56 protein-coding genes and 1 pseudogene (2 of these 57 cut by a window edge) are annotated in these 55,868 nt (G+C 67.3%); 31 read left to right on the top strand and 26 right to left on the bottom strand.

Annotated features, from left to right (window positions below; translation table 11 throughout):
- Window positions 1-212, bottom strand: the beginning of a protein-coding gene (locus tag M1L58_RS09280; RefSeq protein WP_248658669.1) for an amino acid ABC transporter ATP-binding protein. It extends 613 nt beyond the left edge of the window; only the first 212 of its 825 coding nucleotides appear in the window; it begins with the start codon at window positions 210-212; its stop codon lies off the left edge, out of view.
- 335 nt (window positions 213-547) lie between these two features.
- Here M1L58_RS09280 and M1L58_RS09285 point away from each other — a divergent pair, with 335 nt between their 5' ends.
- The 4 genes from M1L58_RS09285 to M1L58_RS09300 all read left to right on the top strand — a co-directional run bounded on the left by M1L58_RS09285 (window position 548) and on the right by M1L58_RS09300 (window position 3,712).
- Window positions 548-1,552 carry an LLM class flavin-dependent oxidoreductase gene (locus tag M1L58_RS09285; protein WP_248658670.1) on the top strand — a complete coding sequence of 335 codons (1,005 nt, stop codon included), beginning with the start codon at window positions 548-550 and terminating at the stop codon, window positions 1,550-1,552.
- Window positions 1,549-2,409, top strand: a complete 861-nt coding sequence (locus M1L58_RS09290) for a carbon-nitrogen hydrolase family protein (RefSeq protein ID WP_248658671.1) — start codon at window positions 1,549-1,551, stop codon at window positions 2,407-2,409. Before M1L58_RS09285 ends, M1L58_RS09290 begins: the two co-directional genes overlap by 4 nt.
- Window positions 2,410-2,474: 65 nt before the next feature.
- Window positions 2,475-3,248 (top strand): IclR family transcriptional regulator, encoded by a 774-nt coding sequence (locus M1L58_RS09295; protein ID WP_282578529.1) that lies wholly within the window; start codon window positions 2,475-2,477, stop codon window positions 3,246-3,248.
- Window positions 3,249-3,295: 47 nt separating this feature from the next.
- Window positions 3,296-3,712 (top strand): carboxymuconolactone decarboxylase family protein, encoded by a 417-nt coding sequence (locus M1L58_RS09300; protein ID WP_248658672.1) that lies wholly within the window; start codon window positions 3,296-3,298, stop codon window positions 3,710-3,712.
- Between the two features lie 42 nt (window positions 3,713-3,754).
- Here M1L58_RS09300 and M1L58_RS09305 read toward each other — a convergent pair whose 3' ends face one another.
- Both M1L58_RS09305 and M1L58_RS09310 read right to left on the bottom strand, forming a co-directional pair.
- Entirely contained in the window at window positions 3,755-4,627 is an 873-nt protein-coding gene (locus tag M1L58_RS09305; RefSeq protein ID WP_248658673.1) for an SDR family oxidoreductase, read from the bottom strand.
- Complete coding sequence (locus tag M1L58_RS09310) at window positions 4,624-5,127, bottom strand: MarR family winged helix-turn-helix transcriptional regulator (protein ID WP_248658674.1); 504 nt, start codon at window positions 5,125-5,127, stop codon at window positions 4,624-4,626. Before M1L58_RS09310 ends, M1L58_RS09305 begins: the two co-directional genes overlap by 4 nt.
- 95 nt (window positions 5,128-5,222) lie before the next feature.
- On the opposite strand from M1L58_RS09310, the gene M1L58_RS09315 reads away from it, so the two are divergent.
- A complete protein-coding gene (locus M1L58_RS09315) occupies window positions 5,223-6,701 on the top strand; it encodes an MFS transporter (RefSeq protein WP_248658675.1) in 1,479 nt (492 codons plus the stop codon).
- 63 nt (window positions 6,702-6,764) lie between these two features.
- On the opposite strand, the gene M1L58_RS09320 is transcribed toward M1L58_RS09315, so the two are convergent.
- Window positions 6,765-7,508, bottom strand: a complete 744-nt coding sequence (locus M1L58_RS09320) for a GntR family transcriptional regulator (protein ID WP_248658676.1) — start codon at window positions 7,506-7,508, stop codon at window positions 6,765-6,767.
- 46 nt (window positions 7,509-7,554) lie between these two features.
- Complete coding sequence (locus M1L58_RS09325; protein WP_006867509.1) at window positions 7,555-8,706, bottom strand: acyl-CoA dehydrogenase family protein; 1,152 nt, start codon at window positions 8,704-8,706, stop codon at window positions 7,555-7,557.
- Window positions 8,707-8,907: 201 nt separating this feature from the next.
- Between M1L58_RS09325 and M1L58_RS09330 the strand changes: the two genes are divergently transcribed.
- From M1L58_RS09330 to M1L58_RS09340, 3 genes are read left to right on the top strand one after another with little or no spacing between them, the layout of a single operon-like run.
- Window positions 8,908-9,723, top strand: coding sequence for an HpcH/HpaI aldolase/citrate lyase family protein (locus M1L58_RS09330; RefSeq protein WP_248658677.1), 816 nt, complete (start codon window positions 8,908-8,910; stop codon window positions 9,721-9,723).
- Complete coding sequence (locus M1L58_RS09335; protein WP_248658678.1) at window positions 9,716-10,729, top strand: MaoC family dehydratase; 1,014 nt, start codon at window positions 9,716-9,718, stop codon at window positions 10,727-10,729. The genes M1L58_RS09330 and M1L58_RS09335 overlap by 8 nt, the downstream gene beginning before the upstream one ends.
- A 34-nt stretch (window positions 10,730-10,763) precedes the next feature.
- Window positions 10,764-11,903: a CoA transferase gene (locus tag M1L58_RS09340; RefSeq protein ID WP_248658679.1), complete on the top strand. Its 1,140-nt coding sequence runs from the start codon at window positions 10,764-10,766 to the stop codon at window positions 11,901-11,903.
- 221 nt (window positions 11,904-12,124) lie between these two features.
- Here M1L58_RS09340 and M1L58_RS09345 read toward each other — a convergent pair whose 3' ends face one another.
- From M1L58_RS09345 to M1L58_RS09360, 5 genes are all read right to left on the bottom strand, one after another.
- Entirely contained in the window at window positions 12,125-13,063 is a 939-nt protein-coding gene (locus M1L58_RS09345) for a phytanoyl-CoA dioxygenase family protein (protein ID WP_248658680.1), read from the bottom strand.
- A 248-nt stretch (window positions 13,064-13,311) separates the two neighbouring features.
- Window positions 13,312-13,623, bottom strand: coding sequence for an acyl-CoA thioesterase domain-containing protein (locus tag M1L58_RS23490; protein WP_308221802.1), 312 nt, complete (start codon window positions 13,621-13,623; stop codon window positions 13,312-13,314).
- 293 nt (window positions 13,624-13,916) lie between these two features.
- Window positions 13,917-14,099: a hypothetical protein gene (locus M1L58_RS23495; RefSeq protein ID WP_308221803.1), complete on the bottom strand. Its 183-nt coding sequence runs from the start codon at window positions 14,097-14,099 to the stop codon at window positions 13,917-13,919.
- A gap of 13 nt (window positions 14,100-14,112) precedes the next feature.
- On the bottom strand, window positions 14,113-15,465 hold the full coding sequence (locus M1L58_RS09355) for a hydroxysqualene dehydroxylase (protein ID WP_248658681.1): 1,353 nt from the start codon (window positions 15,463-15,465) through the stop codon (window positions 14,113-14,115).
- Window positions 15,466-15,521: 56 nt separating this feature from the next.
- A complete protein-coding gene (locus M1L58_RS09360; RefSeq protein WP_248658682.1) occupies window positions 15,522-16,694 on the bottom strand; it encodes a CynX/NimT family MFS transporter in 1,173 nt (390 codons plus the stop codon).
- A gap of 159 nt (window positions 16,695-16,853) precedes the next feature.
- Between M1L58_RS09360 and M1L58_RS09365 the strand changes: the two genes are divergently transcribed.
- Window positions 16,854-18,143 carry a lipase family protein gene (locus M1L58_RS09365; protein ID WP_248658683.1) on the top strand — a complete coding sequence of 430 codons (1,290 nt, stop codon included), beginning with the start codon at window positions 16,854-16,856 and terminating at the stop codon, window positions 18,141-18,143.
- A 13-nt stretch (window positions 18,144-18,156) separates the two neighbouring features.
- Here M1L58_RS09365 and M1L58_RS09370 read toward each other — a convergent pair whose 3' ends face one another.
- Window positions 18,157-19,020 carry an SDR family oxidoreductase gene (locus M1L58_RS09370; RefSeq protein ID WP_248658684.1) on the bottom strand — a complete coding sequence of 288 codons (864 nt, stop codon included), beginning with the start codon at window positions 19,018-19,020 and terminating at the stop codon, window positions 18,157-18,159.
- Between the two features lie 144 nt (window positions 19,021-19,164).
- Window positions 19,165-19,413, bottom strand: coding sequence for a hypothetical protein (locus tag M1L58_RS09375; protein ID WP_006868980.1), 249 nt, complete (start codon window positions 19,411-19,413; stop codon window positions 19,165-19,167).
- 235 nt (window positions 19,414-19,648) lie between these two features.
- Here M1L58_RS09375 and M1L58_RS09380 point away from each other — a divergent pair, with 235 nt between their 5' ends.
- The 5 genes from M1L58_RS09380 to M1L58_RS09400 all read left to right on the top strand — a co-directional run bounded on the left by M1L58_RS09380 (window position 19,649) and on the right by M1L58_RS09400 (window position 24,600).
- Window positions 19,649-20,296: a PAS and ANTAR domain-containing protein gene (locus M1L58_RS09380; RefSeq protein WP_248658685.1), complete on the top strand. Its 648-nt coding sequence runs from the start codon at window positions 19,649-19,651 to the stop codon at window positions 20,294-20,296.
- A 162-nt stretch (window positions 20,297-20,458) separates the two neighbouring features.
- Window positions 20,459-21,622 carry a glycosyltransferase family 1 protein gene (locus M1L58_RS09385; RefSeq protein WP_248658686.1) on the top strand — a complete coding sequence of 388 codons (1,164 nt, stop codon included), beginning with the start codon at window positions 20,459-20,461 and terminating at the stop codon, window positions 21,620-21,622.
- A complete protein-coding gene (locus tag M1L58_RS09390; protein ID WP_248658687.1) occupies window positions 21,615-22,724 on the top strand; it encodes a glycosyltransferase in 1,110 nt (369 codons plus the stop codon). Before M1L58_RS09385 ends, M1L58_RS09390 begins: the two co-directional genes overlap by 8 nt.
- Window positions 22,721-23,698, top strand: a complete 978-nt coding sequence (locus M1L58_RS09395; RefSeq protein ID WP_248658688.1) for a hypothetical protein — start codon at window positions 22,721-22,723, stop codon at window positions 23,696-23,698. The genes M1L58_RS09390 and M1L58_RS09395 overlap by 4 nt, the downstream gene beginning before the upstream one ends.
- The gene (locus M1L58_RS09400; protein ID WP_248658689.1) at window positions 23,695-24,600 is read left to right on the top strand and encodes a glycosyltransferase family 2 protein; all 906 of its coding nucleotides are present in this window, start codon (window positions 23,695-23,697) and stop codon (window positions 24,598-24,600) included. Before M1L58_RS09395 ends, M1L58_RS09400 begins: the two co-directional genes overlap by 4 nt.
- An 8-nt stretch (window positions 24,601-24,608) precedes the next feature.
- On the opposite strand, the gene M1L58_RS09405 is transcribed toward M1L58_RS09400, so the two are convergent.
- Window positions 24,609-25,034, bottom strand: coding sequence for an anti-sigma factor (locus tag M1L58_RS09405; protein ID WP_006868974.1), 426 nt, complete (start codon window positions 25,032-25,034; stop codon window positions 24,609-24,611).
- A 302-nt stretch (window positions 25,035-25,336) separates the two neighbouring features.
- Here M1L58_RS09405 and M1L58_RS09410 point away from each other — a divergent pair, with 302 nt between their 5' ends.
- Both M1L58_RS09410 and M1L58_RS09415 read left to right on the top strand, forming a co-directional pair.
- Entirely contained in the window at window positions 25,337-25,771 is a 435-nt protein-coding gene (locus M1L58_RS09410; protein ID WP_248658690.1) for a hypothetical protein, read from the top strand.
- A 1-nt stretch (window position 25,772) separates the two neighbouring features.
- Window positions 25,773-26,951, top strand: a complete 1,179-nt coding sequence (locus M1L58_RS09415; protein ID WP_248658691.1) for a zinc-dependent alcohol dehydrogenase — start codon at window positions 25,773-25,775, stop codon at window positions 26,949-26,951.
- 83 nt (window positions 26,952-27,034) lie between these two features.
- Here the strand turns inward: M1L58_RS09415 and M1L58_RS09420 are convergent, their stop codons facing one another.
- On the bottom strand, window positions 27,035-27,841 hold the full coding sequence (locus M1L58_RS09420) for an RNA polymerase sigma factor SigF (protein WP_248658692.1): 807 nt from the start codon (window positions 27,839-27,841) through the stop codon (window positions 27,035-27,037).
- Between the two features lie 523 nt (window positions 27,842-28,364).
- Between M1L58_RS09420 and M1L58_RS09425 the strand changes: the two genes are divergently transcribed.
- Window positions 28,365-28,706, top strand: a complete 342-nt coding sequence (locus M1L58_RS09425; protein ID WP_248658693.1) for an STAS domain-containing protein — start codon at window positions 28,365-28,367, stop codon at window positions 28,704-28,706.
- Between the two features lie 24 nt (window positions 28,707-28,730).
- Here M1L58_RS09425 and M1L58_RS09430 read toward each other — a convergent pair whose 3' ends face one another.
- The gene (locus M1L58_RS09430; RefSeq protein WP_006868969.1) at window positions 28,731-29,414 is read right to left on the bottom strand and encodes a GAF and ANTAR domain-containing protein; all 684 of its coding nucleotides are present in this window, start codon (window positions 29,412-29,414) and stop codon (window positions 28,731-28,733) included.
- A gap of 167 nt (window positions 29,415-29,581) precedes the next feature.
- Between M1L58_RS09430 and M1L58_RS09435 the strand changes: the two genes are divergently transcribed.
- Complete coding sequence (locus M1L58_RS09435; RefSeq protein WP_248658694.1) at window positions 29,582-30,556, top strand: isopenicillin N synthase family dioxygenase; 975 nt, start codon at window positions 29,582-29,584, stop codon at window positions 30,554-30,556.
- Between the two features lie 87 nt (window positions 30,557-30,643).
- Here M1L58_RS09435 and M1L58_RS09440 read toward each other — a convergent pair whose 3' ends face one another.
- Together M1L58_RS09440 and M1L58_RS09445 are read right to left on the bottom strand one after the other, a co-directional pair.
- Window positions 30,644-31,780 (bottom strand): CaiB/BaiF CoA transferase family protein, encoded by a 1,137-nt coding sequence (locus tag M1L58_RS09440; RefSeq protein WP_248658695.1) that lies wholly within the window; start codon window positions 31,778-31,780, stop codon window positions 30,644-30,646.
- Window positions 31,777-32,964, bottom strand: coding sequence for an acyl-CoA dehydrogenase family protein (locus M1L58_RS09445; RefSeq protein WP_248658696.1), 1,188 nt, complete (start codon window positions 32,962-32,964; stop codon window positions 31,777-31,779). Before M1L58_RS09445 ends, M1L58_RS09440 begins: the two co-directional genes overlap by 4 nt.
- Before the next feature lie 136 nt (window positions 32,965-33,100).
- On the opposite strand from M1L58_RS09445, the gene M1L58_RS09450 reads away from it, so the two are divergent.
- Entirely contained in the window at window positions 33,101-34,108 is a 1,008-nt protein-coding gene (locus M1L58_RS09450; protein ID WP_248658697.1) for a LacI family DNA-binding transcriptional regulator, read from the top strand.
- Between the two features lie 32 nt (window positions 34,109-34,140).
- Here the strand turns inward: M1L58_RS09450 and M1L58_RS09455 are convergent, their stop codons facing one another.
- Window positions 34,141-34,953: a mycofactocin-coupled SDR family oxidoreductase gene (locus tag M1L58_RS09455; protein WP_248658698.1), complete on the bottom strand. Its 813-nt coding sequence runs from the start codon at window positions 34,951-34,953 to the stop codon at window positions 34,141-34,143.
- Between the two features lie 54 nt (window positions 34,954-35,007).
- Window positions 35,008-35,496, bottom strand: a complete 489-nt coding sequence (locus M1L58_RS09460) for a nuclear transport factor 2 family protein (RefSeq protein WP_248658699.1) — start codon at window positions 35,494-35,496, stop codon at window positions 35,008-35,010.
- A gap of 119 nt (window positions 35,497-35,615) precedes the next feature.
- Here M1L58_RS09460 and M1L58_RS09465 point away from each other — a divergent pair, with 119 nt between their 5' ends.
- The 7 genes from M1L58_RS09465 (at window position 35,616) to M1L58_RS09495 (ending at window position 43,597) form a co-directional block, all read left to right on the top strand.
- A complete protein-coding gene (locus M1L58_RS09465) occupies window positions 35,616-36,242 on the top strand; it encodes a TetR/AcrR family transcriptional regulator (RefSeq protein ID WP_248658700.1) in 627 nt (208 codons plus the stop codon).
- Between the two features lie 86 nt (window positions 36,243-36,328).
- On the top strand, window positions 36,329-37,522 hold the full coding sequence (locus M1L58_RS09470; protein ID WP_248658701.1) for an acyl-CoA dehydrogenase family protein: 1,194 nt from the start codon (window positions 36,329-36,331) through the stop codon (window positions 37,520-37,522).
- On the top strand, window positions 37,519-38,253 hold the full coding sequence (locus M1L58_RS09475; RefSeq protein WP_248658702.1) for a hypothetical protein: 735 nt from the start codon (window positions 37,519-37,521) through the stop codon (window positions 38,251-38,253). Before M1L58_RS09470 ends, M1L58_RS09475 begins: the two co-directional genes overlap by 4 nt.
- Complete coding sequence (locus M1L58_RS09480) at window positions 38,250-39,122, top strand: alpha/beta fold hydrolase (protein WP_248658703.1); 873 nt, start codon at window positions 38,250-38,252, stop codon at window positions 39,120-39,122. Before M1L58_RS09475 ends, M1L58_RS09480 begins: the two co-directional genes overlap by 4 nt.
- On the top strand, window positions 39,119-40,816 hold the full coding sequence (locus M1L58_RS09485; RefSeq protein ID WP_248658704.1) for an AMP-binding protein: 1,698 nt from the start codon (window positions 39,119-39,121) through the stop codon (window positions 40,814-40,816). Before M1L58_RS09480 ends, M1L58_RS09485 begins: the two co-directional genes overlap by 4 nt.
- Window positions 40,813-42,051, top strand: a complete 1,239-nt coding sequence (locus M1L58_RS09490; RefSeq protein WP_248658705.1) for an acetyl-CoA C-acetyltransferase — start codon at window positions 40,813-40,815, stop codon at window positions 42,049-42,051. Before M1L58_RS09485 ends, M1L58_RS09490 begins: the two co-directional genes overlap by 4 nt.
- Window positions 42,052-42,091: 40 nt before the next feature.
- Complete coding sequence (locus M1L58_RS09495) at window positions 42,092-43,597, top strand: UDP-N-acetylmuramoyl-L-alanyl-D-glutamate--2,6-diaminopimelate ligase (RefSeq protein ID WP_248658706.1); 1,506 nt, start codon at window positions 42,092-42,094, stop codon at window positions 43,595-43,597.
- 166 nt (window positions 43,598-43,763) lie between these two features.
- Here the strand turns inward: M1L58_RS09495 and M1L58_RS09500 are convergent, their stop codons facing one another.
- On the bottom strand, window positions 43,764-44,501 hold the full coding sequence (locus M1L58_RS09500; RefSeq protein ID WP_248658707.1) for a tyrosine-protein phosphatase: 738 nt from the start codon (window positions 44,499-44,501) through the stop codon (window positions 43,764-43,766).
- Between the two features lie 67 nt (window positions 44,502-44,568).
- Between M1L58_RS09500 and M1L58_RS09505 the strand changes: the two genes are divergently transcribed.
- Complete coding sequence (locus M1L58_RS09505) at window positions 44,569-45,201, top strand: flavin reductase family protein (RefSeq protein ID WP_248658708.1); 633 nt, start codon at window positions 44,569-44,571, stop codon at window positions 45,199-45,201.
- On the opposite strand, the gene M1L58_RS09510 is transcribed toward M1L58_RS09505, so the two are convergent.
- The 5 genes and pseudogenes from M1L58_RS09510 to M1L58_RS09530 form a co-directional block, all read right to left on the bottom strand.
- Window positions 45,198-46,148 carry a PfkB family carbohydrate kinase gene (locus M1L58_RS09510; protein WP_248658709.1) on the bottom strand — a complete coding sequence of 317 codons (951 nt, stop codon included), beginning with the start codon at window positions 46,146-46,148 and terminating at the stop codon, window positions 45,198-45,200. The two genes, M1L58_RS09505 and M1L58_RS09510, sit on opposite strands and share 4 nt — an antisense overlap.
- A 119-nt stretch (window positions 46,149-46,267) precedes the next feature.
- Window positions 46,268-46,816, bottom strand: coding sequence for a peptide-methionine (S)-S-oxide reductase MsrA (msrA, locus tag M1L58_RS09515; RefSeq protein ID WP_248658710.1), 549 nt, complete (start codon window positions 46,814-46,816; stop codon window positions 46,268-46,270).
- A pseudogene (gene msrB / locus M1L58_RS09520) lies at window positions 46,813-47,115 on the bottom strand (peptide-methionine (R)-S-oxide reductase MsrB); the annotation flags it as partial. The pseudogene msrB and the gene msrA, both read right to left, overlap by 4 nt.
- 102 nt (window positions 47,116-47,217) lie before the next feature.
- Window positions 47,218-50,049, bottom strand: a complete 2,832-nt coding sequence (locus M1L58_RS09525) for a BTAD domain-containing putative transcriptional regulator (RefSeq protein WP_248658711.1) — start codon at window positions 50,047-50,049, stop codon at window positions 47,218-47,220.
- Window positions 50,015-50,467 carry an AfsR/SARP family transcriptional regulator gene (locus tag M1L58_RS09530; protein ID WP_248658712.1) on the bottom strand — a complete coding sequence of 151 codons (453 nt, stop codon included), beginning with the start codon at window positions 50,465-50,467 and terminating at the stop codon, window positions 50,015-50,017. The genes M1L58_RS09525 and M1L58_RS09530 overlap by 35 nt, the downstream gene beginning before the upstream one ends.
- 100 nt (window positions 50,468-50,567) lie before the next feature.
- Here M1L58_RS09530 and M1L58_RS09535 point away from each other — a divergent pair, with 100 nt between their 5' ends.
- The 4 genes from M1L58_RS09535 (at window position 50,568) to M1L58_RS09550 (ending at window position 55,271) form a co-directional block, all read left to right on the top strand.
- Window positions 50,568-51,293, top strand: coding sequence for a hypothetical protein (locus M1L58_RS09535; protein ID WP_248658713.1), 726 nt, complete (start codon window positions 50,568-50,570; stop codon window positions 51,291-51,293).
- A gap of 161 nt (window positions 51,294-51,454) precedes the next feature.
- On the top strand, window positions 51,455-52,861 hold the full coding sequence (locus M1L58_RS09540) for an amino acid permease (protein WP_248658714.1): 1,407 nt from the start codon (window positions 51,455-51,457) through the stop codon (window positions 52,859-52,861).
- A gap of 86 nt (window positions 52,862-52,947) precedes the next feature.
- Complete coding sequence (locus tag M1L58_RS09545; protein WP_006868941.1) at window positions 52,948-53,589, top strand: TetR/AcrR family transcriptional regulator C-terminal domain-containing protein; 642 nt, start codon at window positions 52,948-52,950, stop codon at window positions 53,587-53,589.
- Window positions 53,589-55,271, top strand: a complete 1,683-nt coding sequence (locus M1L58_RS09550) for an acyl-CoA dehydrogenase family protein (protein ID WP_248658727.1) — start codon at window positions 53,589-53,591, stop codon at window positions 55,269-55,271. Before M1L58_RS09545 ends, M1L58_RS09550 begins: the two co-directional genes overlap by 1 nt.
- A gap of 23 nt (window positions 55,272-55,294) precedes the next feature.
- Here M1L58_RS09550 and M1L58_RS09555 read toward each other — a convergent pair whose 3' ends face one another.
- A protein-coding gene (locus M1L58_RS09555; protein WP_006868939.1) for a LysR family transcriptional regulator crosses the window boundary here: on the bottom strand, window positions 55,295-55,868 show its 3' portion. It continues 338 nt past the right edge of the window; only the last 574 of its 912 coding nucleotides appear in the window; its start codon lies off the right edge, out of view; its stop codon occupies window positions 55,295-55,297.

Consider the following 55,868-nt stretch of genomic DNA (forward strand, 5'->3'; position numbering starts at 1 on the left):
CCGGAAACACGTTTGCCCAGGATGTCGATGGTCCCCGCGCTCGGTGTCTCGAGCAGGCTAAGACAACGAAGCAGAGTTGTCTTCGCCGCGCCCGACGGCCCGATCAGGGCGACCACCTCGCCCTGGTTCACGGTGAGGTCGACGCCGTGGAGGATCTCGCGATCTCCATAACTCTTTCGTAGGCCAGAGATCTCGATGATGGGTGTGGTCATGCCAGGACTCCTTCGGCTCGCATGATTCCGGTGCTCGCGACCACCGTGCTCATGACTTCAGTGCGAACGCACGCTCGATCCGCAAGCCGACCACACCATCTCGGCCGACCGGCACCGCTCCCGCGCCGGATACACCCTCTACGAGGGTATGTCGGTCAGCGGAGCACCGCGCCACGTCTTCTCGCGCGGACAGCAGCTCGTCCGCGACGGTGAGCTGGTGGAACTGTACGGACACGGCCGGTACCAACCTCGGACGACGCTGCGGGATCGAACACCGACCCCGCTCCCCGCCGATCGATCCGATTCATCCCTACCCATCGACTGTGAGGTGTGATGTGACCATTCCACTTGGAGTTCACCTCGGTGAACGTTTCACTCTGGACGAGACGAAGGCCATTGCCGATGTCGCCGACGAAGCAGGCTTCGACAGCCTGTGGGTGGCCGAAGGCCGCTTGACCCGAGACGCGATCAGCGTCATGGCCCTTCTCGCCGACCGCACCCATCAGGTCCGCATCGGCTCGGGTGTCATCAACAACAAGACCCGAAATCCGGCCCTCACCGCCGTCACCTTCAAGACCCTCGACGAGATCGCCCCTGGGCGAATCATTCTCGGCGTCGGTGCGTGGTGGGAGCCGATCGCATCGAAGGTCGGTGCCCCCATCCGCAAGCCGCTGGGCACGATGCGCGAGTTCATCTCGATCTGCCGGTCACTCTTCGCCAATGAGGAGGTGACGCTCCAGGGCGAGCACTTCTCGATGGACAAGATCCGGTTCGACCGGATGTACGCCGAGAACAAGCCGGTCGACATTCCCATCTACACCGGTCCGGTCGGTCCGAAGATGCTCGAACTGTCCGGAGAGCTCGCCGACGGGGTCTACCTCGACTTCCTGATGCCGACGAGCTACACCCGTGAGGCTGTGAACGCGTTGCAGCGCGGTCGCGAACGCAGCACGCTCACCAAGGATCTCGACATCGCGCAGATCATCTGCTGCTCGATCGACGACACCAACCCCAAAGATGCCAAGGACTCAGTCAAGGCGTTCCTCACCATGTACCTGATGCAGCAGCCGCACATCGGTTCCCACTGCGGCGTCGAGCCCGGTCTCGTCGACCGCCTGAAGGAGATCGCGGGTTGGCCGGCACGCCCGGAGGACATCCGCAAGGCCATGCCACTCGTCCCCGACGACCTCGTCCGTCGCGTCACCGCCTACGGCACCACCGCACAGACAGCCGACATGATCGACGAATACCGCGCGGCCGGCGTCCGTGTGCCCGTGGTGTTCCCGCCCGGCGCCAACCCTGTTGACAGCATCCGTTCTCTCGCAAAGGTTTCCGCATGACAACCCCTGAAAAGACCAGCACCGAGGAGACCACGCCCGGCATCGTCACCGCCGGCGTCCTACAGCTCCGGCCGACCGCCGATCGAGAGGCGAACCTCGCCGTCGTCGCCGATCTGATCGATCAGGCCGCGGCCCGCGGCGTCAAGGTCTTGCAGCTGCCAGAGCTCTTCTCGGTTCCCTTCGTGGCGCCCATGCCCGTCGATCCCGATTACCTGGTCTACGGCGAGCCGCTCGACGGCCCCAGTAACACGATGGTGGCGGAGAAGTCGCGCGAGCACGGGATGACCATCGTGTCGTCGATCTTCGAGAAGACCGCGGCTGCCGGGGTCTTCTACAACACCGCGACCATCTTCGTCAGCGGTCAACGCCGCCTGGACTACCGCAAGTCGCACCTGCCGCTGTCCTTCAATTTCCCGGAGAAGTCGTACTTCCGCCCCGGCGACAAGTCACCGGAGGTCGTCGACGCCGACGGCATCCCGGTGTCGACGATAATCTGCTACGAACGGCACTTCCCCGAACTCGCCCGCACCGCAGCGGTTCAGGGCGCCACCGTGCTGGGCATCCCGATCGCCTCCGGCAACGGGTACTCGTGTGAGACATTCGATCTGGAGCTGAAGGCACATGCGGTCTTCAACTGCATGTACGTGCTGGCCAGCAACCGCATCGGCATCGAGGGGCCCAAGGAGTACTTCGGCGGCAGCTCCATTTACGGACCCGACGGCGAGACGGTGGCCACGGCCGAGGACAACGGCGGCGATGAACTGGTGGTCGGTGACATCGACCTGGGCCAGCTCCCGGCCAAGCGCGCTTTCGGTCGTCCTTTCCTGCGCGATCGGCGGTTCGCCCTATACAAATGACACCTACGACACCCGCTTCCCCTGTAATCACCCCGATCTGAGGAGAACCCGTCACCGATGCCGGGCTGGTACAGAAGACCCTCCGCGTCCTGCAGACCGTCGCCGCGAGTCCGAACGGTATCGGACTGTCCGGGGTCGCCCGGCTCACCGAGATCCCCAAGGCGACCTGCCACCGGATCCTGCTGGCACTGGCCGCCGAGGACTGGGTGGTCCTCAACGAGGACACGAAGCGCTTTCACATGTCCCTGTCGGTGCTGCTCATGCTCAGCCCGACATCGGACCGGGACACCGCACTGTCGTATGTGAACCGACTCCTGGAAGCCCTCGCCACCCAGGCGATGGAGACCTGCGGACTCGATCAGCCGATCAAGGGCACCAACACCGTGATGGTGCTCGCCCAGACGGCCTCGCCGCACAACATCGGGCTCGGACGTCGTGCGGTACCCCGGATGCAACCGGCGTGGTCGACCTCGACCGGCAAGGTGTTCCTCTCGCTCGGTGATCCCGAGGCAGTGCGTCAGGAGCTCGAAGCCGATGCCCTGTTCCGGGATTCACCGCGCGGGAGAGACCTCGACGGGTTCCTCGAGGAGCTCGCCGAGAGCGCGGAACGCGGGTATGCGTCTTCACGAGATGAACTCGAGCCGGGCGCAGCCTCGGTCGCCTGCCCGGTTCGGGTCAATGGCGCAGTGCCGTACGCGATCTGGGTGGGAGGACCCACCTACCGACTGACGCCCGAACGGGTTCCGGAGATCGCCGGACTACTCCGCCACACCGCGCACGACATCGAGCGGGTGCTCGCCCGCACGCCGCCCGGCACCCAACTGGGTCCTGCGCTGTGACACCACCCTCAGCAATTCCCCAAATTTTTCGATCAAGGAGACAACTCATGACAACGACGTCGACCACGACACCGCATTCGGAGCTCTACGACGCCGGTCTGGCGATGCGCAAAACCGTCCTCGGCGACGCCTACGTGGACAAGGCACTGTCGGCGGTGACCGAGTTCGGTCAGCCCATGCAGGATCTCGTCACCGAGTACTGCTGGGGCGGCATCTGGACCCGCGAGGGCCTCGACCGCCGAACGCGGAGCCTGCTGAACCTCGTCATGCTGACCGCCCTCAACAGGCAGACCGAGTTCTCGACGCATGTGCGCGGCGCACGGGCCAACGGGGTCACCGACGAAGAGATCCAGGAAGCACTCTTGCAGACCGCCGTATACGTCGGTGTAACAGCTGCCCTGGAGGCCTTCCGCAACGCGGAGCGGGTACTTCGCGAACTCGACGCTGCGGAACAAGCCGACTGAAACCCGAGCCGGGCAGGTCGCAGGCAGTACTGGACACTGCTGTCAGTACTGGGCGACCTGCCCGTCCTTCGGCGCGCGGTACATCTTCCACAGCAGCTTCGGAATCCCGCGCACCGGCAGCGGCCGGGGCCAGTCCCGGGTTCGCATCAGGGCCTCGGTTCCACCGTCGACGGTGATGATGGTGCCGGCCATGAAGTCGGCGGCGGGCGACAGCATGGTCATCACCCATGCGGCGAGTTGTTCGGGGGTTCCGAACTCGCGCACCGGAACCGGGAACGACGTGACGGCCTTGGCCTGCGGGCTGTCGAGCTGTGCCTGCAGCAGCGGCGTCATCACCGGGCCGGGTGCGATCACGTTGATCCGGATGCCCGCACCCGCCCACTCCGGCTTGGTGCCCTGCCAGCGGACCCACTGGGTGACCGCGATCTTCGACGCCGCGTAGGCGACCGGCGCGGTGACGCCGCGGCGTCGGAGGATCTGCCGGGTGGCACCGACCGTGTCGCCGTTGATGAGCCGACGGATCGCGCCGCGCGGCACCAGCGGTGTCACCGTCGTCGAATTGGAGCCGAAGACAACCACTTTCGCCTTGTCGGCAGCGGCCAGCGCCGGACGCCAGGCGGTCAGCAGGTCGGTGACGCCGAGCACGTTGACCTCGGTGATCATCCGCTCACGCCCCTTGGTCGGCCCCATTCCGGCGGCGAGGACCGCACCGTCGAGCTTCCCGCCGGCCTTGGCCAGGACCTCCTCCGCAGCCTTCTGCCGACCGTGCGGGGTCGACAGGTCGGCGACGACATCGGCGTCCCGCAGATCGACGCCGATCACCGTATGGCCCTCCCCGCACAGGGATTTGGCGACAGCCGCCCCCATCCCCGACGCCGATCCGGTCACCACGTACGTACCGCCCCCAGTGCTCATGCCAGCCCTCTCTTCAATCCCTCATCGCTCTTCTCGTTCCGCTCACCGGTCCCGTGCCGGTCCTGCGTCCGTTCATAGGCGTCGTTGAACGCCCGTAATTCATGGAGCAGCGCCTCGGGACTGCCCGGCGCAAGGTCGGCGAAGACCTGCTCCAACCGTTGGGCGCGCAACAGTCCGTCGCGTTTGAAGGCCTCCCGACCCAGTTCGGTGGGGCGGATCAGCTTCGACAGCGAGTCCTCCACCTCGAAACGCTCGAGGTAGCCGTGCTTGATCGCGGCGTTCACCTGTCGGTTCACCGTCGACTGTTCGAGCTCTAGTTCCTCGGTCAGTTCACGAAGGGTCCGCGGCCGCCCGTCGGACAGAACCCACAGGATGGCGAAAGCCGACTTCTCCAGTCCCACCGATGGATGCACGAGACTCCGCCGCCGGGACATGCGCAGCAATTCGGCCGCCAGGTCTCGGTGCACCGGCGATTGCCACGGCGCGTGGTCCTCGGACATGTCTCCTCCATCACATTCGACCAGGACAATCTCCTGTCCGGTTTGCCTATGTACGTTACATATGTATGCTGCATACCTCGAGGGAGGTCTCAGATATGAGCCACGTACAAGGTCAGGCGCCTGCCGACGACCAGGCCGCAGCCGCGGCCGACAAGGCACCCGCCGGCGCTGTCATCAGCGTCGTGGTGCTCTGCTTCGGCGGCCTCGTCGCCTCGCTGATGCAGACCCTGATCATCCCGATCCAGCCGGATCTGCCGCGTCTCCTCGGGACCTCGATCGGCAATGCCTCATGGATCATCACCGCCACGCTGCTTGCAGCAGCCGTCGCGATGCCGATTGCCGGCCGCCTCGGCGACATGTTCGGCAAGCAGCGCGTCCTGCTCGCGAGCGCCGCGCTGCTCACCCTCGGTTCGCTGCTCTGCGCACTCGGCCACACCCTGATCCCGCTGATCATCGGACGCGGAGTCCAAGGCCTGGCGATGGGCTTCATCCCGGTCGGTATGAGCCTCATCCGCGAGATCACCCCGCCGCGCATCACGTCCATGGCCGTGGCCGCGATGTCGGCCACCCTCGGCGTCGGTGGCGCCATCGGCCTGCCCCTGTCGGCCTGGATCGTCCAGACCTGGGATTGGCACGCTCTCTTCTGGGTCGCCACCGGCCTCGGCGTGCTCATCGTGGTCGCCGTCCTCGTCTTCCTCCCCCGCGTGAACACCGCCGCGGGCGGACGCCTCGACATCCCCGGTGCCGTTGGCCTGGCCATCGGCCTCTCTGCCTTCCTCATCGCCGTCTCGAAGGCCAACGACTGGGGCTGGACCTCGGCCAGCACGCTGGGTCTGGGCCTCGGCGGCATCGCCGTGCTGGTTCTGTGGGGATTCTTCGAACTCCGCCAGCGGGAGCCGCTGGTCGACCTGCGGACGTCGGCTCGTCCGGCCGTGCTGCTGACCAACATCGCGGCTGCGGCCATCGGTTTCGGCATGATGGCGCAGGCGATCATCCTGCCGATGCTGCTGCGACTCCCCGAGGCGACCGGATACGGCCTGGGACAGTCGATTCTGGCCGCGGGCCTGTGGATGGCCCCGGGCGGCCTGATGATGATGTTCTTCGCACCGCTCTCAGGTCTGCTGATCAACCGGATCGGTGCCAAGTTCACCCTCGCGATCGGTGCGAGCATCCTCGGCGCCGGCTACATCTTCGCCTTCTTCCTCATGGACTCGGCGTGGAAGCTGATGCTGGCCTCGATCATCTGCGCCATCGGCGTGGGCATCGGCTATGCGGCCATGCCGACCCTGATCATGGGGTCGGTACCGCCCACCGAGGCCGGCGCGGCCGTCGGCCTGAACGGTCTGATGCGTTCACTGGGCACCACCGTCGCCTCCGCCGTCATGGCCCTGGTCCTGGCCAGCGCGACCATCTCGCTGGGCGGCACCGAGGTCCCCGACGAATCGACGTTCACCTGGTGCTTCCTGATCGCGGCCGCCGCAGCCTTCGTCGGCGTGGCGATCACCCTGCTGATCCCCACCAAGGCAAGGGCATCGAGCATCGTCGAGGAGCAGCCGGCCCGCGCCGGTCACTGACCCTCCCGAACGCGAGAGTGGCCCGGCAGTCATCGTCGACTGCCGGGCCACTTTCGTTGTGCGTCACAAACCGCTACGACGCAGCGTCACGCGGTAGGTGTAATGCTCGGGCAGGAAGTAACTGACCGCGAGTTCGACCGCCCGCCCACTAGAGTCGGTGTAGAGCCGGTCTACCCGCAGCACCGCATGTCCCTCCGGACAGCCGAGACGCCGTGCGGTCTCGGCGTCGGCGGTGGTGGCCGTGATGGATTGCGCGCATTCCTCGATCGGATACTGCAGATGGGGTTCGAGCAGACCGATCATCGTGGAATCACTTGTCGCCCCGGACTGCACCTCGGGCGCATCGATCACGAGCCGCGCCACCGACTCGGGCCACGACACGGTCGTGACCACAAACGGCACGCCGTCGTGGAAACGCTGGAACACGATCCGGTAGACGACGTCGGTGTCGAGACGCAGGCGCCCGGCGGCCTCGAGATCGACTCGACGCGAGGGGGATTCGAGGACCTGCATCTCGGTGTCGGTGGACAGGTTCATCAGGTCGTCGATCGAGCCGAGCTGCCGTAGATACTGACCGGCGTTCTCGGTCGCGAAGGTACCTCGCCCGGGCACCCGGTACACCGAACCCTCGGTGACCAACTCGAGGAAGGCGCGGCGCACCGTCTGCCTGCTCAGCCCGTACTCCTGCGAGAGCTCGGACTCGGTGGGCAGCCGGACACCTCCCTTGTAGCGACCCTGCGCGATGTGCGAACGCAGTTCGGCGGCCAGCACCTTGTACGCCGGCTCGGACTGCCCGACCTCGCCCATCCCACTCCCCTGTTCGAGTACCACCGCTGCCGACGAACCGTCGCCGTCAGATACCGCCCCGCGCCACGAGCTGCGCGGCGATCACATTGCGCTGGATCTCGTTGGTGCCCTCACCGACGATCATCAGCGGTGCGTCGCGGAAGTACCGCTCGACGTCGAATTCGGTGGAGTAACCGTATCCGCCGTGGATGCGAACCGCGTTGAGGGCGATCTCCATGGCGACCTCGGAGGCATAAAGCTTGGCCATGCCGGCCTCCATGTCGCAGCGCTCGCCCTTGTCGTACTGCTCGGCCGCGTGCCAGGTGAGTTGCCGGGCCGCGGTGAGCTTGGTCGCCATGTCGGCCAGGTAGTTGCCGATCGACTGGTGTTTCCAGATCGGCTGGCCGAAGGACTCGCGCTGCTGCGCGTAGGCCAGCGAGTCCTCGAGAGCGGCCGTTGCGACACCCAGTGCGCGACAGGCGACCTGGATACGCCCGGTCTCCAGACCTTTCATCATCTGTCCGAAACCCTTGCCGGGCACCGTGCCGAGGATCGCCGACTTGGGTGCGCGGTAGCCATCGAACGAGAGCTCGCAGCTCTCCACGCCCTTGTAACCCAGCTTGGGCAGGTCGCGCGAGACCGTCAGTCCTGGACCGTGTTCGACGAGGACGATCGAGATGCCCCGGTGTCGCGGCTGCGCCGCCGGATCGGTCTTGCAGAGCAGCGCGATCAGTCCCGAGCGTCGGGCATTGCTGATCCAGGTCTTGGCGCCGCTGATGACCAGCTCGTCGCCGTCCTCCTTGGCGACGGTCGACATCGCCTGCAGGTCGGAACCACCGCCGGGCTCGGTCAGGGCCATCGTCGCCCGCATCTCGCCCGTGGCCATCCGCGGCAGATAGTTCTGCTTCTGCTCCTCGGTGCCGAACAGCGTGATCAGCTTGGCGACCACGGTGTGTCCGCCCATCGCACCCGCGAGGCTCATCCAGCCCCGGGCGAGCTCCTGGGTGACCTGCGCGTAGCAGGGCATCGACACCGGCGAGCCGCCGTACTCCTCGGGCACGGCCAGTCCGTAGATCCCGATCTGCTTCATCTGCTCGATCCACTTCTCGGGGTATTCGTTGGCGTGCTCGACCTCCTGCACGGTCGGCTTGACCTCGCGGTCGACGAACCGCCGAACGGTCTCGACGAGGAACGATTCTTCGGCTGACAGCGTGCTCATGGAGGGGCTCACCTGTGCTCTTCGTGGTCGGGCTGATTTGTACGGCCATTTTGTCCATCGGCCGTACCTATGTCAACCTTCCCATCAGACGTCCAGGTCTGATAGAACCGTGACGGCACACTTTGGCCGCACATTTGGACCCGACACCCGGGTTGTCACGATCATTTGGGAGCAATGGTGCAGAGAAGACGAGGCGTTCTGGTGGCGCCGGCCTCCGACGACCGCAAGGCACGCAAGGCGCTGGCCTCGATCGCCGACGAGGTGGTCCTCGACCTCGAGGACGCGGTCACCCCGGCCAACAAGGACACCGCACGCGCCGCCGCTGCCGGACTCGTCAACGAGTTCGGCGCCGATCGCGCGGTCTCGCTGCGCATCAACGCCATCGACACCCCGTGGGCGTCGAACGATCTCGCGGCGTGCGCGCAGATGCCGAACCTGACCTCGGTGGTGCTCCCCAAGGCCGACACCCCCGGCGACCTCCTGGAGGCCGACAAACAGCTCGGCGACTCCCCGGTCCGGCTCCAGGCGCTGCTGGAAACCCCGCGCGGCATCCGCGATGCCGCAGCGATCTGCGCGGCCACCGACCGTCTCGACGCCGTTCTGATCGGGTACGCCGATCTCGGTGCGTCGCTGGGCCGCGCGTCGGGTCTGCCCATGCAGACGTGGCATGTCGTGCAGGACTCGGTGTTACTCGCCGCCCGAGCCGCGGGTGTCGACGTGGTCGACGGCCCCCACCTGACCATTGCCGACGACGACACCTTTCGGGACGCCAAGCGCTGGGTCCGCGACCTCGGCTTCGACGGAACCTGGGTGATCCATCCTGCGCAATTGGCAAGTGCCATCGAGATCTTCACCCCGGACTCCGACGCCGTCGAGGACGCGCGACGAGTACTCGAGGCGCTGGAGAAGGCGGCTGCCGCGGGCGCAGGTGCCGCAGAGCTCGACGGCCGGATGCTCGACGAGGCACTCGCCGTCTCCGCTCGCCGGGTGCTCGCGAAGGCGGCAGTCGATGACTGAGGCGATCGCGGTCGGCGGACCATACTTCGACGAACTGACCCACGGACAGGTCTTCGACGACGCCCCGTCGCTGACACTCACCTCCGGTCTCGCCGCCGGCCATCAGTCGATTCTCGGTGACCGCCTGCGGCTTTCACTCGACGCACATCTGGCGGGCCGCGTCCTGGGCGAGGGCACGCTCGCTCATCCCGGGCTCGTCACCGACGTCGCGATCGGACAGTCGACACTTGCCACTCATCACGTCAAGGCCAACCTGTTCTACCGCGGGCTACGTTTCCTGAGCTACCCGAAGATCGGCGATACGCTCACCACCGTGACCGAGGTCGTCGGGCTGCGGGAGAACAAGTCCAAGCCCGGCCGCGCCCCGACCGGCCTGGCCGCGCTGCACATGGTCACCACCGATCAGAACGGCGCGACGGTCCTCGACTTCTACCGCTGCGCGATGCTGCCGCTCTCGCCGAACGCCGACCCGAATCGCACCGTGCACGCCGACGATCTGAGCACCATCGGGCCCGGCGACGAAGCCGACCCCGCGTTGCCCGATTGGGATCTGGCCGCCTTCCGGTCGTCGTTCGGCGGACAGCACTTCTCCCCGGATCTGGCCGGACGCGTCTTCCGCTCGAGCGCCGACGTGGTCTCCAGCGCACCGGAACTCGCGCGCCTGTCGCTGAACATCGCGGCCACCCACCATGACGAGCGGGTGGCGGGCAAGGCCGCGGGCGGTCGACTCGTCTACGGCGGACACACCATCGGACTCGCCCTGTCCCAGGCCAACCGTGCCCTGCCGAACCTGGTGACCGTGGTGGCCTGGGACGCGTGCGACCACACCGGCCCCGTGCATGAGGGCGACACCCTCAGCTCAGAGATCCACGTCGAGGAAGCCACCCCACTCGACGGTGGCAGCGGGCTCCTGCGGCTTCGGTCGAAGGTCGTCGCCCACGGCGACGCCGACGGCCAGGGGGACCGCGACGTCCTCGACTGGCGCTACCACGTCCTGATGGCCTGACCCGACCACCCGCCCCCCGGAGGATCTTTCGCTCATGAGCACCAATCCCCGCCCCCTCGAGGGCCTTCGCATCGTGGAGGTGTCGAGCTTCGTCGCGTCACCGCTGTGCGGTCTGACGCTGTCCCAGCTCGGCGCCGAGGTGATCCGCGTCGACCCCATCGGCGGTGCCGCCGACACCAACCGCTGGCCGGTCACCGCCGACGGCAACTCCATCTACTGGACCGGTCTCAACCGGGGAAAGAAGTCGGTGACCGCGAACTTCCGGGAGCCCGAGGGGCAGGAGCTGATCCAGGATCTCGTCACCGAGAGCGGTCCGGGCGGCGGCATCCTCGTCACCAACGCCGGCGGTCGCGCATGGATGAGTCACGACACGTTGGCCGCCAAGCGCCCCGACGTCATCACCCTCGAACTGCTCGGACGCACCGACGGCACTCCCGGCGTCGACTACACGGTCAACGCGGCACTGGGCTTCCCGTCGATCACCGGCCCCACCGACTACACGGGCGTCGTCAACCACGCCCTCCCCGCGTGGGATGTGGCCTGTGGCCTGTATGCCGCTCTGGCGATCACCGCTGCAGTCCGACGCCGCGACCAGACCGGCGCCGGCGCGCAGATCACGTTGCCCCTCGAGGACACCGCCCTGGCGATCGCCGGGACGCTCGGCTACCTCACCGAACCGCAGCTCGGCGGCGGCAGCCGGCCGGCGACCGGTAACGACGTGTACGGCACGTACGGAACAGATTTCGTCGCCGCCGACGGCGGTCGCTTCATGCTCGTCGCCCTCACCCCGCGTCACTTCCGCGATCTGGTCGCCATGACCGAGACCGGCGACGCGGTGGCCGCGATCGAGAAGGCACTCGGCGCCGACTTCACCACCGAAGCCGACCGCTACACCCACCGCGGGATCCTCACGCCGCTGTTCGCCGCGTGGTTCGAACGCCACACCACCGCCGAGGTCGAGGAGGCACTGGCGAAGAGTGCGGTGCTGTCGGAGCGGTATCGCACGTTCGACGAGGTCGTCGAGTCCGGTGTGTTGCAGAAGAATCCGCTGTTCACCGAGCTGGACCAGCCCGGCATCGGCACGTATCTCGCGGCCGGTCTCCCGGCCCGGTTCGACGGAGAGCACTACTTCGCCGGCCCCGCCCCGGAGCTGGGGTCGTCGGCGGGGTTCTGACGCAGCGCATCCCCACTATTGCCTGAGGTGCGAGGAGCGATAGCGACGAGCCACGAAGGCCTGGCGAGATTCTCACCAGGCCTTCGTGGCTCGCTTCGCTCGCACCTCAGGCAGCAGGAGTGGACACTTCGCTCGCACCTCAGGCAGCAGGAGTGGACACTTCGCTCGCACCTCAGGCAGCAGGAGTGGGCGCCCTGCGCAACTCCCTCATCGAGGTCAGATCACCTGTGCGCCAGGTGATCCGGTCGCGGCGCGGTCCCGCCGAACGGTTCCTGGAGCGCATTCGACTTCGCGTTGAACACGACGAAGAGGTTGCTCCGCGGGTACGGGGTGATGTTGCCGCTCGAGGCGTGCAGGCAGTTGGAGTCGAAGTAGAGCGCCGACCCTGCCGGTCCGGTGATCGTGTCGATCCCGAGCTCGTCGGCGAGTGTCGCAACATCTCCCTCTTCCGGCGTGCCGAACGGCGGCCGGTACGAGGTCAGCGATTCCCGGTGGTAGCCATCGGGTGTCGCGCCCACGCAGCTGACGAAGCGGCGATGCGATCCGGGGATGATCATCAGCGGACCGTTGGTGGACAGGTTCGGGGTGAGTGCCAGCGAGACGCTGAGTGCTCGCGGGGCGGGCATCCCGTCCTCGGCGTGCCAGGTCTCGAAGTCGGAGTGCCAGTAGAAGGGTCCTCCGGCGAAGCCCGGCTTCAGGTTGATCCGGCTCTGGTGGATCGTCACCTCGTCGTCCAGGATCTGTTCTGCGACACCGCGGATCGACTCCCGGTCGCAGATCTCCGCGATGAGATCGCTGAGCTTGTGCACCGCGAACAGCGAACGCACATCGCCGCTGGAGGATTCGCGGATCACCCGGTCGTCGTCCCCGAGACGATCGGTGATGTCGGAGACCTCGCTCAGGCATGCGTCGATGTCGGCGGCCGACAACACCTTGTTCTCGGTGTGGTAACCGCGGTCGGCGTAGTGGCGCAGTTCGGGCGCCGACAACGGCCCCGGATTCCCCATGCTGCCCCACACGGTGTTGTGGGGACGCGGTTCGATCTGGCTGCGGTGGGCGAGACGGGTTCGGTACACGTCGACGCCGCGCGCCTGGTTGTCGCTCTCGGGGATTTCGGTCTTTGTGATTTGGGTGTTCTTGTTTGCTGTTTGAGTTACCACGATCGAGTCGATCCTTTCCCTCATCCGGCAGGCCGCCGGGAAAGACATCCGGCGGCAGGCAAGGTGATTGTGTTGTGCGCGAGTCCGCATCGCACGATGACGGGCCGCGAAGAGATACGGCTGCGCGAGGCACGCGATCATCTGCACGCGCCTGATCAGGCCGTATGTGTGCACCTTGCCAGGGAAATGCGCTCCCCTGCAACCATGCTGGTATGCCGGTTGCGAAAACCGCAGTTGTGATGTGGATCTCAGATGTGCTGGAGCACGACGGTCGCGATCGAAGAGAGCTTGCCCGACGAATTCGCCGACACGACCCGCACCACAGAACGGCTTCGTCCGCGATGCAGTGTCTCGGAGGTGAAGGTGGTGACGTCGGCGGCGTTGCACGGACGGACGTAGGTGATGTCGATGCTGGTGGTGCGCAACTGCCCGTTCGCCTCGACCGCCGTCATCGCGGCGAGTTCGGAAGCACAGATGAGGATTCCACCGTGCACGCTGCCCATTCCGTTGGCGGAGAGAAGCGTCGGGGCCATCGTCAGCACGCCGGGAGCCGTGGGCACGAGTCCCAGTTGGTCGCGGACCGGGTTCGTGGGGGCGTCGAGGACCTCGGCGGTCGCGTGCGCCCCCGGGGTGGTCGGGGCGTCGACAAGATGGGAGCGCTGGATGATCGTCGCGATCGGGCGGCCGTCGGATCGGACACCCGGCCCGTGGTCATCGCGCCACGTTCGTCGCGGGCGACGAGTTCGCCGGTGACGTTCAGCGATGTGCCGTCGAGCGGCGGGTCGGCGACGAAATCCAAACGGATGCCGAGGGAGACCGGCCAGCGTCCGTCAGGGCTACCGGCGTCGACGACCTATCCGGTCACGTCGTCGAGCGCGACAGCGAGCGCGGCTCGGTTGACACCGGCCGCGGGGTCGGCGAGCCACGGCCCGGTCACGAGGCCGGCCTCACCGCGTTCGGCGGACACGGAATGACCGTTGATCCGCAGCATGACCTCGGGTCCACCGATGTAGAAGACAGACGATGTCGTCGGCATGGGACGAATTTACTTAGCGCCGGGAGTCCGCGTACTCCAGGATCACGTCGACGGCCCGCGCGGCACTCTGGCAGGCACCCTCCATCGTGGTGGTCCAGTCGGTCCTGGTCCAGTCCCCGGCGAGGGCCAGACCGTCGACGGCGGTGCGCTGGTCGGGGCGGATTCCCGCGGTTCCGGGGCGCTGGGCGAACGTCGACTTCGGCATCCGTACGACGTGGCCGTGGATCACCTGCGCGTCCGCGGCCTGTGGGAAGTACTTACGCAGCATGTCCATCTGGATGCCGGTGATCTCGGCGTTGGTCTTGCCGATCAGGTCATACGATGCCGACACCGTCGTCGAGTAGAACCAGTTGTCCTTCGGTTCGCGGCCGTGCATGCGCTGGCGGTCCCAGACCTGCTCCAGCACACCCTCGCCGCCGTAGAGGATCTCGCCCCAGTCGGTCATGCCGATCGAGCGGTCGAGGTAGAGATTGACGCTCACGATCGGCACCGGGGTGAGTTTGTCGACCGTTTCGTAGATCCGTTCGTGGCCCGGCACCTGGTCGAGGAGCCCCTTCACGCTCCACACGGGCACCGCGCAGATGACGGCGTCGGCGGCGACCTTTTCCCCGTCGGCGAGCGTCACACCGGTGACCGTGCCGTCGGTTACGTCGACGGACGACACCACCGCACGATGCCGGACGTCGACGCCGGCGTCGGCGAACCTCTTCTCCGCGCCGGCGACGAACAGGGTGTCGAGGTCCACGGTCGGGAAGCCGATCGAGACCGGGGTCCGGGTCGCGACGGCGCGTCGGGCGCCGGTGACGAGCAGGTCGGCCGGGACCTTGGCCGACGCGATCTCGGTCTTGTCGCCGGTGAGGCCGATGACAATGCCGTCCCAGAGCGCGTCCCGCGCCGACTGCGGCATGCCGATCCGACGGAACCACTCGTCGGCGGTCACCTGATCGAGCCATTCGGGTTGCCGGAATGCGTGCCGGATCAACCGCGCCTGCGCGAGGGCGGTCCTGAGCCGGTCGAGTCCGGTCACCCCGGGGAGATCACCGAGTGCCGCTCGCAGACCGGTCAGTCCGCCGAAAGCCGACTTTCGCGTGGCGCCACCCGGCATCCGCATGGTCATGTGGCCGGGGAACTCGACGTGCTCGCGGGTACCGACACTCTCGAGATACCGCATGAGGTGTTCGTATCCACTGGCGAAGACGTGCTGGCCGTTGTCGGGCACGTCGTCGACCGCGGCGAGCGGCATCGAGATGGTGCGGCCACCGAGTGAACCGCGGCGCTCGAGGAGCGTCACTCGTTTCCCGGCCTCCGCAAGCCATACTGCCGACGCCAGACCGGCGAGTCCCCCACCCACGACCACGCAATGCATGGGCCACAGCGTAGCGGCCGGCACACACCGACGTGAGATGGTTGGCCGGTTTCGTCTCAGTCGGTCATCTTGACGTTGCGGGCGGCACCGAGGGCCGCCAGGGCCTGCGGGACAAGAGCGAGCGAGAGCACCGCCATCGCCACCGTCCATGAGCCGGTCACGTCGTGGATCAGGCCGATGAGGATCGGTCCGACCGCGGCGGCGAGATAACCCACCGACTGCGCCATCCCGGAGACCTGGCCGGTCTGCTTCGATCCCGAGCTGCGGAGAACCATGAAGAGCAGGGAGAGGCTGATGGAAGCGCCGGGCCCGACCATCACGCATGCGGCCCAGAACCCGGGCCACACGTCGGTGCTGATGAGTCCGGCGAAGCCGACCGCGCAGACGGCGAGGACCACGAAGGTCACCACGCGCTGGTCGTCGAACCGTCCGGCGACGATCGGCGCGACCAGCGACATGACCAACGCGACCACCTGCGCGGACGCGACGACGGCACCGGCTCCCACCGGGGTCATCCCGTTCTCGTCGACCAGGTACTGCGGCAGCCACGCCACGAAGGTGTAGAAGATGAGCGACTGGGTGCCCATGAAGACGGTCACCGCCCACGCGATCGGGTTACGCAACAACGACGACGTCGGGCTCGCCGCCGTCACCCGGTGCACGTGTGACAACTGTGGGATCCACACGACGACCGCGACCAACGCGAGAAGTCCCCAGGAGGCGAGCGCGAGACGCCAATCCCCGCCCAGCGCATCGTTGATCGGCACGCTCACCCCGGAGGCGACCGCGGCACCGCCGGACAACGTCATCGAGTAGAAGCCGGTCATCAGCCCCGACCGGTGCGCGAAGTCCCGCTTGATGAGGGCGGGCAGAACGACGTTGCAGGTGCCGATGGCAGCACCGATGACCGCCGACCCGAGGAACAGTGCGACCGACGACGGCACGAGGCGTACGACGATGCCGAGGATGAGCACGAGCAGGGCGCCGAAGATGACCCGCTCGATGCCGAACCGGTTCGCGAGCCTCGGCGCGACGGGAGCGGAGATACCGAAGAAGAGGACGGGCAACGCGGTGAGCAGACCCGCCACGGCGCTGCTGAATCCGGCGTCGGCCGAGATCGTCCCGATCAGTGGGCCCACCGACACGACAGCAGGGCGGAGGTTGGCCGCCACCAGCATCACGCCGACGGCGGTGATGATGACGCCGGCGGTGGCCCGCTCGTTCGTCATGTGGTGGCGCGTGGTGCGCGACGGGCTCACCTCGACCGCACGATCGCGGCGGGACGGGGAACGGACTGAACTGACATCGTTACGCAACCTAACATTCGACCCGAAGGGCAGCGATCCCGGAACACCGACGCCGACCGCCCATCGGTGTTTGAATGAGCCATGGCGTTCGGGGTGCGCATGAACTTCCTGCGTGTGGCGGGTTTCGTCGGGTTGATCGTCGGTGTGGTGTTGGGTGTTGCGGGGGCTCCGCCGACCGCGCACGCCGCACCCGGCCCGGGTTCACCCCTCCCCTCGGCCGACCCGTTCTACCGCTACGACGCACCGTTACGGCACACCGCTCCGGGAACCGTGCTCCGGACACGGCCGATGACGTTCCGGACACTACGTCTGTCCACTCCGATCACCGGAACCCAGGTCCTGTACCGCACGACCGATCAGTTCGGTGCCGGTCGGGCGACGGTCGCCACGGTGTTGCGCCCACTCGTCCCGGGACCGACCCGGCTGATCTCGTACCACATGGCCTACGACGCCCTCGGTTCTCAGTGCGACCCGTCGTACACGCTCTCCGGCGGTTACACCAACGGCACCGCCACGACCGAACAAGGCGTCATCGCAGGCTATCTCGCGGCGGGTTACACCGTGGTGGTGCCGGACTACGAGGGCGAGGACCTGCAGTGGACCATCGGCCGGCAATCAGGATATGCGGCGCTCGACGGAATCCGGGCCGCCGAGGCATTCCTGCGACTCCCACGGTCCACACCGGTCGGCCTGGTCGGCTACTCCGGCGGTTCCATCCCGACGCAGTGGGGAGCCGAGATCGCGCCGCGCTATGCCCCGGAACTCAACATCATCGGAGCCGCTGCCGGCGGCCTGCCCGTCGACCTCGCCCACAACCTGCCCTACATCGACGGCAGCGCGAAATGGGCGGGTGTGATCCCCGCGCTGATCGTCGCCTATCAGCGCGCCTACCGACTCGACACCTCCGCCTTCCTCTCCGAGCGCGGGGAGCAGGTGACGAAAGCGGTGAGTTCCGAGTGCATCTCGCAGTTCGCGTCGAAGTACCCGGGGCTCACGAGCGCGGCCATGGTGGACCCGCCCTACACCGGACTGCTCGACGTCCCCGCGGTGGTGCGTGCCATCAACGACAACATCATGGGCAGCCAGGGGACGCCGCGGACCAAGATGTTCCTCGCGGTCGGGCACTACAACGCGATCGGCGACACCTTGATGATCACCGGAGATGTCATCGGGCTCGCGCACGAATACTGCTCACGCGGAGTCGATGTCACCTATCACCAATTGAACGGCCTGACCCACCAGGAGGCGTTCCTCCCGTTCGAACCGCTCGCCGCCGAGTACCTCACCGAACGCTTCGCCGGAATCCCCACGCGCAGCAACTGCGCAACGCTCCCGCGCGGGAACAGCTTGGCACCGCTGCCGGTCCCATGACGACGAAACCTCCTCAGCCCGGGAGTGTTTCACCACCGATCGGGGCGAGTACCTCACCGGTGTAGTACGACGACAGCTGATCGGCAGCGAAGAAGACGTATGACGGTGCGATCTCGTCCGGCTGGGCGGCGCGGCCCACCGGCGCCTGGGTCCCGAAGTCCTTGACGGCCTCGGCCGGCATCGTCGCCGGGATCAGCGGGGTCCACACCGGTCCGGGCGCAACACAGTTGACGCGAATCTTTCTCTCCATCAACGACTGGGCGAGGGAGTACGTCAACGCCAGGACCGCCCCCTTGGTCGCCGAGTAGTCGATGAGGCTGTCGTTGCCGCGCAATCCGTTGATCGACGAGGTGTTGATGATGGCGCCACCACCGGTCAGATGAGGCACGGCGGCCCGGGTGGTGTGAAAGAAGCTGTGGATGTTCACGTCGAACGTCCGGTACCACTGCGCGGGGTCGACCTCGAGAAAGTCGTCGACGACCTGCTGATAGGCGACGTTGTTCACCAGGATGTTCAATCCACCGAGATCGGCGACGGTGCGCTCGACGACCTCTGCGCAATGGGCCGGGTCGCCCAGGTCTCCGCGGTAGGCGCGCGCCTTGCGCCCTTCGGCCTCGATGAGATCGACGGTGTGCCGAGCGTCCTCGTCCTCCTCGAGATAGGCGATCGCGACATCGGCTCCCTCCTTCGCAAACGCGATCGCGGTGGCCCGGCCGATGCCCGAGTCGCCACCGGTGACCAGCGCCGTCTTACCCGCGAGCAGATCACGGCCGCGGTACTCGGTCATCTCGTCGCGCGGACGGTCGGGCATGTCGCCGGTCTCGCCCGGGTAGGGGATGGTCTTCGCTTCGTGCGGGGAGTTCTCCTGATCACTCATGGTCGCCGGTTGCCCGCTGCGGTGAGATCGAAAACCTGCCTCCGCGCGACCGCCCTCAGAAACGAGATCGCCACCTCGCGGGAGACGCGCCGGTCGGAACCGCGCGTCTGCCCAGGAGGTGGCGACTCAGCTGTCGCTGAAGACTCAGGGGTTCTCGTCGGGGATCTCCTGGTCGAGCTTCTCGTCGAGGGACTCCCCCTCCCGCTGCTCACGGGCCGTTGTCCCGGTGCGGTCACTGGCCGACCAGTCCTCGGGCGGGTCCATCCCGTCCTCGAGCGGATCGCGCGCCAGATGGTCCTCGTCGAGGTCCTCCGCACCGACCGTCGAGGTCAGATCGGGGTTGACGCCTTCGGTCGCCGCCGCGGCGTCGGAGCTGTCACTGCTGGTGCTCATCAAGACCTCCTCGCATGTCAGCGGCAACCACTCCCGGCCACCGCGGTCATTGGCTACCCGGCGACCAGATCGCCGAAACTATGCCGCTGAACTGCAGGTTTTGCCCAAGAGGCGACTCCGCCACAACACAGTGCAGGTCGCCTCTCGCGACGAGCTGATCCCAGGTAAGCTCAAACATCGCCCGAGACCGCCGGCGTGCAGTTCTGCGTGCCTTTTTCGAGCTCTAGGGGTAACCGTGCCAAAGATTGACAACATTCCTGCCGACGATTCCCGCATCCGGTATGTCGGCAGCTTCCGGTTCCTCTTCGACACCGAGGAATGGTGGTGGTCGGACGAGGTCGCCGAGATGCACGGCTACCAGCCGGGTGAAGTCACCCCGACGACCGAACTACTGGCCGGGCACAAGCATCCCGACGACCGCCACGCGTTCGACGAGATGGTCGCGACGATGCTGAGCCGACGCACGCCGTTCTCCAGCCGACACCGCATCATCGACCTCTCCGGCACCGTCCATCACGTGGCCGTGGTCTCCCAGCAGATCATCGACGAGAGCGGTCAACCGATCGGCGCCGAGGGCTTCTACCTCGACCTGACCGGTTATGACGAGGAAACGGTCAAGTTCCAGGTCGACGAGCACGTCGCGCGGTTCCGCGAGAACCAGGGTGTGATCGAGCAGGCCAAGGGCATGATCTCGATGGCCTATGGAGTGAGCCCTGAACGCGCCTTCGAGGTGATGCGCTGGCGGTCCCAGACGGCCAACGTGAAGGTCAACGAGCTGGCCAAGAACATCGTGTCGGGAGTGCACAAGTATGTCGTGCTGCCCGATCCCGTGCGCCAGTCCTTCGACCACCTGCTCCTGAACGCTCACCAGAACGAGAACTGACGTCCACCACGACGCGAGCCGTCGTGGTTTCACGATCCTCCACCCGGGGTATCTGTAAGCGAAGTGCCGAGTGTCGGCAGTTCAGCGGCGTTTACTACGCCGCATCTTGCGGACCCGGTTGAGTACACAGCCGGTCATATCTCCAAGTGATCGGATGGAACAGTGAACGGACTAGGCGGGGAACTCGGCGGTGCGGCGACCCTCGAGATGGTGGACAGCTCACGGATGACGCGGACGAGTACCGCACACATCCGAGTGGCTTCCGTCCCTGAGTCGCACGTCTACGTGCGTCACCTGTCACCGGTGAACGGATCGGTCAGCGTTCTGGACACGGGTTCGGTGTCGGTGACCCGACTTCCCGATCCCGTGCCCGCGGATGGTGCCAAGGTCCCCGGCGGCTGGTGGCCGCCGCTGATGCTGGACCCGTGGTGGATTGCCGAGCACCACAACGACTTCGACGTGTTCCACCTCCATTTCGGCTTCGACGCGGTGACGCCGTCGGTGATGGCCGACGTCCTCGCCGAGCTCGACCGGCACAACAAACCTCTGGTCTACACGCTCCACGACCTCCGTAACCCGCACCATCCGGAACCCGACGCCCACGATGAGGTCCTCGACCTCCTCGTCCCCGCGGCCGCCGAGGTCATCACCCTGACCCCCGGTGCGGCGGAACAGATCTCGCAGCGGTGGGCCCGGTCCGCCACCGTGCTCCCGCACCCGCACGTCGTGCCGCCCGCGCGGTTCGCACCGCGTGAGACCCCGACCGACGAGTTCGTCGTCGGCGTGCACGCCAAGAGCGTGCGCGCCAACATGGATCCGCTTCCCGTCATCATGACGCTGCTGGAAGCCGCGTCCGACTATCCGGACATGACGATCCAGATCAATCTGCACGACGAGGTTTTCGTGCCCGGAAACCACTTCTACAACCCGGACTTCGGCACCACCGCTCTCGCCTTGTCGCGCCACCCGTACGCCCGGGTGTTGGTACACGAGTACTACTCCGACGACCAGCTGTGGGATTACCTCAGCGGGATCTCGGTCTCGGTCCTGCCTTACCGCTTCGGTACTCATTCCGGCTGGCTCGAGGCCTGCCACGACCTCGGCACCTCGGTGATCGCGCCGAGCTGCGGGTTCTACCACCAGCAGCAGGAGTGCTTCAGCTACGACTTCACCGAGGACCGATTCGATCCGGAGTCACTGGTCGCCGCACTCGCACAGGCGTATTCGGCCCGGCCGGCGCCTGCGATGTGGCGGGACCGCCGCACGCAGCGGTCGACGATCGCCCAGGCACACGCCGGGCTCTACACGCGGGTGCTGGATGCGTGAGTCACTACGGATCGCCGTCATCGCGTCCAGTCGGTTCCCGATAGCCCAGCCGTTCGCCGGCGGCCTCGAGGCGCATGTCTGGCACCTGACCCGGGCGCTGACCATAGCCGGCCACGAGGTCACGTTGTTCGCCGGCGCCGGAAGCGACCTGCCGGTTGATTCCGATCGCCTGCGCGCGGAGCTTTTCGAGCCGTCGGCGGCCGCTCGTTCGGATGTGTCGATGCCGTCGATCGAGGCGTTGCAGGACCACCACGCCTACCTGTCGCTGATGCTCTCGTTCGCCCGGAACCCCGGCGACTTCGACGTGATCCACAATCACAGCCTGCATTACCTGCCGGTGGCGATGGGCCCGTCGGTGGAGACCCCGATGGTCACCACGCTGCACACCCCACCCACTCCGTGGCTCGAGTCGGCACTGGCATTGGCACCGGAGACCAGGTGTGTCGCGGTCAGTCGGCACACCGCCCAGGCGTGGTCGCACGTTCTCGGCTCGATACCGGTGGTGCACAACGGTGTTCAGCTGGATCGATGGCCGATCGGCACCGGCGGAGACGACCTGGTCTGGTTCGGTCGGTTCGTCCCCGAGAAGGGTGCGCACCACGCGATCGAGGCCGCCCGCATCACCGGCCGCCGGTTGCGGCTCGCCGGACCGATCAGCGACGAACGCTATTTCCGCGACCACATCGCCCCGTTCCTGGGTGACCGTGTGCGCTACGAGGGCCACCTCCACCAGAACGAACTCGCCCGTCTGGTCGGTTCCTCCGGTGCCACCCTGGTGACGCCGGTGTGGAACGAACCGTACGGACTCGTCGTCGCCGAATCCATCGCCAGTGGGACGCCGGTGGCCGGGTTCGCCCGCGGCGGCATCCCGGAGATCGTCGGCGACACCGCCGGCGTGCTCGTGCCGGGTGACGACGTCGACGCACTCGCGGAGGCCGCCGAGAAGGCGTTCACCCTCGACCGCCGCGAAGTACGTCGCCGCGCGGAGGAGCACTGCTCCGACATCGCGATGATCGACCGGTACACCGGCATCTACGCCGAGATGGTGGCCGGCCGGGCACGTCTGACCGATTCCTCATCCGCGGAGGCCTGCACCGCATGATCGGCTATTACGTCCACCATCAGGGCCGCGGCCACTGTTCCCGGGCCGCCGCGATCGCCGCCCATCTGCAGACCGACGTCGTCGCCCTGACCAGTGCGGGGCTGACCGACCCCGCCTTCAGCGAGGTGATCACCCTCGACCGGGACGACGCCGATCCCGCCCCCACCGACGTCGACGCGGGCGGACTGCTGCACTGGGCACCCCGTGGGGACGCGGGGTTGCGCAACCGGATGGCCCAGCTGGCAGACTTCGTCGCGACCAGGCAGCCGGCTGCGATGGTCGTCGACGTGTCGGTCGAGGTCACCCTGTTCCTGCGGCTGCTCGGGGTGCCGGTCGTGGTGATGGCGATGCCGGGTGTGCGCGACGACCTGCCCCACCAGCTCGCCTATCGCGCCGCCGACGCGATCATCGCCCCCTGGCCAGGCGACCTGTACCGGCCGGACTGGCTGGAAGAGCATCTACACAAGACGGTTTTCACCGGTGGGATCTCCCGCTTCGACGGCCGCCCTCACGTCAGCCACCCCACGTTCGCCTCCGACATCCTGGTCCTCACAGGCGCGGGTGGCGATCGGGGGGCGCTGCATCCGGCAATCGGTCTCGCCGAGGCACTCCCCGACCTGAAGGTGGTCGGCCTCGGACCGGCTTTCGGCACCTGGGCCGACGACCCGTGGCCGTTCCTGTGTAGCGCCCGTCTAGCCGTCATCGGCGCCGGCCAAGGGAGTGTGGCGGACGCCGCCGCGGCCGGACGCCCCGCCGTCGTGATGCCGGAGGACCGCCCGTTCGCCGAGCAGCGTGCCACCGCGGACAACCTCGCGCGGGCCGAACTCGCCCTTGTCGCCTCTACCTGGCCCGACGCCGACCGCTGGCGGGCCATCGTGGAGTCGGTCGATGATTCCGCGCCGATGTGGTCCCGGTGGCAGACCGCCGGAGCAGCAGAACGCGCGGCCCGTGTCGTCGCAGAAGTGGCCCGATGACGTCCGTACCGGCGTCCGACCACGGCATCTCTGATCGGGGCGGCGCGGAAACCGTCGCGGTGATCACCATCGTGTCCGGACGCCACCAGCATCTGCGACGTCAGCTCGAAGCATTCGAGTACTCGACGGTGCGTCCCGCTGTCCATGTCGTCGTCGCCATGAACGACCCCGATATCGACGCCGTCGTCAACGACTCGGCACCGGCAGGTCATCCGATGCGGGTGGTTCACATCAGCGAGGAGTCCGGCACACTGCCACTCGCCGAGGCACGCAACACCGGTGCCCGCACCGCGATCGAGGCCGGCGCAACACTCTTGGTGTTCCTTGACGTCGACTGCATCCCCGGACCGGGCATGATCGCCCGCTATCTCCGATCATGCACCGCCACAAAAGATTTGCGTCTCCTGTACTGCGGACCCGTGACCTATCTGCGGTCCGACCAGCCGACCTTCGATCCGCGTGAGCTCCATCGATTCCTCGACCCCCATCCGGCACGGCCCGCCCCGGGGCCGTGCCAGACGCAGCTCTCCTCGGAGATGACGCTGTTCTGGTCGTTGTCGTTTGCCATCCGGTCAGACGACTGGCGCGAGATCGGGGGATTCCACACCGGTTACCGCGGGTACGGCGGCGAGGACACGGATTTCGCGAGGTGCGCAGCGCGCAACGGTTTTCGGCTCGCCTGGGTTGGTGGCGCCGATGCGTATCACCAGTATCACCCGGTGTCGAAGCCGCCCGTCGAGCATCTCGACGACATCCTCCGTAATGCGCGACTGTTCCATCGGCGATGGAAGTCCTGGCCGATGGAGGGGTGGCTGAACGCCTTCGCGCAGATGGGCCTCATCGACTACGACGAGGCCGCCGAGGACTGGCGCCGGACAGCAGCGGAAGTGCTGCCCGGCTGACTTTCCGGCTACTCCCGGAACTTGGAGAAGCCGATGGTCACCCGTCGGGTACCGTGACCGGGCGTGGTGTCGGCGTACCTGATCGTGTGGGTATCGGTGACGGTCTGGACGATTCGCCATCCGAACGTCGACTCGTCGAGTTCGACATCGGCCACGAGATCGCCTCGGACCTCGCCGACCACACCGTTGGACGCGAGGTGTAGGACGACCTCCATCGACGACCCCTCGGCCGCCGCGGAGATGATCTGGGAACAGATCTCGTCCACCGCGACCTTGGCGTCGATCACATCGTCTAGTGACCAGTCATCGATGTACAGAGCCGTCTCGACCAGAGCGCGCACCAGCGCAAGACGATCGGTAGCCGCCGGAACTCGCAGGATCGTTGGCACGCTGCCATCGATCGATAGCTGAGAGGTGGCGTCAGGGTCGGTCATCAATTGAGTCTTCTTCACACGTCGAGTTGAGTGGATCTTTGCCGGACCGCTCATGGATGCCCCACGTTGACGTAGTCCAAACTGCGTTTTCCCATTCGTCTTGCCCGCAGCGCTCCCCCGTCGCACGTCTCGACACGTTAGCAGAAGCGCCCCCCGCGTCGACAATGCTTCGTACCACCCGTAGCGCTCTCATCTGCGACAACGTCCGCCCCGCCGGTCGCCGACGTTTTAGCCGTCGGCCCCTGAGGTACCCGTAGGTCGGCCCTGATGGGTATTCACCACCACCTGGCGAAGGGACAGCTATGCCAGATCTCACACCTGACCGCGAGGTGGCCTCTCGGGAGGCCATCGCCCGCCGGCCGGAGCGGAAGTCCCGCGGCCTGAAGGCCGTCGGCCTCCTCGGATTCTTTTGCCTCGGACTGATGCTCGTGCTCGGCGGCACGGCAATCGCAGCCGGCGCGAGTGACCGCGACGCGACCGTCTGGCTGGCCATCGGCGCAGTCGTGGCGGGCCTCCTGGCCGTCGGCCTCCTCATCGGCAGCCGGGTGCTTCTGCGGCAGCGCGCCGGACGCGATGGCGAACGTGCGCACCAGGATCCGATCCAGCCGGAGACCACGGCCGAGGAGGCCGAACGATACGAGGAGCGGTACCACGACTTCCCCGTCGGCCACGCCGGAAAGCACGAGCGGGCCCGGGAAGAACGGTCCGAAGACCACCAAAACGACGGAAAGGCCTGAAATGCGCGCAGTGACCTGGCAGGGCAAACGAAACGTATCCGTGGAGACGGTGCCCGACCCGAAGATCATCGAACCCACCGACGCGATCATCAAGGTCACCTCGACCAACATCTGCGGTTCCGACCTCCACCTCTATGAAGTGCTGGGCCCGTTCATGAACGCCGGCGACATCCTCGGCCACGAGCCGATGGGCATCGTCGAGGAGGTCGGTTCCGACACCGGCGATCTCCGGGTCGGGGATCGCGTCGTCATCCCGTTCCAGATCTCCTGCGGTGCATGTGGTTTCTGTAATGACGGGCTCATGACCCAGTGTTCGACCACTCGTGTGACCGAACAGGGCATGGGTGCCGCGCTCTTCGGTTACTCTCAGCTCTACGGATCGGTGCCGGGTGGGCAGGCGGAGTATCTCCGTGTGCCGCAAGCGCAGTTCACCCACATCAAGGTGCCGCTGGAGAATCCGGACTCCCGCTACGTCTACCTGTCTGACGTTCTCCCCACCGCATGGCAGGCGGTCGAGTACGCCGAGATCCCCAGCGGCGGAACGGTCACCGTTCTCGGCCTCGGGCCCATCGGCGACATGGCGGCACGAATCGCCTCCCACAAGGGCGCCCGGGTCATCGGCGTCGACCGTGTGCCCGAACGCATTCGGCGCGCACAGGGTCGCGGTATCGAGACCGTGAACCTCGACGAGGTCGACGACGTGGGCGAGGCGATCCGCGACCTGACCGGCGGGCTGGGCACGGATTCGGTGATCGACGCCGTCGGGATGGAGGCCCACGGGTCACCCCTGAACAAAGCGATGCAGACCGTTGTCGGACTGCTTCCTGACCCCATCGCGCGCAAGGCGATGTCGGAGGCGGGCGTCGACCGGCTGGGTGCGCTCTACTCGGCCATCGACATCGTCAAGCGTGGCGGGACGATCTCGCTGTCCGGCGTGTACGGCGGCATGGCCGATCCGCTGCCGATGCTGACCATGTTCGACAAGCAGATCCGGTTGCACATGGGCCAGGCCAACGTAAAGCGGTGGGCCGACGACATCCTGCCGCTTCTCACCGATGTCGATCCTCTGGGTGTGGACACCTTCGCCACCCACGAGTTGCCGCTCGATCAGGCGCCGGAGGCGTACGACAAGTTCCAGCGCAAGGCCGACGGCATGGTGAAGGTCATTCTCAAGCCGTGACCCGAAACCGGGGCCCACGCTCGTCGGCGTGGGCCCCGGGACCGGTGTTCGTTCAGCAGTCAGCCGTTCGGGCGTTTACCCGATCAGCCGTGAGCCCGCAGGAGAGGCTCTTCGAACTCGTCGTCGGCGACCTCTTCGCGCAGGGTCTCGAGAATCCTGGTCAGGAGCCTCGACACATGCATCTGGGAGATGCCGATCTCGCGAGCGATCTCGCTCTGAGACATCGAACGGAAGAACCGGAGGGTGAGAATAGTTCGTTCACGCTCGGTGAGGCGGGCAAGCGCCGGCCGTAGCGTCACGAACTCCTCGACCATGTCGAGCCGCTCGTCCTCGTCGCCCAGGGTGTCTGCGAGGGTCCAGCCGTCCGTGGACGAACCGGCCTCGGCGTCAATGGAACTCGCGGTGTATGCAGACCGCGCGACCATTCCCTCGATGACCTCTCCGACAGGTAGTCCGAGGTGCTCGGCGATCTCGCTCGGCCGCGGAGACCGCCCGAGGGACTGCAGGAGTTCCTCGCTGGCCTTCGCGATGTTGAGCGAGGCCTCCTGCGCACGACGTGGCACTCTGATCGACCACGTACTGTCACGGAAATACCTCTTGACCTCGCCCATCACCGTCGGAACGGCGAAAGCGAGGAAATTGTTGCCACGCTCGACGTCGAATCTGTCGACCGCATGCATGAGACCGATCCGCGCAACCTGGCGCAGATCATCAACCGGTTCGCCACGATCGGAGAACCGTCGTGCGACGTGATCCGCAAGCGGTAGGCACCGCTCGATCACCTCGTCGCGTTTTTTGGCACGTAAGTCGTCGTCCCATTCGCTGCGAATCTCACGCAGTATCGGGAGGACGTCGCTGTAATCGTCGTGCTCGGCGCGTTTTGTCGCCATTTGTCACCACCCAGACGTTCAGATCTTGCGACCGATGGGCTGACTGCTGCCCCATCTAGCATGGATTGATGCAGCGCACGCGACTCGACGCGCATCAGGTACTAGACAATCATGTTCTTCGCCACACGTCCACTTTCGGAGTCTCACAATGTGGGATTTTTTAGAAACTTTTTACCGTGACCGGATCGGCCTTGTTCGGGTACCGAAGGACCCGTAGGGTGAAGAGTGCGGTTCAGGTAGGAGCTGCGTACACAAGAGCAACAGAGCACCCAAGGCTTGACTGCTCACGCGATATCACGGCTTATCTCCGTTCAGGACGATCGTGAACTTGGGCCCCGGCGCCTTCATCGGCCGGGCACAAACAGCTCGATCACCGTCCGATCGTGTCTGTGACGCTCACTACTGAGACGAGCACCTCATGCCTCTTACCACTTCCACCATTTTCCGATCCGCATTCGACGCGGGCGCAGAATCCGCGGAAAGAACATCCACCAGACGGTTTGATTCGGCGAAATCGTATTGTGTGCAACGCTTTTCCGGGTCTGTCGACCGGGAAACAGCAGCGGATTTCGCCGCCGCCCTCGATCGTGTCGCGCGTGACCGTGTCCACGGCGTCGTCCTGGACCTCTCCGCGGTCAACTTCTTCGGCACCGTCGGACTGGTTCTGCTGCAGACATTCGTCGACGAAGCCTCCACTCGATCGATCCCCGTTGTCCTCGTGGGTGAACGAACCGTCAGCCGTCCGCTCGAGTTGTCCGGCATGGCGGACCACGTCCGCCTCTTCGAGAACGTCGATGACGCCGGCCGGGTGCTCACCGAAGGTGAGATCGGACCCTCCACAACGGAATTCGCGGTCTCCGAGTAACACTCGACGTACTGCGCCGGCAGGTCACCTCTTCAGGGTGATCTGCCGCGCTATCTCGACCAGCTTGGTGTTCGACTCCTGGGACAGTTTCTTCAAGAGGTCGAACGCTGCCAGTGCGTCGATGTCGAACCGCTCCATCAGGATGCCCTTCGCCTGTCCGATCACGTCGCGATTCGCCAGCGCACTGTTGAACTGCTGGTCTTTCTTGATCGTGTTCCAGGCCAGCGCGGCATGGGTGGCGTAGACGATGCCGATGTCCTCGGCGTGCAGGTCGAAGACATTCGGCTCATCCGCGAAGAGATTGAGCGCCCCGATCGTGTTGCGATTGGCGAAGAGCTGGAATGACAACACCGATCGGATCGGCACCTCGCCCATCGCCCGGCTCCGGTACTTCGGCCACCGTTCGTCGTTCTGTAGATCGTGGACGCGGACGACCCGGTCGTGCAGGGCTGCCGACAGGCACGGTCCCTCCCCAACCTCCGCTTGGATCCGGTCGTGGATCTCCGCGATCTCGTGCGTCGCACCGAAGGACTCGATGGAGCGCCGGTCCGTGGCGACCGTCAGTCCGGCGTACTGAGCTCCGGGGATCTCGGCCACCGCACCTGCGACGATTGTCTTGGCCACCTGTTCGTCGTCGGCTCCGTCGCCGTGCAGCCCTCGTGCCAGCTCCGCGATGCGGAGATGAACGTTGTCGGTCGCCTCGGTCACGATCGAACTCCTCTCAGGCGACCGACCGCGTCAACTGGACGTGTCGGTGGCGCCGTGGTGTTACGGACCCGAATACCCAACGTAGCGCCTGCAGACCTCATCGACGGGGTTTCACGGTCTCTGAACGACGTTCCGCCCATGTACGACGCTCTGGCAGGCTTTGCACCATGCTCCCGATCCTCGACCTCCACGACGCCGACGCCGATCCCGCGGCGTTTCGTGCTGCGCTGCGTGACGCCGCCCACGACCACGGGTTCTTCTATCTGACCGGCCATGGCGTACCGGTCGAATCGCTCACCCGGGTGTTGCGACTGGCGCGTGACTTCTTCGGGCTACCCGAGGACGTCAAGAACGAGATCAGCCAGCTGCAGAGCCCACAGTTCCGCGGATACTCGCGGCTCGGCGGGGAACTGACGAACGGCATGGTCGACTGGCGCGAGCAGATCGACATCGGCCCGGAACGCCCGGTCATCCCGGGCGCCGAGGGGTACTGGCGGCTACAGGGACCCAACCTCTGGCCGTCGTCGCCGGTCGGTTTCCGGAACGCCTTCGAGCACTGGGGTGCGGCGCTTTCCGAGGTCGGCTTGCGGTTACTGCGGCACTGGTCGGTATCGCTCGGCGCCCCTGAGTCCTTCTTCGACGCGGCGTTCGCCGAACTGCCGGCGACCCTGATCAAGGTGGTCCGCTACCCGGGCACCGCCGACAGCACCCAGGGCGTGGGCGCGCACAAGGACTCGGGAGTGCTCACTCTGCTGCTCGTCGAACCCGGCTCGGAGGGCCTCGAGGTCGAGACCGCCGCCGGCACCTGGCTCGAGGTCCCGCCTGTCGAGGGAGCGTTCATCGTCAACATCGGCGAACTGCTCGAGGTCGCAACCGGGGGCTACCTCCGAGCGACCCGGCACCGGGTCCGCGCGCCCCGCCCCGGCACCGACCGGGTCTCGATCCCGTTCTTCCTCAACCCTGCTCTCGACGCGGTCATCCCGATCATCGACCTGCCGCCCGAACTGGCCGCGGCATCCCGCGGCGTCGAGGCCGATCCGAACAACCCGATCTTCGACACCTACGGCGAGAACGCCTGGAAGTCGCGCACCCGCGCACATCCGGATGTCGCGGAGCTGCATCACGGAATCGTCGCCAGATAGCCACAAACCCACCCTTTCTCGGCAAAGCCACCGCGGCTGCGGCGGTGGGGGTGGAACTGCCGAACAAGGGTGGGTTTGTGGCGTGCGTCAGACCAGGTCCGACACCGTGGCGTGCTCGTCGAGCAGCGGTGGCGCCGACCGGTACCTCGGCGGGGTGGCGCTCATCCGGATCGGGTTGGCCACCGACCGGAACGGCTCCCCGCGACGCGGGTCGGCGATCTCGACCACTGGGTCGAGTCCCAGACGTTCGGCGAGTGCGATGGCGTCGGCGATGTCGTTGAGCGGCCCGCACGGCACGCGCCGGGCGGTGAGTGCGTCGAACCAGTGATCGGCGCTCGCCGTCGACAGCGTGTCGTTCAGGATCGCCACCAGCTCTTGACGATTCGCGACTCGGGCACTGTTGGTCGCATACCGTTCGTCCGCGGGCAGGTCGGGACGTCCGAGGACCTCGCACAATGAGGCGAACTGACGGTCGTTGCCGACGGCCAGCACGAACGGACGGTCGGCGGTCCGGAAGACCTCGTACGGCGTGATGCTCGGATGCCGGTTACCCATGGCGGTCGGCACCACTCCGGCAGCAACGTAACCCGAGGACTGGTTGGCCAGCGCTGAGAGCAGCGAGGACAGCAGGTTCACCTCGATCCGCTGCCCCTCCCCGGTCCGGTCGCGATGCCGCAGTGCAGACAGAATGCCTACGGCCGCATGCAATCCCGTGATGACGTCGACCACCGCGACACCCACCTTGGTCGGGGTCTGCGGGTCGGGGCCGGTGATGCTCATCAACCCGCCGACCGCCTGGATCAGCAGGTCATATCCCGGGAGTTGGTTGTTGCCACCGAAACCGGTCACCGAGCAATACACGGTATCGGGCCGGAGGCCGGCCACCGCGTCGTAACCGAGACCGAGCCGGTCCATCGTGCCCGGCATGAAGTTCTCGACGACGACGTCGGCCCTCTCGACGAGGCGTCGTGCCTCCTCGAGCCCCTCGGGATCGGAGAGGTCGATCGCCACCGACCGCTTGTTGCGGTTGACCGACAGGAAGTACGACGACTGGTCACCCACCCAGGGCGGACCCCACGACCGGGTGTCGTCGCCGACTCCGGGTCGCTCGACCTTGACGACCTCGGCACCGAGGTCGGCGAGCAGCATCGTCGCGTACGGCCCGGCGAGCACCCGGCCGAAGTCGGCGATGACGAGTCCGTCGAGAGCGCCGAGATCGCTCACCGGAATGCAGCCTGGCCCGTGAGGGCGCGGCCGATGGTGAGCTGGTGGACCTCGGAGGTGCCCTCGTAGGTGAGGACGGACTCGAGGTTGTTGGCGTGGCGGATGACCGGATACTCGAGGGTGATCCCGTTGGCGCCCAGGATGGTTCGGCATTCGCGGGCGATCTTGATGGCCTCACGGGTGTTGTTGAGCTTGCCGGTGCTGATCTGCTCGGGGCGGATCTCGCCGCGATCCTTCAGACGACCCAGGTGGTAGGCCAGCAGGTGACCCTTGCCGACCTCGAGCGCCATGTCGGCGATCTTGGTCTGGGTGATCTGGTAGCCGGCGAGCGGCTTCTCGAAGACCTCGCGGGACTGCGAGTAGTCGATGGCGGTCTCGAGGCAGTCGCGGGCGGCGCCGATCGCGCCGAAGATGATGCCGAAGCGGGCCTCGCTCAGGCTGGTCAGCGGACCGCGCAGGCCCTCGGCCTTGGGGAGCATCGCCGATTCCGGCAGACGGACGTTGTCGAGGACGAGCTCGGAGGTGACCGACGCACGCAGCGACATCTTCTTGTGGATCTCCGGAGCAGAGAACCCGGGGGTGTCGGTGGGGACGACGAAACCGCGGATGCCGGCCGGGCTGTCGGAAAGATCGGTCTGCGCCCACACGACCGCCACGTCGGCGATCGAACCGTTGGTGATCCACATCTTGGTGCCGTTGAGCACCCAGTCTCCGCCGTCACGCTTGGCGTTGGTGCGCATCCCGGACGGGTTGGAGCCGAAGTCGGGCTCGGTCAGGCCGAAGCAACCGATCGCCTCACCCGCGGCCATCCGCGGCAGCCACTCGTTCTTCTGTTCCTCCGAACCCCAGTGGTGGATGGAGAACATCGCCAGCGAGCCCTGCACGGACACGAGGCTGCGGATACCGGAGTCCACGGCCTCGAGTTCGAGGCAGGCCAGGCCGTAGGCCGTCGCGCTCATCCCCGGGCAGCCGTAGCCCTCGAGGTGCATGCCGAGAGCGCCGATCTGACCGAGCTCCTTGGCGATCTCGCGAGCCGGAAGCTTCGCCTCCTCGAACCAGTCGCCGATGTGGGGTCGCAGACGCGCGTTGGCGAAGTCGCGAACGGTGTCCCGGATCGCGATCTCGTCCGCATCGAGCAACGAGTCCAGGGCGAAGAGCTGCGCCAAGGTGCTGGGTCGGGACATCGGAACCTCCGGGGATCGGGCGTGCTTCTGATCGTACAAGGACTGTGAGAACGTTTGCGAGAACGTTTGCATGGGCTACGGTAGGTGCTCGAACGCGCAGCGTCAACAGCGCTACCGACAGGATGGGGGAGCCAACGTGGCCGGTGGTCAGCGAACGCCGACCCTCAAGGAGATCGCGAAAGCCGCGGGTGTCCACGTGTCGACGGCTTCTCGGGTACTGCGGCAGTCCGAACCCGCGGACGGATGGTCGGAGTCGGCCCTGCGTGTCCGCGAAGTCGCCGATCAGCTCGGCTACCAGCGCAACCTCTGGGCCGCGAGTCTCCGCACCCGCAAGACCACGACCCTCGGCGTCGTGATGACCCGACTCACCGACGGCGTGGTCGCCACGACCTACCAGGGCATCGAGCAGGAGGCGACCCGCGCCGGCTACTCGGTACTGCTCTCCAGCCCGCCCGACGACCCGGAAGCCCAGCGCGCGGCCATCGAGCTACTCGTCGGGCGCCAGGTCGACGGCCTGCTGCTCAGCGGTCTGCACCGACCGGGTAAGGAGTTCATCACCTCGCTGCGGGTCGGCGACCTGCCGATGATGACGCTGACCCGGCACGCCGACGCCGGGCTCCCCTTCGTCGGCGGCGACGACGTTCGGGGTGGCGCGCTCGCCGCACGTCACCTGATCGATCGCGGGTACACCGACCTCGCCGTCATCGCCGGCCCGGCCCACGCCACGACGGCGACGGATCGACTCGAAGGCTTCCGCAGGGAGGCTGCCGCGGCGGGGATCGCACTCCCCGAGAGTCGCGTCGTCGCCTCGAGTTTCGAGGTGCGCGGCGGCACCGAGGCCGGGCGCATGCTGCTCGACGCACCGGACCGGCCGAGGGCGATCTTCGCGGTGTCCGACACCATCGCCGTCGGCGTCCTCGGCGTTGCCCGCGACCTGGGACTCCGCATCCCCGAGGATCTGGCCCTCGTCGGCTACAACGACATCCCCATCGCGGCGCAGCTTCCCGTGCCGCTCACCACGATCCACTCCCCCGCTCTGGAGATCGGCCAGACCGCGGTGCGCGGGTTGCTGGATCTGACCGCGGGTCGCGAAGTGGAATCCCGACGCCTGCCGGTCGAGCTGATGGCCCGCGGCACCACCTAGGAACGCGGCACCGGGTGAGAGCGCGGCACCGGTCAGAAGTGCTGCGCACCACCGTCGATCGAGATCTCCTCGGCGGTGATGAATTTCGACTCATCCGACGCCAGGAACGCCACCACGTTCGCGACCTCCTCGGCCTCTGCGGCGAACTGGTTGAGGAACGTCATACCCATACCCGCCAGCCGCGGATTGGCCTTGTTGGTCTCCTCGATGCGTTCGACCATCCGGCCCGAACCCATCGGCGTGATCACCGCACCCGGATGGACTGTGTTGACCCGAATGTCGTGTTGTCCCAACTCCGCCGCAAACGCACGCGACATCCCGACCAGCGCGTGCTTGCTCGTCGTGTAGTGGACCATGAACGGCTGCAACTTCTTTCCGGCCAGCGAGCTGGTGAGGATCACCGACCCGCCGCCGCGGTCGATCAGATGAGGGGCCGATGCGGTCACGGTGTTCCAGACCCCGGTCACGTTGATGTCCATGGTGTCGGCGAAGCTCTGCGGCGTCACCTCGTCCCAGGTCTCCGGGATGCAGATGCCGGCGTTGGCGACCACGACGTCCAGCCCACCGAGGGCCTCGACCCCGTCGCCGACCGCGGCGCGGAGTCCGTCGAGATCCCGAGTGTCACAACGGGTCAGGGTCGCCTTGACGCCCAGATCCTCGACGAGTCGCTGGGTTTCGGCGAGATCATCCTCGGTGGCGGGTTCGTATGGTACGCCCGGTAGTGGCCCGGCGAGGTCGACGCCGATGATGTGCGCTCCCTCGGAGGCCAGCCGTACCGCATGCGCCCGCCCCTGGCCCCGGGCAACGCCCGTGATGAATGCGACCTTGTCCGCCAGCCGTCCCATGTCGCTCCCCGTCCGCCGGATGCCGGGACCCGATCGGGCCCCCTCGGCGCGACTCTACGGATTGACGGCGGCTGCGCGGGCGGACTCGAGAGCGTAAAGGTTCTCGTCCCACCCATCGGCGAGTGGGCCGAAGAAGTGGAAGCGCACCTTCTTCACCCGGTACAGCCACCGCCCGTCCCGTTTGACCAGCTCGTCGGTGTAGCGACCGGCGGCGATCGACGCGACGCCGTCGAGCACGCACGGCTGCCAGAGGAACGACCGCGCCGTCGCCTCGTCACCGTCGATGTCGATCTCGAGGTTGGTGATGAAGTGCCAGAACGACGTGAGTCCGCCATCGGCGAGACCGGCGAAGAAGGCCTTCATCTCGGCCTTGCCCTTGGGATTCGACAGACCGTCGAACTCGCCGTCGTCGGTGAAGAGTGCCATCAGCTCGTCCCAGTTCCCGTCATCGAGATGACGACAGTACCGGGCGTCGAGCGTCCGAATGGCCTCGATGTCTTCCAGGCGGGTCAGCCGCGCCGCCAGGCCGGAGTCGGTCGTCATGGTGCCTCGATTAACGTTCGTTCACGTGTTCCACACCATAAAGCCGCGGAATACGCGGGTCAACAGCGCCTGGCACCGCCGTCGTTGCTGGTGACATCACTCCGACCTAGTCTGAGCACATGAACACTCGATCGCCTGCGGCGACCGCAGCGTCCCGCGACCGCATCCTCAACGCCGCACTCGACGAGTTCTTCACGGCCGGTTTCCACGGTGCAACCATGCGAACCATCGGTAACCGTGCAGGTTGCAGCGCTGCAAACGTCTACAACCACTTCGAGAACAAGTCCGATCTACTGGTTGAGATCCTGCGGACCGCGAGCGACGAACAGTTCACCGCGACTCGCAACGCGATCCGTCGGGCCAGGAAAGATCCCGTCGAGCAGTGGCGAGCGGCAGTAGTCGCCCATGCGCTGTACACCGCCAAGCGGCCGCGCGAGTGCCTGGTGGCGAACACCGAGCTGCGCTATCTCGGCGAGATCGACCGCAAGCGCGTGGTCGGATCGCGCGACGCACAGGAACAACAGTTCATCGACATCGCCGAAAGAGCGGTTGAACAGGGGCTTTTCCACGTCGATCGGGTCCATCAGGCGGTCACCGCGGTTCTCCTGATGTGCGCCGGGATCCCGGTGTGGTTCCGCCCGGACGGCCCCCGGACCGCAGCCGAGGTCGCCGAGGATTACGGCCAGTACGCACTCAACCTCGTCGGATACCGTCCCGAACTCGCTCGTCCATTGACCTCGGCATGACCCGATGCTCTAATGGTGAACGACCGTTAATGAGTGATCACCGCACTTCCCCGATCACTTCGGCCCGCATTCACTAGGAGAAGGCCATGACCCATCGGCCGTCACAGCCCCGGACCGACATCCCGCGCTACCTGACCGAGGAGCGCCTCGCCATCCGCGACCTTGCCCGCGATTTCGCGATGAAGCAGGTCCTGCCGGTTGCCAACGAGCTCGACCCCGTCCAGGGCACCATTCCCGACACCCTCAAAAAGGCGATGGCCGAGGTCGGGTTCTTCGGCATCATGATCCCCGCGGAATACGGGGGCCTGGGGCTCGGCGTCTTCGAGTACTGCCTTGTCGCCGAGGAACTCTCGCGGGCGTGGATGAGCGTCTCCGGACTGTTGGCGCGCGGCAACGGCATGGGCGGCGGCTTCACCCCCGAGCAGGAAGCCGCCCTGCTGCCACGCGTGGCGCGCGGCGAATACCTCGGCGCCTATGCGCTCTCCGAGGCCGAGGCCGGCTCCGATGTCGCCAACATCTCCTGCCGGGCCACCCGTGACGGCGACGAGTGGGTCGTCAACGGCACCAAGATGTGGTGCACCTATGCCGACGAGGCCGACTACCTCGTCCTGTTCGCCCGCACCGATCCGAACAAGGACCCGGCCAAACCCCACCGCGGTATCAGCGCCTTCCTCGTCGAGAAGGAACGCGGCGAGTTCCCCGAGGGCATCTCCGGCACCAAGGTCCGCAAGATCGGCTACTTCGGCTGGAACACCTGGGAACTGTCGTTCGACAACTTCCGCATCCCGGCCGACCGCATGCTCGGCGAGGAGGGCAAGGGCTTCTACCTCGCGGTCAGCGGCCTGGAGGTCGGGCGCGCCCACACCGCCGCACGCGCCATCGGTCTGGCCCGTGCCGCGCTCGAGGACTCCATCGCCTACATGCACACCCGCAAGCAGTTCGGCCACGAACTCGCGGACTTCCAGCACCTGCGTTTCAAGATCGCCAAGATGGCCGCCGACATCGAGGCGGCGCGGCAGTTGATGTACTCGGTCGCCACCGACATCGACACCGGCCGGCGGTGCTCGCTCGAGGCGTCGATGTGCAAGCTCGTCGCCACCGAGATGGCCGAACGCGTGACGAGTGAAGCCGTCCAGATCCACGGCGGCGCCGGGTACACCACCGACTTCCAGGTCGAACGGCATTGGCGCGACGCACGTCTCACCAGGATCTTCGAGGGCACCAGCGAGATCCAGATGCGGATCATCTCCGACGAGCTGTTGGGCAGGGCCGGGTCATGACCACCGCCATCGCCTCGCTCCGCGTCGGAGTCCGGACCTCCACCCGCACCCACCTCGCTGCCGACGTCCTCCAACGCCACGGGCTCCGCATTCCATCACGTTCACAGTCTTTCGGGATGGTTCTCGCCGAGTGGCTCACCGACCCGGTCCCGTGCGCGGAACGTGTCGCCATCTCCTGGTCGGCGACCACCCCCATCGCCGCAACCGATCACGTCCATGCGACCACCGTGGTGACCAGGGTCGGCGCCGACGGCATCGACCGCGAGGTCCGCCTGATCGACGACGCCGGCCGGATACGCGAATCCGGCACGGAGACATGGCGTACCGAGGTCGGTCCCCAGCCGGTGCCCGAGCTCGACTTCTGTTCGGTCGAGTGGGGTGAGCAGCTGCGCGCCCGCCTACACCAGGACGCCGCGTTCACCTCGTCGGTCTCCACCTGGGACGGCACCGTCGGACTACGTTGCGGCACCCGCGAGGTGCACCTGCGCATCTACAAGGGGCAGGTCATCGACGTCACCCGGCGCTCCCTTCTGGGCGCCACCTTCACCTTCGAGGCCTCCCCCGCGACCTGGGTGGATCTCATGCAGTCCGACTCCGACGACTTCATGCGGCGCGCACTTCGCGGTGAATTCTCCTCAGCCGGTAACGGTTACGAGTACCTGCGATTGACCAAGCCGCTGCACGCGATCATCCAGAACGCGCGGGCATTGGCCCAGGAGGTGAACTCATGATCGAGGCACGCTACCTCGAGATCCAGGGCGCTCTGGCGTTCGTCGAGATCGTCACCGCCGATCCCACGGCCTCCGGTGAGCGCATCGCCACCACCCCGACCGTGCTGTGCATCCACACCGCGGGGCAGAGCGGCGTCCAATGGCGCCGTGCCGCACAGGACATCGCCGACCGTGGGTACCGCGTCGTCGTGCCGGACCTGCCGGGTCACGGTCGTTCCGAACCCTGCCCGACGGGCCCGGTCACCAGCCTGGTCGATTACGCGGACTGGTTGACCACCGTCCTGCGGCAGCTGGACGTCGAACGGCCCTATGTCATCGGCTGTTCCATCGGCGGCAAGCTCACACTGGAGCTGGCGATGCGGCCGGAGTATCCGCTCGCCGGAGCAGTCGCGATGGCCGCCGAGGCCGGACCGGGCCGCGTCAAGATCGCCGGCCTGCGACGCGAACTCGAGGATGTGGCCGGCCCGGCCCGAGCGGAGCGCACCTACCTCGGCAGTCTCGCCTCCGTCGGGCGGGCAGTACCCGCCGCGCAGGCACATCTGATCGGTCTCATGCACAAACGTGAGGACCCGGAGATCTCGTCGTCGGACCTCATCGGCTGGGGCAGTCACGATGTCCGCGACCGGCTCTCCGATCTCACCTGCGGCCTGCACCTGATCTGCGGCGCCGACGACCCGTGGATCAGCGTCGACGCCGTCCGTCACGCCGCCGCCGAGATCAACGAACTCGACGGCCCGCGTGCACAATTCACCGAGCTGGCGGGGTACGGCCACTACCCGATGGAAGAGCTCCCCGACTTCGGAACACTCGCCGACGCCTGGCTGCGATCCCTCCCAGCCGGGAGCCGCACCCCGGAGGCGGTGTCATGACCCTCACAACCCATCCCACGCTCGCCGGAATGCTCGCCGATCTCGTTCACCAGTCCCCCGACACCCCGGTCGCGATGGATGTCGCCGACGGCGAGGTCATCACCCTCACCCGCTCCGAACTCGGCCGCCGTGTCGATCAGTTGCGAGAAGAACTGTCCCGCATCGGCATCCGCCGCGGCCAGTGTCTGGCGGTGTACCTGCCCAACTGGTCCGACGCGTTGGTCTGGCAGTTCGCCGCATCCGCGCTCGGCGCGCACGTCATCGGGGTCAACACCCGGTACAACGTCGGCGAGGTCGCGCACATCCTGACATCGGCACGCCCCGCGGTGGTGGCCGTCCCCGCACAGTTCCACGGACTCGACATCTTCGGCACCCTGCGCGAGGCGAGTTACGCGGCCGATCCTCTCCCGGCGGTCGCGGTGGTCCCCGGGCCGTCGAACCCCGACGCGACGGCTTCCGATTTCGATCTCGGTGCCGGGGCCTGGATCGCCGGCAGCGGCGACACCACCGACATCTCCGCACCCGCGACCCCGTCGACGGCGGAATGGACCCCGGCAGGCGAACGAGCCGCGCGTTCCGGCGAACTCGCGGTCGCGTTCACGACCTCCGGTTCCACCGGGACACCCAAGCTCGCCGCCCACCGGGATTCGGCCGTGGTCCGGCACGCGCATGCCGACTCGGTGCACATGGGCGTCCGCGAGGGCGACGTGATCCTGGGCGTTCTGCCGGTGTCCGGTGTCTTCGGATTCAGCACGGCCATGGCCGGTCTCGCGGGTGGTGCAGCCATCCTGATGGAGCCCGTCTTCGACGCCGCGGCGACCCTCGCCCGGGTCGAATCGTTGCGCGTCACCCACATCGTCGGCGGTGACGACCTCTTCGGGCGCCTCTACGACACCTGGCACGACGGTCGGCTAACCGATCTGACCTCGTTGCGCTGGCTAGGGATCGCCGACTTTCTCGGCAGGTCCCACGACATCGCACGGTGGGCACGCGACGAGGCCGGGGCGCAGACGACCGGCGTCTTCGGCTCGTCGGAGGTCTTCGCCCTGGCGCTGCTCTGGTCGTCCGACGACCCCGAGTCGGTGCGGTGGAACGGCGGTGGCCGTCCGGTCGAGTCCGCCATCGAGGTACGCGTTGTCGACCCACTCGACGATCGTGTACTGGGCATCGGCGAGGAAGGTGAGCTGCAGTTCCGCGGCCCCAACGTCGTCGACGCCTACCTCGGCAACCCGGATGCCGCCGCGCGTGCGTTCACCGCGGACGGTTGGTTCCGCAGCGGCGATCTCGCACGTGCGCTCGACACCGGCGGATTCCGCTACGTATGCCGCATGGGGGATGTGCTGCGGCTGCGCGGTTTCCTCGTCGACCCGGCCGAGATCGAGCACCGTCTCGCCGAACACGAGAACGTGCAGACCGCGAAGGTCGTCGGGCTCACCGGTTCGGGTGGTTACACCGAGGCCGTGGCCTTCGTCGTGCCGGTCGATGCCGGCGCAGACCTCGACGCCCCGTCGTTGAAGACCTGGTGCCGTGATCGCCTGGCCGCCTTCAAGGTGCCCGTGGCCGTCCATGTCATCGACCATATGCCGACCACCGTGGGCGGCAACGGGACCAAGATCCGGGCCGTCGAACTGCGCGAGTGGGCGCAGAGATGGTCTGGCCAGGAAGTGGACTATCGCGAAGGAACACCCGCATGACCGTCAGCACGCCGCCCCCCGCAGCCGACGACGTCGTCATCTGCGAGCCGCTCCGCACGCCGGTGGGACGCTACGGCGGCTCGTTCGTCGACGTACCGGCCACCGAACTGGCCGCCACCGTCCTCTCCGAACTGTTGCGTCGCACCGGGATCGATCCGGCGAGCATCGACGATGTCATCTTCGGGCAGTGCTACCCGAACGGCGAGGCGCCGGCCATCGGGCGTGTCGCCGCACTCGATGCGGGCCTCCCCATCACCGTGCCGGGTTCGCAGCTCGACCGTCGCTGTGGCTCGGGCCTGCAGGCGGTTCTCGACGCCGCGATGCGCATCCAGACCGGGGTCGCCGACCTGGTCATCGCCGGCGGCGTCGAATCGATGAGTCGCGCAGAGTATTACACCGAATCGATGCGGTGGGGTGCCAAGGGCGCGCCGGCAGCTCTGCACGATCGACTGGCCCGTGGCCGCGTCACGTCGGGCGGCAAGAACCATCCGGTTCCCGGCGGCATGCTCGAGACCGCGGAGAACCTGCGCCGCGAATACTCGATCCCGCGACAGGAACAGGACGAGCTGGCCGTCGAATCGCATCGTCGTGCGGTGGCCGCCATCGAGAGCGGCAAGTTCGCGGAAGAGATCGTCCCCGTGTCGGTCCCGCAGCGCAAGGGCGACGACACGGTCGTCGACCGCGACGAACACCCCCGTGCCGACACCAAGCTGGAGTCACTGGCCCGGCTGCGGCCGATCATGGGCAGGTCCGATCCCGAGGCCACCGTCACCGCGGGCAACGCCAGCGGCCAGAACGACGGCGCCGCAGCCACACTGGTGACCACCCGCGCGAACGCCGAGCGTCTCGGCCTCAAACCGCTCGCCCGTCTGGTCACCTGGGCGGTCGCCGGTGTCGGGCCGGAGGTGATGGGCATCGGCCCCGTCCCGTCCACCGCGAAGGCGTTGTCGCGCGCGGGCCTCGAACTCGCCGACATCGACCTCATCGAGTTGAACGAGGCCTTCGCCGCACAGGCGCTCGCGGTCACCCGGGAGTGGAAGTTCACCGACGCCGATTTCGACCGCACCAACGTCAACGGATCGGGCATCTCGCTCGGCCACCCGGTCGGTGCGACGGGCGTCCGGATTCTGACGACGCTGCTTCGTGAACTCGACCGTCGTGAGGCGCGTTTCGGCCTCGAGACCATGTGCATCGGCGGCGGGCAAGGACTCACCGCGATTTTCGAGCGGGTGTGACCTCAGGTTTCGCGACCCCGAAGGCGGGTACCACCGGTGGATGACGCTCCCGATTCGGGTGAGCCCGGAATCGGGCATGACCGTCGATCGCCTCTCCGAGTACCTCGGAACGCCGATCGTCGGTGACCCCCGTGTCGGCGACCGGATGGTTCGCGACCTCGTCGATGACTCGCGCACCGTCCGCCCGGGTGATGCGTACCTGGCGATTCCGGGGAGTCGCTGGCACGGGCTCGATTTCGAAGACGAGGTGGCAGCCGCCGGCGCGGTCCTGGCGATCAGCGACCGACCGTCGTCGGCACTCCCCACCCTGATCGTGGACGAGCCGCGAAAAGTGGTGGGCCCGTTGGCGTCCTGGTTCCACGACGAACCCTCCCGCGATCTCCGCGTCTTCGGTGTCACCGGCACCAACGGCAAGACCAGCACGACCCACTTCATCGACGCCGCCCTCACCGCGGCGGGCGAATCGGCCGGACTGATCTCCGGCGCACGCATCCGGGGCCCCGGCTACGACCTGGTGCCGACGCGCACCACCCCCGAGGCACCTATGCTGCAGCGAACGCTGGCGACATTCCGGCGACACGGTGTCACCGGGTGTGCGATGGAGGTCTCCTCCCACGCCGTCGACCAGCACCGCGTCGACGGCACCGCCTTCCGTGTCATGGCCTTCGCCAACTTGAGCGACGACCACCTCGACTATCACGGCTCGATGGAGACCTACTTCGCGACGAAGGCGGACATGTTCACCGTCGAGCGGACGCAGATCGCTGCGATCAGCATCGACGACGACTGGGGTGCACGCCTCGCAACCGGCACCGCTCCCGAGACATGGACATGCTCGGCCCTGGACGCGACTGCCGATGTGTATGCGACCGACATCCGTTGCGCCGACACAGGAACCCGGTTCACCGCTCACACGCCGTACGGCACCGGCGACATCCGCTTGCAGACCCTGGGTCCCCATCAGGTAGCCAACGCGCTCCTCGCCCTCACCAGCGTGGTGGCCGACGGGGTCGACGTCGCGGCCGCCGCCGAAGGGATCTCGTCGGTGACCGGCGTCGCGGGACGTTGTGAATCCGTCCGTGCCGGCCAGTCGTTCGTGGCGATCGTCGACTACATGCACAACACCGCAGGTCAGCACGCACTGCTTCCCTACTTGAGATCGCTCGCGTGCGGACGTTTGATCCTGGTGGTCGGCGCGACCGGCGGGCGGGATCCCGGCAAGCGCCGACCGCTGGGCCAGGTGGCAGCACAGTACGCAGACGTCGTCATCGTCACCGATGAGAGTCCGGAGGACGAGGACCCGGACGCGATCAGAGCCGAGGTCCTACGGGGAGCGCGCCACGGGGACTCCGCAGTGGTCGTCGAAGAACCGGATCGGGGAGCCGCGCTCACCCGGGCGGTGTCCCTGGCACGTCCCGACGACATCGTGGTCGTGACCGGGCGCGGGAGCGACACCTTCCGGCGGTACGGTCCCCAGACGTCCTTCTTCGACGACCGGGCCGAACTACGACGAGCCATCGTGGAATCACTCGATACGCAGCCCTGATGCGGCATGCGGGCACCGAGCAGGCTGCAGTCGCGGCGCTCCCGTGTTTGGCGCGGCATACCGTCGGGCATACGCGTCGCGGAGGAATGCACCACCCCGACGTTTCTCCGCCAGGCCCGTCGGGCGCCCACCCCTTGACGCCCGACGGGCCGACCGCGGAGTCTCCCTAACCGGGTGCCGCGCCGGGCGCGAATCGCGCCACCCAACCCTCGAAATGGCCGACGTCGCCGCCGTTCGCCGCGAACCAGCCCCACGGGCCACCCCGATGCCCGGTCACGGCGTCGATGACCAGATCGATCGCCTCCCGCGGCGTGCGCAGGATCGGCGCATCGAGCGACGTACCCCTCGGAACGCGATCGCGGTGCTGCAGGCGCGCCAGGACCCCGGCGATGTTCTGCTCGGTCTGCTGATAATCGGCGATGATCGCGGCCTCGTCGACACCGGCGAGGAGTTCGGCGATCGCGACGATCACGCCGGTGCGGTCCTTACCGGCCGCGCAGTGGACGAGGGTCGGGCCGGCCGGGTCGAAGGCGTTGAGGGCCGCCGTCAACCGATCCCCACCGGTCTGCATCATCGCCGTGTAGATGTCGGTCAGTGGGGTGCCGGCGAGGCGGTCCACTCGTGCTCCCGACGACACCTGGCGGTGTACCAGCCGGACCTCGGCCGGCCACGTCACCCGTACAGCGCCCGACTCGGACGGGTCACGCAGATCGACCACGGTCGACGGCGGCCACGGCACACCGACGGGATCGTCGTCGTCCGGATAGGGCGCGTCGCTGCGGATCAGCACCCCGGGCGAGGTGGATCCGCCGGAGACGAGCGGCAGTCCCCCGAGATCGCGGATGTTCGCGAGAGATCGCAGAACCCGGTCGGCATCGCGCTCACCAGCAGTGGAGAAGGTCACTCCGGCCTCCGTCGTCTTGCCCGGTCCATGTCCGATTCACCGTACCCCGGTCACGTACGGTGAAGCGATGATCCAGTACCACTCGTACGCCCCCGCAGAGGGGCATCGTCTCGCTCACGACCCCCTCAACGCGATCATCGCCCCGCGTCCGATCGGCTGGATCTCCACGGTGTCCGATGCAGGGGCGCGAAATCTCGCTCCCTACAGCTTCTTCAACCTGTTCAACTACTCCCCGCCGATCATCGGTTTCGCGAGCGTCGGCTGGAAAGACACTGTCGCCAACGCGAAGTCGACCGGCGAGTTCGTCTGGAACCTCGCGACCGATTCGGTCGGCGAGAAGATGAACGCCACCTCTGCGGCACTCCCCGCCGACACCGATGAATTCGAGCACGCCGGTCTGACCGCCCTCGACTCCGAGCTCGTGCGCCCGGCCCGGGTCGCCGAGAGTCCGGTCACCTTCGAGTGCCTGGTCACCGACGCCTTCCAATTGCGTTCGGCCGCAGGGGAGTCCGTGGACACCTGGATGGTACTCGGCGAGGTCGTGAAGGTGCACATCTCGACAGAGCTGCTCGGTGACGACCTCGTCTACGACACCGCACGTGCCCAACCGCTGCTGCGTGCCGGGGGTCGGGGTGACTACTTCTTGCCCAGCAACGAACACCACCGGTACATGGAGCGGCCGAAACCCCTGTCGCGCTAGGTTCCCGACGCCGCGTGCTCGATGGCCTCGGCAGTCGGCATCCCGGTTCGCGCTCCGACGTGGGCCACCGACAGCGACGCCGCAGCCGCACCGCGCCGCGTGGCCGTGACAAGGTCGAGCCCGCGTGCCAGCGACGCGGCCAGCACGCCGTTGAAAGTGTCGCCGGCGCCGGTCGTGTCGACCACCGACTCGACCTCGCCCGCCGGTACCGACGTCACGCCGGTAGGGTCGACGACCAACACGCCATCTGCGCCCAGCGTGACCACGACGGTGACGTCGAGATGCCGGGCCAGCGCCGTTGCCATCTCGGCCTCGGCCGGGCCGCGCGGGGCGTCGGGCAGGGTCCGCGCGTACAGATCGCGCAGTTCCGAGGAGTTCGGCGTGAGGATGTCCGGGACCGAGAGCACCCCGAAGAGCTCGTCGAGGACCGGCGCCGGATTCACGACACATGGGATGCCGTGCTCAGCAGCAGCTCTCACCGCTGCTACCGCGGCGTCGGGAGTTATCTCGGTACTGATCAGCACGCACCCGGCGCCCCAGTCCGCCGCGCGGGTCACGGCTTCACGCACGTGCTCCGGCTCAACCCGGCCGTTCGCCCCGGACCCCACCGCGATCTGGTTCTCGCCGGACGGGTCGACCACGATGAGCGCCGCGCCGGTGGAGACGTTGCCGATCCGGGCAACCTCGGTTACGTCGATGCCCTCGTCCGCCAGCTCGCCGAGCGCACTCGCACCCATCTCGTCGTCGCCGACCGCGCCGCAGTACCGAACGGCGGCTCCGGCGCGCGCCGCCGCCACGGCAGCATTGGCACCCTTACCGCCTCCGTGACTGTTCACGCCCGGCCCGACGACGGTCTCCCCGGGCCCGGGAAGTCGGTCGGCGGTGACGACCAGGTCGACGTTCACGGCGCCGATCACGAGCACCTTCGCCGCGTCTGCATCGGTCATGTCGGCTCCTTCGGGTCGGCCCGGTGGTTGGGCCGATTGTGGCATCTCGCCTCGACGCCTACCTGCTGTCGATCCAAGTCAGCTTCGCCGATCCACCGGCCGCGACCGGCCCTGGTTGCTCACGACGTGGTCGACGCACCTCGTTTCGGCAGCACCCAACCCGCACGCGGGAAGTGGCAGGTGTATCCGTTCGGGTAGTTGAGCAGGTAGTCCTGATGCTCGGGTTCGGCCTCCCAGAACGGACCTGCCGGTTCGATCGTCGTGACGGCCGGCCCCGGCCACAGACCCGAGGCGTCCACGTCGGCGATCGTGTCCCGGGCCACCTGCTCCTGCTCTGGACTCAGCGGGAAGATCGCCGAGCGGTAGCTCGTCCCGACGTCGTTGCCCTGACGATCGCGGGTCGTCGGATCGTGGATCTGGAAGAAGAACGCCAGGATGTCCCGGTAGGTCGTCTCGGTCGGGTCGAAGACGATCTCGACCGCCTCGGCGTGTCCGGGGTGGTTGCGGTAGGTGGCGTGGTCGTTCTGTCCGCCGGTGTAGCCGACGCGGGTGTCGAGGACTCCCGGCTGCTTGCGGATCAGGTCTTCCATGCCCCAGAAACATCCGCCGGCGAGGACTGCGGTCTCGGTGCCGGGGCGGACGGTGATCTGACCGGTGTCGGTGGTCATGCGGTCTCCTCTTCGGTGTGGGTTGTGGTGTGGAACAGGTCGATGTACTCGCCGTATCCCTCGGCCTCGAGGTCGCGAACCGGGATGAAGCGCAGCGCGGCCGAGTTCATGCAGTAGCGCTGTCCACCGGCTTCTCGCGGCCCGTCGTCGAAGACGTGGCCGAGGTGGCTGTCGGCGCCCGACGAACGCACCTCGGTGCGACGCATCCACAGGGTGCGATCGGTCTTCGTGGTCACTGCGGCGTCGTCGATGGGCCGGGTGAAGCTCGGCCATCCGGTGCCGCTGTCGTATTTGTTGGTCACGATTCCTCCTGTCGACACCGGCGGCTCGTCGGTCTGGCGGAGCCTTTCCGGCGTCACCGTGCACAACAACGCGGCGTCGTGTTTTGGTCCCGCCCCCTCTCAGACGTCCGCACTCGGCACCGTGCCGGCGGTGACGGCTCCGAGCCGACGCCGCGCGCGGAGTTCGTAGGGACGTGCACCGGTGTCCCGGGCGAGGCGAATGGCCTCGCGTAGGTCTTCGGTGCCGTCTTCACCGAGGATGATGCGGGCGGTGCCGCGGAACATCACCGCAGGTCCGAGGCATACCAACCCGGGCCACTGGACGATGAGGCCCGACGACCAGTCGCCGACCAGGTGGACGATGCGGCGGCAGATCTCGCGGGCACCGTCGGCGTGGTGGGCATCGAGTGAGATCGAGTACAGCGCCTCGATGAGCAGCGGCACCCGCGCGACGACGCGTGACCCGGTCCATCGGTGCGCGTCGGCGGTGAGTTCGGTGGCCAGCCGCAGGGCACGGTCGTGGTTCCCGGCTTCGGCGGAGCCGAGGGCGATCACCAGGGCGAAGTCGTCGTCGACCTCCTCGGCCAGGGTGTCGAAGGCGGGGAGCATCGAGGCGAGCTCGCCGCGATGCCAGGCCTGGATCGAAGCGCTGGTCGCCATCGACGCCTCGCCCAGGAGCCGCGCACGTTCGGACAGGCCGCCGACGGTCGCCGCGAACTTCTCGGCCAACGATGTACTGACCTCGTAGTCGCCGCGAAGCAGTGCGAGCATCACCTGCCACCAGAGTTGCATCGTGTCCAGATCGGTTCCGCTGCCCCGGCCGACGAGTCGCGCGAACTCCGCTGACAACCGTCGGGCCATGCGGACGTCGCCGGCCTCGAGTGCGCACACCCGCTGCAGGTGCACGGCGGTCGCTCGCAGGTCGTGGTTGCCGGCGGACATCTCGTACAGCTCGCGGGCGATCTTGCGGCGATCTGCGAGTCGGGTCGGCTCCCAGTTCACCAGGAACTCAGCGAGCGCGACCTCGTAGTCGACCGCCGCACCGGCATAGACCACGCGAGCCGCTCCGAGATGGTCCTCGGCGCCGGACATGCCGAGCACGCTCAGGCGGGCCGCCTCGGTGGCGTGGAGTCGGGCGGCGACCTCGGGAGCGAGAGACTCCGCGTGCGCCAATGCTTCTCGAGCAAGGGCCGAGTCGTCGGACTGGACGATTCCGAAACCCGACCAGTAACCGGCCACACCGCGCGGCGAGGCCAACAGAGCGGTCTCGGCGAGTGCCGGCCAGTCGCCGAGCTCTCTGCTGATCGCGGCGGCGGACTCGAATGAGGCACGTGCGGAATCGAACTCACCGGTCCGGATCGCCGCGGTGCCGGCGATCCGACGCAGGTCGACGGCCAGGTCGGCATCGGGTTGCGGGAGCGTGAGACCCCGGCGTGCGAGTTCGAGGGCCCGATGATCGGCGGAGGCGTCCACGGATCGGTGCGCGGCCAGCACACATGCCCGGATCGCCAGTGCCACCGAGGATTCGTCGATCGCGGATTCGACGCGGTGCACTGCGATGGCCTCAAGGTCGTCGGGCCGGGCGGATTGGATGGCCGATGCCAAACGGGCGTGGGCCTCGACCCGCTGCGTCCGGCTGGTTCGTGCGACGATGCCTTCGCGAACAGCATCGTGAGCCACGACGATCCCGCCGTCTCCGGCGTTGTCGACCAGACCGGCCCGTCGGAGCTCATCGATCAACCGGGTGCCGACGGGTTCCGCGAGTTCGGCGACCACGCCGTCGGTCAGCTCTCCTCCGGAGACCGCGATGGCGGCCATCAAACGCGAAGCCTCCTTGGAGAGTTCGTCGAACCGTGCGGCGATCATGGTCTGCGCGGGGTGGTCTGTGTCGGAAATCGCTCCGATCGCCGCGGCGTCGCACAACTGGCGGGCGACCATCGGATTGCCGAGGGCCTGTGCCGCCAGATCGTCGCGGTCGACCTGACTGCTCGGACCGAGATCGGCCAGTCGCGCGTCGATCAGCGCGCGGATCTCGTCGGATGAGAGTTCGGCCACGCGGAGCCGCGTGACTGGAGCATGGCGTTCGAGGGCCGATCCGATGATCGTCACCGGTTCGGCGGTCGCGTCGCGGCAGGTCGCCAGCACGGTGACCGGGATCCGTCCCAGGCCGGCGATCACCCGGGCCAGCACGCGCGCCGAGTCGGTGTCGAGCCATTGCAGATCGTCGAGGACGAGGACCGATCGGCCTCGCTCGTTGATGTCGGTCCAGACGTTCGCCGCAATGTCGGCCGCGGTCGGGATCTCACCACCGGCGTGACCGTCGCCGAACAACTCCGCGATCCCGCCGAATGCAGATCCGGAATCCCCTGCGCGCCCAATGAATCGGCGGGCGTGGGCGTCATGTCTGGTGAGGAGTTGTTCGACCAGCGCCGTCTTGCCGATACCGGACGGTCCGATCAGCAACGCTCCGGCCGGATTGTTCTCGCCGACTCGCCAGACCTGCTCCAGGACGCCGACTTCCACCGTTCGTCCGACGAGTTCACGCGCCTCGGGTGGCGGCGGGGTGCGGACCGTGGCGGTCACCGGAACCGGTTCGAGCAGTTCGGATTCGAGGGCGAGGGTCTCGGGTCCGGGGTCGAGGCCGAGGTCGTCGCGGAGCGCTTGGCGCAGATGGCGGATCGCGTCGAGCGCATCGGCGGTGCGCCCGTCGTCGTGCAGAGCGCGGACCAGCGAACGGACCGCACCCTCGCGGTACGGGTGGCGGCGGCAGAGCGGCGTGAGGAGCGCGGCGGCGCGCCGGTGTTCGCCCACCGACCGGAGGGCGTCGGCGGCCGTCTCGGTCAGCTCCGAGCGCATCTCGTCGAGCCGGGCGAGTTCCGGTGCCAGCTCGGCGATGTCGGCGATCTCCGCGAGCGGGTCACCCCGCCAGAGATCGAGGGCCCGGCACAGCACCTCGGCACCCGCGCGGGTCGGTCCGGACCAGGTCGAGACCTTCGGTGCCCAGCTTGTCGAGGAGGTCGAGGTCGGTGGCTGGACCGTCGCAGTGGAGTACGTAACCGGTCGGAACGGTGTCGATGCGGACCGACTCGGCCGGACCGAGTGACCGTCGGAGTCGCGACACGTACCCGTGGAGAGTGCTCGTGGCGGAGGGCGGCGGATCACCTCGCCACAGCAGTTCCGCGACGCGCTCCGGCGAGCAGGCGGTCCGTTCCGCGGTGAGGATCGCCAGCAGGTCGGCGTGTTTGCGGGCGGTCATCCGGATCGGCGAACCGTCGGCGGCAGTCACCGACAGCGGTCCCAGGACCCTGATCGCCGGCATCGGAGCCGAGGTTGCCACGTTCGCCATCCGGTCGGTCGAGGCCTGCCGCACCCTGCCGAGAATACGGCCTGACCTGGTCGGACACTGGCGGCGAAGCGCGCACCAGCCGCGCACAAGGCTAACACCAGCGGGCCCGGTCAGCCTGTGTGACATGACAACCGACACGCACACTCAGGCCCTCTCGACCACAGCCGATCCCACCGGGCCGGGACCGTTCCGGTCACCGAGGTGGAGCACGGTCCGCAAGCTCAGCGGCGCCTCGCTGGTCTCGGCCGGCGCCTCCTGCATCGCCGGCGGCACACTGCATCCCATCGTCGACGGCAAGGCGCACTCGGCGGAAGCGCTGCAGGGCGCGGGCTCGCCGTGGGCGCAGATCCTCATCGCCGTCGGCACCACTCTGCTGCTGCTCGGACTGCCCGGCATGTACGCCTGGCTGGCGCCGCGGATCGGCATCGCCGGCTTCGTGGGCCTCCTGGCATACGCGCTCGGCAACCTCACCACCGCGACCGGACATCTCACGGTCGAGGTGTTCGTGGCCCAGCCGTACGCGACCGACCCGTCGAAGGCCTGGCTCATCGCCGACAACGACATGATGCTCGACTCCACCGCATTCGAACTGCTCAACACCATCGGCGGACTGGTGATGCTGGCCGGGATGGGACTGCTCGGCGTCAGCCTCATCCGCAACCGGGCCGTCCCGCTGTGGATCGGGGTGCTGACCGTGGTCGGCATGGTCGGGTTCATGCTGCCGATCCCGGCCGTCGCCGGATTCTCGGGTCTCCTCTACGAGGCCCCGCGCGGCATCGCGGTCATCGCGATCGGCGTGCTGATGATCCGCCACCACACCTGGCCGCCTGCCGACCACCACTCCGCCTGAGGCGTAATCGAACGGCCCCGTCGCCACACGGCGACGGGGCCGGGCGGTGTCGCAGGCACCGGAATCTGCAGATCCGGACAATTCAGGCTGGTGAATCCCCGTTGTTGCGCGGGTCTACCCTGAAGCCCGCCAACCATCACTGGCGGTCAGGAGTTCTCCACGTGACGATCGAGCACGGCAGCGCCGAAACGGGCGTCGACGAGGGTTATCAGCGCGGGCTCACCGCCCGCACCGTGCAGATGATCGCCATCGGCGGCGCGATCGGCACCGGCCTGTTCTACGGCTCGGGCGGAGCGATCGAGAAGGCGGGGCCGGCCCTGCTCCTGGCCTACGCGCTCGCCGGGCTCGCGATCTTCATCGTCATGCGCGCCCTGGGCGAGTTGCTGATCTACCGTCCGATCTCGGGCGGCATCAGCGAATACGCCGACGAGTTCCTCGGACGCTTCGCCGGCTTCAGCCAGGGCTGGACCTACTGGGCGGTCTGGACCACCACCTGCATGGCCGAGATCACGGTGGCCGGCAAGTACATCAACTACTGGTGGCCGTCGATACCCGTGTGGGTGACCGCACTCGCCGCGCTGGTCATTCTCTTCGCCGCCAACCTCATCTCGGTGGGGCTGTTCGGCAAGGCCGAGTTCTGGTTCTCGGCGATCAAGGTGACCGCCATCCTCGGCATGATCGTCGTTGGCATCGGCGTGCTACTCCCGATCTCCGGCTTCGGCCCCGAGGTCGGGCCGTCGGTCTCCAACCTCTGGAACGAGGGCGGCTTCTTCGCCACCGGCTTCAGCAACGCGCTGCTCAGCCTGCAGATCGTCATGTTCGCCTACGTCGGCGTCGAGCTCGTGGGCGTCACCGCGGGTGAAGCCGAGAACCCGCGGGTCACGCTGCGCAAGGCGATCAACTCGGTACCGTTCCGCATCGGCATCTTCTACGTCGGCGCCCTGTTCGTGATCCTGTCGGTGCGCAGCTGGAAGGACTACCAGGAGGGCGAGAGCCCGTTCGTCTCGGTGTTCTCCTACATCGGCATCCCCGGCGCCGCGGGCATCGTCAACTTCATCCTGCTCACCGCCGCCCTGTCGTCGTGCAACTCCGGTATCTACTCCACCGGCCGCATGCTGCGGTCGCTGGCGCACACCGGCGATGCCCCGAAGCAGCTGACCAAGTTGTCGAGCCGCAAGGTGCCCGCCGCAGGCATCACGCTGAGCGCGGCCGTGATGGTCCTCGGCGTCGTGGTGAACGTCATCGACCCAGCGCACGCCTTCGCCTACATCACCGCGGTGTCCACGGTGGGGATCATCGTGATCTGGTCGACGATCCTGCTCTGCCAGATGGCCTACCGACGCAAGGTCGCGCGCGGCGAGCTGCCCGCCTCCGACTACCGCGTGCCGGGCGCGCCGGTCACCACGTGGCTCGCGCTCGCGTTCCTCGCGCTCGTCTTCGTGCTGCTGTTCTTCGACCAGGACGGCCGGGTCGCGCTGATCGTCGGCGCCGTCTGGTTCGCGGGCGTCGGCATCGGCTATCTCGCCTGGACCCGCAATGCCGGGGAGCTGGCCGACCGCGAGGTCTGAGAAACCCTGCAGGAACCCTTGTCCGCGCGGTCGCGCGAGTTTATTGTTTGCCATACAAACACTGACGTCGAGCGAGCAGGATCCCCGTGGCAACCACCGGACGCGCAAGCAGGGAGGCCGGCAAGGCCACCCGCCAGGCGCTGCTGCGTGCCGCCGGCGAGGTGTTCGCCGAGCACGGCGACGCGGCGTCGGTCGCCCAGATCTGTCAGCGCGCCGACGCCTACCCCAATCAGGTCACCTACTACTTCGGCTCGAAGGAACAACTCTTCGTCGAGGTCGCCTGTGCCGGGGTGCTGCGGGCGGGGCGTCGCGCCGAGGAAGCCGCCGCCGAGACGACGACCGTGCGCGATTACACGAACACCCTCGTCGGCACCCTGCTCGGCCCGTGCGCGCGGGACGTCGAGTTGTTCACCACCGCGATGCTGTTGACGTCGCGGCGCACCGATTTGCGGGAGCACATCACCGACACCCTCCGCACACTCCACGAGCGCGGCGAACAGGCGTTGATGTCGACGCTGGTACGCACCGGTTGGAGGCTGCGCGCCGGGATCGACGTCGAGGCGAAGGCGTTCTGGTCGGCCGTCTTCGGCCTCGCGGTCCAGAAAGCCGCCACCGGAGCCGATTTCGGTTACCGGCTCGAGGACGCGGTCGCGGTGATCTTCACGAATCTGCAGATCCCGGAACGGGTTCTGGACCGGCCACTCGTACCCACGCCGCAGGAGGCATGATGACCCAGTCCGCGACGCACATCCATCCGCAGCCGCACCTCACCCATCAGGTGTTCAACCAGTCCGCTCCGCGGGTCGACGTCAACGAGTACGAACTCGACACCGTGCTGACCGAAGCCGTCGCCCGCCACGACGGCGCCTGGGGCGATGCCGAACTCCGGGAGATCGGGGCGCTCGTCGGCAGCGAATCCTTCAAGCACGACGCCCATCTCGCCAACACCATCACGCCGGTGCTGCGGACCTTCGACCGCTGGGGCCACCGCATCGACGAGGTCGAGTACCACCCGGCATACCACCGGATCATCGCCGAGTCGATCGCCCACGGCGCCCACACACGTTGCTGGGCCGACCCGCAGCCGGGATCCCATGTGGTCCGCGCGGCCGCGTTCATGCTGTTCGGGCAGATCGAGCCCGGTCACGCCTGCCCGGTGTCGATGACGCATGCGGTCATCCCCTCGCTCGAACTGCAGCCCGACGTCGCCGCGAACTGGGTACCGAAGGCGTTGTCGCGCAGCTATTCCCCAGAACTGAGCGCCACCAAGGAGTCGGCGATCTTCGGGATGTCGATGACCGAGAAGCAGGGCGGCTCCGACGTCCGCGCCAACACCACCGTCGCCGTTCCCGCGGGGACCGGTGGGCCGGGGGCCGAGTACCTTCTCACCGGACACAAATGGTTCTGTTCCGCGCCCATGTCTGACGCCTTCCTCGTTCTCGCCCAGGCGCAAGGCGCAGGAGGCGAAGGACTTTCGTGCTTCCTGCTCCCCCGCATCCTGCCCGACGGCACCCGCAACGTCTTCCGCATCCAGCGCCTCAAGGACAAGCTCGGCAACAAGTCCAATGCCTCGAGCGAGATCGAACTCGACGGCACCGTCGCCGTCATGATCGGCGAACCCGGACGGGGCGTGCGCACGATCATCGAGATGGTCGCGCAGACCCGCCTCGATTGCGTCCTCGGTTCCGCGGCGGGCATGCGTCAGGCTGTCGCCGAAGCAGCGTGGCACGCCCGGCACCGTGCGGCTTTCGGAGCAACGCTGGCCGATCAGCCGGCAATGACCGCCGTACTGGCCGATCTCGCACTGGAATCCGAGGCCGCGACCACCACGGCGATCCGTCTCGCCCGCGCCCACGACGAGGATGCCGACCCGCAGGAGCGCGCCTTCCGCCGACTTTCGACCGCGGTCGCCAAGTACTGGATCTGCAAGCGCGGACCGCACCACGCCTACGAGGCACTGGAGTGCCTGGGCGGCAACGGATACACCGAGGACTTCCCCCTCGCCATGCGCTACCGCGAGCAACCGGTGATGGCCGTGTGGGAGGGCTCGGGCAACGTCATCGCCCTCGACGTCCTGCGTGCGATGACCCGCGAACCCGAATCGGTCGCCGCCTTCGACGCCGAGGTCTCCCTCGCCCGCGGCGCCGACCGGACTCTCGACGCGCACCTCGACCGACTCCGGGAGCAGCTCGGCGAACTGTCGCGACTCACCCCGGCCGACGCCCAGCGTCGGGCACGGTCGACCGTCGAGTCGATGGCCCTGGCCCTCGAGGCGTCATTGCTGGTGCGGCACAGCCCGTCTGCCGTCGCCGACGCGTTCATCGCGAGCCGACTGGGCCCCGACCGCAGCTTCGAGTACGGCGCACTCCCCGACGGCGCCGACCTCGCCGCGATCCTCCAGCGGCACTGAGACACCCGGCCTTCCGGACTCCCTCACACCACCCCTTCCGCGGCGGCCAGGATCTGCCGGCGCAGCGTCGACGCGGTGTTGGGCAGCCACATCGCCCGGACGGGCGCGAAGGGCGGATCGGTGAACTCGACGATGCGGATGGAATTCGCGTAGATCCAGCCGGGCTCGTTGGTGACGAAGGCGCACGCCTTGGGATGGGCGATCACCGCCGTGTGCGGGGGTGTGCCGAGCAGCGTCGACAGGATGATGCGCGGCTCGAAACCGGCTCGCCGGCACAGCCCGACGAGGATGTCGGTGTACTCGTACTCGTGCTCGGGGCCCCACACGACGATCTCGTAATCGGCGAGGGCGGCCATGTCGACGCGGGCATGGGCGGCGAGCGGGTGGTCGCTGCGGACCGCGAGGCGGAGTTCGTGTTCGGTGGCGATCGTGGTCGCCATGTCCGGTGGCGCCGACACACCGCGTCCCAGCGCGAGGTCGATCGACCCCGACAGCAACTCCTCGCGCATGAAGTCGGCGAACACCGGGCGCACCGTGATCGGCACCGACGGGTCGGCCAGCACCACGGGTTCGATGATGCGGAAGACCTCCGACGAC

Source organism: Gordonia sp. C13, from assembly GCF_023218005.1.
In the GTDB taxonomy this organism is placed as follows: Bacteria; Actinomycetota; Actinomycetes; order Mycobacteriales; family Mycobacteriaceae; genus Gordonia; species Gordonia namibiensis.

Excerpts from the sequence above, each read along its gene's own strand:
- M1L58_RS09340 (WP_248658679.1), top strand. The coding sequence starts at position 10,764 with ATGAGCACCAATCCCCGCCCCCTCGAGGGCCTTCGCATCGTGGAGGTG.
- M1L58_RS09495 (WP_248658706.1), top strand. The coding sequence starts at position 42,092 with ATGACGCTCCCGATTCGGGTGAGCCCGGAATCGGGCATGACCGTCGAT.
- M1L58_RS09365 (WP_248658683.1), top strand. The coding sequence starts at position 16,854 with ATGGCGTTCGGGGTGCGCATGAACTTCCTGCGTGTGGCGGGTTTCGTC.
- M1L58_RS09470 (WP_248658701.1), top strand. The coding sequence starts at position 36,329 with ATGACCCATCGGCCGTCACAGCCCCGGACCGACATCCCGCGCTACCTG.
- M1L58_RS09315 (WP_248658675.1), top strand. The coding sequence starts at position 5,223 with ATGAGCCACGTACAAGGTCAGGCGCCTGCCGACGACCAGGCCGCAGCC.
- M1L58_RS23495 (WP_308221803.1), bottom strand. The coding sequence starts at position 14,099 with ATGCCGACGACATCGTCTGTCTTCTACATCGGTGGACCCGAGGTCATG.
- M1L58_RS09415 (WP_248658691.1), top strand. The coding sequence starts at position 25,773 with ATGCGCGCAGTGACCTGGCAGGGCAAACGAAACGTATCCGTGGAGACG.
- M1L58_RS09535 (WP_248658713.1), top strand. The coding sequence starts at position 50,568 with ATGACAACCGACACGCACACTCAGGCCCTCTCGACCACAGCCGATCCC.
- M1L58_RS09505 (WP_248658708.1), top strand. The coding sequence starts at position 44,569 with ATGATCCAGTACCACTCGTACGCCCCCGCAGAGGGGCATCGTCTCGCT.
- M1L58_RS09310 (WP_248658674.1), bottom strand. The coding sequence starts at position 5,127 with ATGTCCGAGGACCACGCGCCGTGGCAATCGCCGGTGCACCGAGACCTG.
- M1L58_RS09510 (WP_248658709.1), bottom strand. The coding sequence starts at position 46,148 with ATGACCGATGCAGACGCGGCGAAGGTGCTCGTGATCGGCGCCGTGAAC.
- M1L58_RS09550 (WP_248658727.1), top strand. The coding sequence starts at position 53,589 with ATGACCCAGTCCGCGACGCACATCCATCCGCAGCCGCACCTCACCCAT.
- M1L58_RS09320 (WP_248658676.1), bottom strand. The coding sequence starts at position 7,508 with ATGGGCGAGGTCGGGCAGTCCGAGCCGGCGTACAAGGTGCTGGCCGCC.
- M1L58_RS09405 (WP_006868974.1), bottom strand. The coding sequence starts at position 25,034 with ATGACCGACCCTGACGCCACCTCTCAGCTATCGATCGATGGCAGCGTG.
- M1L58_RS09395 (WP_248658688.1), top strand. The coding sequence starts at position 22,721 with ATGATCGGCTATTACGTCCACCATCAGGGCCGCGGCCACTGTTCCCGG.
- M1L58_RS09375 (WP_006868980.1), bottom strand. The coding sequence starts at position 19,413 with ATGAGCACCAGCAGTGACAGCTCCGACGCCGCGGCGGCGACCGAAGGC.
- M1L58_RS09390 (WP_248658687.1), top strand. The coding sequence starts at position 21,615 with ATGCGTGAGTCACTACGGATCGCCGTCATCGCGTCCAGTCGGTTCCCG.
- M1L58_RS09410 (WP_248658690.1), top strand. The coding sequence starts at position 25,337 with ATGCCAGATCTCACACCTGACCGCGAGGTGGCCTCTCGGGAGGCCATC.
- M1L58_RS09465 (WP_248658700.1), top strand. The coding sequence starts at position 35,616 with ATGAACACTCGATCGCCTGCGGCGACCGCAGCGTCCCGCGACCGCATC.
- M1L58_RS09445 (WP_248658696.1), bottom strand. The coding sequence starts at position 32,964 with ATGTCCCGACCCAGCACCTTGGCGCAGCTCTTCGCCCTGGACTCGTTG.
- M1L58_RS09485 (WP_248658704.1), top strand. The coding sequence starts at position 39,119 with ATGACCCTCACAACCCATCCCACGCTCGCCGGAATGCTCGCCGATCTC.
- msrA (WP_248658710.1), bottom strand. The coding sequence starts at position 46,816 with ATGACCACCGACACCGGTCAGATCACCGTCCGCCCCGGCACCGAGACC.
- M1L58_RS09335 (WP_248658678.1), top strand. The coding sequence starts at position 9,716 with ATGACTGAGGCGATCGCGGTCGGCGGACCATACTTCGACGAACTGACC.
- M1L58_RS09300 (WP_248658672.1), top strand. The coding sequence starts at position 3,296 with ATGACAACGACGTCGACCACGACACCGCATTCGGAGCTCTACGACGCC.
- M1L58_RS09370 (WP_248658684.1), bottom strand. The coding sequence starts at position 19,020 with ATGAGTGATCAGGAGAACTCCCCGCACGAAGCGAAGACCATCCCCTAC.
- M1L58_RS09480 (WP_248658703.1), top strand. The coding sequence starts at position 38,250 with ATGATCGAGGCACGCTACCTCGAGATCCAGGGCGCTCTGGCGTTCGTC.
- M1L58_RS09460 (WP_248658699.1), bottom strand. The coding sequence starts at position 35,496 with ATGACGACCGACTCCGGCCTGGCGGCGCGGCTGACCCGCCTGGAAGAC.
- M1L58_RS09360 (WP_248658682.1), bottom strand. The coding sequence starts at position 16,694 with ATGACGAACGAGCGGGCCACCGCCGGCGTCATCATCACCGCCGTCGGC.
- M1L58_RS09400 (WP_248658689.1), top strand. The coding sequence starts at position 23,695 with ATGACGTCCGTACCGGCGTCCGACCACGGCATCTCTGATCGGGGCGGC.
- M1L58_RS09475 (WP_248658702.1), top strand. The coding sequence starts at position 37,519 with ATGACCACCGCCATCGCCTCGCTCCGCGTCGGAGTCCGGACCTCCACC.
- M1L58_RS09305 (WP_248658673.1), bottom strand. The coding sequence starts at position 4,627 with ATGAGCACTGGGGGCGGTACGTACGTGGTGACCGGATCGGCGTCGGGG.
- M1L58_RS09355 (WP_248658681.1), bottom strand. The coding sequence starts at position 15,465 with ATGCATTGCGTGGTCGTGGGTGGGGGACTCGCCGGTCTGGCGTCGGCA.
- M1L58_RS09420 (WP_248658692.1), bottom strand. The coding sequence starts at position 27,841 with ATGGCGACAAAACGCGCCGAGCACGACGATTACAGCGACGTCCTCCCG.
- M1L58_RS09290 (WP_248658671.1), top strand. The coding sequence starts at position 1,549 with ATGACAACCCCTGAAAAGACCAGCACCGAGGAGACCACGCCCGGCATC.
- M1L58_RS09455 (WP_248658698.1), bottom strand. The coding sequence starts at position 34,953 with ATGGGACGGCTGGCGGACAAGGTCGCATTCATCACGGGCGTTGCCCGG.
- M1L58_RS09325 (WP_006867509.1), bottom strand. The coding sequence starts at position 8,706 with ATGAGCACGCTGTCAGCCGAAGAATCGTTCCTCGTCGAGACCGTTCGG.
- M1L58_RS09490 (WP_248658705.1), top strand. The coding sequence starts at position 40,813 with ATGACCGTCAGCACGCCGCCCCCCGCAGCCGACGACGTCGTCATCTGC.
- M1L58_RS09435 (WP_248658694.1), top strand. The coding sequence starts at position 29,582 with ATGCTCCCGATCCTCGACCTCCACGACGCCGACGCCGATCCCGCGGCG.